The organism is Limosilactobacillus agrestis (assembly GCF_014145585.1).
Taxonomy (GTDB): Bacteria; Bacillota; Bacilli; order Lactobacillales; family Lactobacillaceae; genus Limosilactobacillus; species Limosilactobacillus agrestis.
Genome location: NZ_JACIVF010000035.1, coordinates 173015 through 225539, shown reverse-complemented (window position 1 = coordinate 225539; position 52525 = coordinate 173015). Strand labels below are relative to the sequence as shown.

Genomic DNA, 52525 nt, shown 5'->3' with positions numbered 1-52525 from the left:
GCATATTCTTCAACAGCTTTAAGTTTAGTTTTAACGCTAATTTTGGTCATATAAAATACCCCCAGAGTTGATTTCCAACTCTGGGGGTACACGTCACAGTAAAAAACTGGGGCCTGTTTTGTCGTAAATAAACAAAAAAATTAAAAGAGAAGTCAAAGCCGATCCAGTGTGATAAGATGTAAGATGATTGAAAGGATTGATAAAAGATGAAGATTCTAGCCATCGACACATCCAACCACCCAATGAGCATAGCGTTGGTTGATGATGAGCAATTGTTGGCAACAACGACCCTTAATATGGTTCGCAATCATAGTATTTATTTAATGCCGGCAATTAGTAAGTTATTTGAGTTAGTTCAGTGGCAGCCAACAGATATTGATCGAGTAGTGGTTGCACAGGGACCAGGATCTTATACGGGAGTACGGATTGCAGTTACAACAGCTAAAGTATTGGCCGATACTGAAAAAATTGACTTAGTTGGCGTATCAAGTTTAGCAGTGTTAGCACGTAATGTGGTTCCAACATCATCAGCAATTATTGTTCCTTTCTTTGATGCACGACGGGGAAATGTATTTGCTGGAGCTTACCAGTGGGAAAATGGTAAGCTAGTAAATAAAATAGAAGATCAGCATCTAGGGATTGATGTTTTACTAGAACAACTTGCAAAATTAGATCAACAAGTTGTTTTAGTAGGTCATATGACTGATAAGATCCAGGCCAAATATGATCAATTGCCAGCCAATGTGACCCTTTTGCCACGATCTTATAGTATTCCGTCAACGTATCAATTAGCTCTTGCTGGTGAAACGAAGGAACCAGTTAATGAGATTGACCTCTTTGTTCCACACTATTTACGGATTACTGAGGCAGAGGCTAATTGGCAAAAACTTCATCCTGGAGAAAAAAGAAAGAATTATGTTCGAGAAGTTTAAAGAATGGTTTGTCAATACGACCAATCCAACTAAACGGCCGATCCTTGATTTTACACGACGAATAGTAATGATATCTGGTCATCAGTATATGGTCCGGATGGCAAAGGAGCAAGATATTCAAACCTTGGTGGAAATTGAAGAAAGAATCTATGGAAAAGCACCATGGAGTTATGCTGCTTTTCGTATTGAACTACAACGACCGTGTGATCGACTCTATTTAGTTATCGAAGAGGATCAGCAAATTGTTGGTTTTATGGGAACGGCAATTGATTGGTATCATTATGATTTGCATATTACGAATATTGGCATTACACCAAGTTACCAAAATAGAGGGATTGGAACGTATCTTATTTCAACTGCCAAAAACTATGCCCGGCATTTAAAATTACATTCGCTGAGTTTAGAAGTACGAGTGCATAATTTATCAGCTCGTCGCTTATATGAAAGTTTAGGCTTTCGTAACCAGCATATTAAACCACGTTATTACTTAGACAATCACGAAGATGCCGTTGATATGCAAGCAAACTTACTTAGGTAGAGGTGAAAGTATTTTATTATGACAGAACGCACATTAACCTTAGCGTTTGAATCAAGCTGTGATGAAACAAGTGTTGCCGTAATTGAAAATGGAACTAAAATCCTTTCCAATATCGTTGCAACGCAAATCGATAGTCATCAGCGTTTCGGTGGAGTAGTACCAGAAGTAGCTAGTCGCCATCATATTGAACAAATTACCAAGTGTACAAATGAAGCGTTAGAGCAAGCAGAGGTAGACTATAATGACCTAGATGCTGTTGCGGTAACATATGGTCCAGGATTAGTCGGATCATTATTAATTGGAGTAACAGCAGCGAAGACGATCGCATGGGCTCATAATCTTCCGTTAGTTCCGGTTAATCACATGGCTGGTCATATCTATGCCGCACGCTATGTTGGAGAGTTTAAATATCCACAAATGGCATTATTAGTTTCCGGTGGACATACAGAATTAGTCTATATGCCATCAGAACATGAATACCAAATTATTGGTGAAACACGTGATGATGCTGCCGGTGAAGCCTATGATAAGATTGGTCGTGTGTTGGGAGTTAATTACCCAGCAGGAAAAACGATTGATGAATGGGCAGCTAAAGGCAAAGATACTTTTAATTTTCCACGAGCAATGGAAAAAGAAGATAATTATGACTTTAGCTTTAGTGGGTTGAAGAGTGCTTTCATCAATACTGTTCATAACGCAGACCAACGTGGGGAAAAATTGGATAAATATGATCTTGCAGCCAGTTTCCAACAAAGTGTCATTGACGTGCTTGCTGAAAAAACAATGCGGGCGTTAGATGATTACCCAGTAAAGCAACTGATTTTAGCTGGTGGGGTAGCTGCTAATCATGGTCTCCGTGCTCGTTTAGACCGTGATATGAAGGAATTTCATCCTGATGTCCCTATGTTGCAAGCGCCATTGAAATTATGTGGCGACAATGCTGCAATGATTGGGGCCGCTGGTTATGTTAACTACAAACATGGCGATCGAGCAGGCTTAGACTTGAATGCCGTACCAGGATTGATGTTTGATCGAATTCAGAATAAATAATAACCATAACTAAAAAGTCATGGCCTCCAGTGTTCGGAAACACGAACACTGGAGGCCATTGTTATACTGCGCTCTTTGTCTCTTATAAACGTAACTGCAGTTTTTTGCGTTTTATGATTCGCCATTTGCTTTGTCAACGGCATCCATCAAGGCGTAACGGAAACCATTTTTTTCCAATGCTTCCACGCCCTTGATTGTTGTACCCGCTGGTGACGTTACTTGATCGCGTAATAATGCCGGGGCAAGCTTGCTATCATAGGCTAGTGTTCCCGTACCTTTTACCATACTAGCAATAACTTCATATGCGGTTTGGCGATCGAGACCATGCTTGACGGCGGCATCGCTCATTGCGTCCATCATCACATCAACAAATGCAGGGCCACATCCCCCGATAACACCAATTATATCTAGTTGGCGTTCTGGAACTTCAATGACATCACCAAGACTATTTAAAACAGTCATTACTTTTGAAATTGCTTCAGCAGAAATTCCGGTTGGTAAGGCAACGCCAATTGTACCAGCATTAACTTCAACTGGTGTATTGGGAATAATATTTACAATTTCTTTATTAGGAAGAACTTTTGCTAAGTCTGCGTGAGTAATTCCAGCAGCGGCAGAAATAAAAATAGTGTGGTCGTTAAGGACGGCTAATTCTTTCGCGACTGCGGTTGTAATAGGGGCCGGAGTAGTCAAAATTACGATCTCGGGTGTAAGGTTAACTACTTCACTATTTGTATTAACGAGTTTAAATTCGAGCTTCTCAGCGAGGCTAGTAACACGTGGATTAACAGGGTTCATCGCGCTGAGGGTAAAATTCTTCGTATGGCTTAATCCCTTCATAATTGCGGTCCCCATATTTCCAACACCAATAATTGTAACTTTCATTTAAAAAACCTCCTAAATTATTTGCGAATTTGACCATTACCGGTAATTTCGTATTTAATTGTTGTTAATTGTTGTAATCCCATTGGTCCACGGGCATGAAGCTTTTGAGTGCTAATGCCAATTTCAGCACCAAAGCCAAATTCACCTCCATCAGTAAAACGGGTAGAGGCATTGACGTAAACACAGGCAGAATTGATTGCCTGTTGGAAGTAACGTCCCCGGGTAATATTGTTTGTAATGATTGATTCTGAATGATGGGTACTGTAGTGATTAATATGGTTAATTGCATCATCGAGGGAATCAACAATTTTTACGGCCATAATTAGATCATTATATTCTGTCTTCCAGTCTTCATCAGTAACGGGGCGGATAGTTGATACTAGTTGGCAAGCCATTTCGTCACCGCGTAATTGGACTCCATGTGCCATTAAAGCTTTGGCAATGACAGGAAGAAATTCAGCGGCAACATCGCGGTGGATAAGTAGTTTTTCAGCGGCATTGCATACAGAAGGTCGTTGCACTTTTGCGTTCACAGTAATATTGGTTGCCATTGTTAAATCGGCATCCTTATCAATATAAATGTGGCAATTACCAGCACCGGTTTCGATAACTGGGACTGTGGCTGTTGTTATAACCCGCTGAATAAGGGCTCGGCCCCCTCGTGGAATCAAGACATCAATGTAGTCAGTGAGATTCATCATTTCATCAGCAACTGCATGACTAGTGTCGGTAATAAGTTGAACCGCATCGATTGGTAAATGTTGTTTTTGTAATGATTCGCGAAGAATTTTTACTAAGGAAGTATTAGTCTGGATAGCTTCCTTTCCGCCCCGTAGAATAACTGCATTGCCACTCTTAAATGTGAGGCCGGTCGCGTCTACAGTTACGTTTGGTCGTGCTTCAAAGATAATGCCAATTACCCCTAATGGTACGCGCCGTTGAAGAATTTGCAATCCATCTTTGGTAATCCACCCCTTATCGATTTGGGAAGTGGGATCGGCCAAGTCAGCGATTATCCGGAGACCGTTAGCCATGTCCTCAATGCGTTGGGAATTGACCATTAACCGATCCGTAAATTTAGTTGGCATTTGGGTAGCAGCTGCCAAATCGTGTTGGTTGGCAGTGATAATTTGTTTTTTATTTTTAATTAGGTCATTTGCCAATTGAAGCAATGCCTTGTTTTTGGTGGCAGTATTCATTAAAGCTAGTTTGTTCGCAGCAATTTGAGCTCTTTTTCCAATTGCGATTAAGTCTTGGTTCATTATCGTCACTCCTATTTTCCAAAATGAGTACCAATAGTATGACCATCAAAAATATCAAAAAGAATTTTAGGATCACGACCATTGCATAAAATCATTTGTTTGCCTGCTTGCATCATTGTGGCAGCCGCCCGTAATTTAGTTACCATTCCGCCGGTGCCAAACCTGGTACTGCTACCGCTTGCGGCGTTCTCTATTTCTGGCGTTAGGACTGGTACTTCTTTAATTATTTGTGCATCAGGAAATTTATGAGGGTCTTTGTCATAAAGGGCATCGATATCCGAAAGAATGATTAGTTCATCTGCGTCAATGGCAATCGCGACTTGAGAAGAGAGTTCATCATTGTCACTGAAAGTAGTGTAATGGTCAAGCTCATCAACTGACACTGGGTCGTTTTCATTAACGATCGGAATTACATTTTGCTGAAGTAAAGTATTAATTGTATTAAGCGTATGTTGCCGACTAACAGGGTAAGTGAGCACATCACGGGTAAGGAGAAGTTGGGCAACGTGCGTTTGATAATCTAAAAATCGTTGCGAATAGATTCGCATTAAAGCAGCCTGGCCGATAGATGCTAAGGCTTGCTGTTGTTCGATTTTGGCAGGGCGATCTGTTAATCCTAAACTTGCAAGACCAACGCCAATTGCTCCCGAGGAAACAAGAATAAGTTGGTGTCCTTGATTATTTAATGTCGCAAGGACAAATGAGAGTTGGTCGATTGTTCGTAAATTAATTTTTCCATTAGGGAGAACAAGGCTACTCGTCCCAATCTTAACGACCACTTTTTGTATTTTATGAGTCATAGAGAATCCTTTCAAAAAACAAAAAGCGCCCTTAACCGAGACACCAATTATGGCGGTACCATTCTCGTTTAAAGACGCACTTTACACTTTTAAATTATTTTATTATTAGAATATATTAAAGTTGTAGCAGGGCTTCGGTACTGGCGATAGCTTGCAGTCGATGACTATCGTTCCTGGACTGACCTACTTTTATCTACAATTAAAATTTTAATTGAAATACTAAGCTTTTGTCAAGACTAATTATTTTTGGAGTTTAATTAAAAATAGATTGACAAAAGATTAGAAATAAATTAGAATACGGACAACAATTAAATATTAGTCGTTTAAGAAGAGTAAAAGTAATTTAGCATTAAGAGAGTTTTCGGGTGGTGGAAGAAAATTACAAGTTGCTTTGAAGATGGTCTTAAAAAATACAACAAGCGTGAGGGAAAACTAAGCGCTTGTCGGCTGGTATCCGTTATCAAGTATCGAAGTTTATTATGAACTTCCTGAGGCTATTCATGTGAGTGGATAGTAAATTAAGGTGGCACCACGAAAATACTCGTCCTTACTTAAGTTAAGGACGGGTATTTTTTATGGAGGTGAAAGTGATGAGACGAAAAATTGCATTAGCGCAACTTAATATTCAATTAGGAAATCCTGCTGAAAATTATCAAAAAGCTAAACAAGCAATTGAAGAAGCTGCTAATCATCATGCAGATATCGTTGTCTTGCCAGAGATGTGGAATACGGGCTATGCCTTAGACCAATTATCAGAAGTGGCAGATGAAAATGGTCAAAAAACGCAACAATTCCTTAGTGAGTTAGCGCTAAAAAATCAAATTAACATTGTTGGCGGTTCAGTAGCGGTGAGACGTGGACATTCTTTTTTTAATACCACTTATGTTTATGATCAAAAGGGAAATCTAATTAGCAGTTACGATAAGGTGCATTTATTTGGATTGATGAATGAAGACCAATATCTAGAAGCTGGGCAAAAAGAAAATTATTTTAAATTAGCTGGAGTTCCGAGTGCAAGCTTTATTTGTTATGATTTACGTTTTCCTGAATGGATTAGAACAGTTGCTCGTTATGGAACTGACATCTTATATTTTTCAGCAGAATGGCCAAGCAAACGGATTAAACAATGGCAAATAATGCTTCAATCACGGGCAATTGAAAATCAAGCCTTTGTAGTTGCGGCCAATCGTGTTGGGACAGATTTAGAGAATAGTTTTAATGGCCATTCATTAGTAATTGATCCGCTTGGCCGTATTATCCATGATGCAGGAGAAGTTGAACAAGTAAGTTATGCAGTAATTGACCTAGCACAGTTAGCACAGGTTCGGGGACCGATTCCGGTGTTTAAGGATCGTCGACCAAGTCTTTATCATTAAGAAGGAGATGGAAAAGATGAATTTTGAACAATCTAAATTATTAGGCACTTTACCGAAACAATTTTTTGCCAATTTAGTTGCCAAGGTTAATAAAAAAATAAGTGAAGGGGTCGATGTTATTAATCTTGGCCAAGGAAATCCTGATAAGCCAACGCCAGATTATATTGTTAAGAGCACGCAAAAATGGGTGACGGATCCGCAAACTCATAAGTATTCACTATTTCGGGGATTGCCAGCATTTAAAGAAGCGGCGGCAAAATTTTATTTTGAAAAATATGGAGCTGATTTTGATCCAGAAAAAGAAGTTGCAATTTTAGGCGGTTCCAAGATTGGGCTTGTAGAATTGCCATGGGCATTGATGAATCCTGGCGACACTTTCCTGCTTCCTGATCCAGGCTATCCAGATTACTTATCCGGAGCGGCATTAGGAGAAGTTAATTTTGAAACAGTGCCATTATTAGCAAAAAATAATTTCTTACCAGATTTAGAGGCAATTCCTGAAGAGGTGGCTCAACGTGCTAAATTCTTCTACCTTAACTATCCTAATAATCCCACTGGTGCTGTAGCTACTTCCGAGTTTTATCGAAAATTAGTTGCCTGGGCCCAAAAGTACCATGTGGGTATTATTAGTGACTTTGCCTATGGCGCAATTGGCTTTGACGGTCAAGCTCCAGTTAGTTTTATGGAAACACCAGGTGCTAAAGATGTGGGGATTGAATTTTATACCTTTTCTAAGACATTTAACATGGCAGGCTGGCGAATCGCATTTGCGGTTGGTAATGCGGATATTATTGAAGCACTAAACTTAATTCAAGACCACTTATTCGTTAGCCTTTTTCCTGCCTTACAGGAAACGGCTATTGATGCTTTAACGCTGCCACAACGAGATGAGGCAATTGCCGAAATTGTTGGCCGTTATGAAGAAAGACGGAATGCCTTTATTAATGCGGCCGAAAAAATTGGCTGGCACGCATTCACTCCCCAGGGTACTTTCTATGCTTGGATGCCGGTTCCAAAGGGTTATACCAGTGAAAGTTTTGCAGATTTGTTATTGGACAAAGCTGGTGTGGCAGTAGCACCAGGCAATGGCTTTGGTAAACACGGTGAAGGTTATGTGCGAATTGGCCTTTTGATTGAACCAGTGCGATTAACGGAAGCCGTTGAGCGGATTGCTAAATTGAATTTATTTAATTAGGGAGGAAAAGATTATGGCTTTGAAATATACGGTTTTAGGTGCAGGGGCAATGGGGCTACGATTTGGCGTATTGCTTCAAGGACTGGCAGGTGCGAAGGTTGATTTTGTTGATAACTGGGCTCCTCAAGTTGAAACTATTAAACAGCAGGGTGGGGTTTATGTTTCTCGGGACCATGAGAATCGTCACCTTGTACCAATTAATATTTACTCTCCAGAAGAATATGATGGTGATCCAGATGTATTTATCGTTTTTGCCAAGCAGATGACGCTCAGTGATTTATTACAACGCAGTGCTCATTTCTTCCGTCCTGACCATCAATATGTTTTTTCGGGGATGAATGGCATGGGACATATTGAAAAAATTAACTACTATTTTCCTAAAGAACATGTCGTTGCCGGTACCTGTTTAATCGGCACAGTCCTTAATAAGGCGGGAGATGTGGACTTTATTGGTAAACCTGGTGCTGGTTCGATCAACTTAGCGCCTCAAGTCGGTGAACCAGATGAGCGAGTAAAACAAATTGTTGAGGACTTTACCACGGCGAATATTAATCCCCATCTTAATGATAATTTTTATGGTACCCTCCTAACAAAAGTAGTTTTCAATTCTGTCATTAATACAATCTGCACGCTTTTTGAGATTCAAATGGGACAATTTATCGATTATGATGGTGCAGAAAAGCTTGGTAAACAGCTAATTAATGAAGCATTTGATGTTGCAGAACGGGCTGGTATCCAGCTCTTAAGTACCCGTGAAGAGGAGTGGCAAACGATTAAATATGTTAGTGAAGTCACCAACCCGCTTCATTATCCATCGATGTACCAAGATATGAGTAAGAATCGGCCAACGGAAGTCGATTACATTAATGGGTACATTTATGACCTGGGTAAGAAGTATAACTATGAGGCATCAACTCACGACTTCTTGCGTAATTTAGTTCACCTTGCAGAAAATACTCGCAAATTTCGGCAAAACTAAAAGAAGAAGCGGATCTTTCCGCTTCTTCTTTTAGTTTTCTTGATCAAATTCTTCCAGTTTTTCTGCTGCTTCTGTCCATGCAAGTTCAACTTCTTCAGATTTAGCTGATAACTCATCAAGTTCTTTTTGGAGATCGGTTAATTTTCCAATATCCGTAGCAATCTCTGGTTGGCTCATTTGTTCTTGAATTGCAGTTTGCTTTTCTTCTAATTCCGCCATCTGTTGTTCTAGTTCATCGACTTGTCGCTGAATTTTTCGGCGAGCGCGCTGTTGTTCTTTACTTTGCTGATAAGACTGCTTACCAGCTGGTGCTTTAGCGATCGTGTTGGAATTATGCGAAGTAGCTTTAGGTGAACTTTCTTTTTCCTTAGCAACTAGATAGTCATCATAATTGCCTTCATAATGTTTAATTCCATCATGTTCCATTGCTAGGATATCGGTAGCAACCTGATTAATAAAGTAACGGTCGTGAGAAATAAAGAGAACAGTTCCGCTAAATTCGTTAATTGCGTTTTCAAGCACTTCTCGACTATCGATATCTAAGTGGTTAGTGGGTTCATCAAGGATAAGAAAATTAATCGGTTTAAATGAGAGTTTAGTTAACTCTAGTCGTGCTTTTTCACCACCAGATAGGTCATGAACGACTTTATAAACATCATCACCAACGAATAAGAAACTACCTAATAATGAACGAATATCTTTTTCAGGCACTTCTGGATGGTCATCCCACACTTCTTCCAGAACCGTTTTGTTTGGGTGCAATTGCTGTTGTTCCTGATCATAGTAACCGAGATCGAGGTTAGCACCGAGTTTAATCGATCCGCTAATTAACGGAATTTTATGGAGGATAGATTTTAGTAAAGTTGACTTTCCGATTCCATTTGGCCCGATAATCCCAACACGCTGTGGCTTACGGACATTAAATGAAAGTGGCCCGGCAAGAATCTGTTCATCGTAACCAACTTTTGCCTGCTCCACATCAAGAACTTCATTTCCGCTATCTTTTTCAGAATGAAATTGAAAATGAATTGATTTATCATCAGTTTCTGGACGATCAAGCCGCTCCATTTTTTCTAATTGCTTTCGTCGCGCCTGAGCACGTTTAGTTGTTGAGGCGCGAACAATATTTCGATTAACAAAGTCTTCTAATTTGGCAATCTTTTTTTGTTGCTGGTCATAATGTTTCCACTCTGCTTGTAACCGTTCTTGCTTGTGTTTAACAAATTGTGTGTAGTTACCAGTGTAGTGGGTGAGCGTTTTATTATCGAGATCATAAACATCACTGACGACACGATCTAAAAAGTAACGGTCATGAGAGACGATAAGTAATGCACCTTGATAACTTTTAAGGTACTCTTCCAACCATGAAAGTACATTCATGTCGAGGTGGTTAGTCGGTTCATCTAGAATCAAAAGCCCAGGTGCTTGCAGAAGAATCTTCGCTAAGGCGAGTTTAGTTTTTTGGCCTCCTGAAAGGGAATTGATTGGTGTATCATAGCTATCTTCACCAAAACCAAATCCATGTAGAATTCCCCGCATGCGTGATTCATATTCAAAGCCACCCTGTTTCTTAAAGGCAGTTTGTAAATTATCATATGTCGAAAGAATTTGTTGATAATTACTATCGGAGTTGTCGAGGTCAGCTAATTGCTGTTCAAGATCATGAATTTGTGTTTCTATTTTATGGAGAGGGGCAAAAACAGTATCTAGTTCAGTCCAAATGCTATTTTGACTATCGAGTCCTTGATCCTGGGCCAGGTAACCAATTGTCAAGTCCTTAACCTTCGTAATTGTTCCTTCATCTGGTTCGGTGATTCCAGCGATCATTTTTAACAAGGTCGTCTTACCAGCACCATTGCGCCCAACAAGCGCAGTGCGACCATGCTCCTGAATTTGCATGTTCATATTGTGAAATAAGACGTCCGCGCCAAATCGACGCACAACGTCATTTGTCTGTAAAAGTAACATATTGAAACCTCATTTAATTCGTTGATTTAATATGGTTTTATTTTAGCAGATTTTTAATTTTAAATAAAAAGTTGAAATTATTTTTGTATTTTAGTTCACAAAAAAAGGTTTAATTGCTAGAATATACACATACTTAAATTTCACAAAGTAAAATTAGTAACATTATCCTTATCAAAAACATAGTTATTAGTTGGCAAACTAGGTTGAGAAGGGCTTGTTTTAGGAGGAGCAAAAGTAAAATGGTTAATAAAAAGATTCCACGCGCGACTGCAAAACGGTTGCCAATATATTTCCGTTATTTAAATGTATTGAAAGACGCAAATAAGCAACGGGTATCGTCAACAGAACTTTCCGAGGCTGTACAAGTTGATTCGGCAACGATCCGTCGTGACTTTTCATATTTTGGTGAATTAGGTAAGCGGGGATACGGTTATGACGTTGAAAGTCTGTTAAAGTTTTTTAAAGGAATCTTGCACCAAGACTCATTAGTTAGTGTTGCCTTGGTTGGGGTTGGTAGTTTAGGGAGTGCTTTGTTAAATTTTAATTTCCACCAAGATACCAATTTACGGATTAGTGCGGCATTTGATACGAAGCCAGAATATGCCAATACAGTCAAAAGTGGTATTCCAATTTACCCGTCCGAGGATATGGTAAAGCAATTAAAGGAACAACAAATTGATGTTGTTATTTTAACTGTTCCTGGAATCAAGGCACAACATGTGGCAGACCAATTAGTTGAAGCGGGTGTAAAGGGAATTCTTAACTTTACTCCTGTCCGTTTGTCTGTACCTAAAAATGTTCAAGTTCAAAACATTGACTTAACAAATGAACTGCAAACATTAATTTACTTTATTAAAAATTATACTGAAGATTCAATTGAATAGATTAGGAGAGCGTTGGTTTGATGAAAGTATTCGACCAATGCTTTTTTGTTTACTAAATTATTAATAGAGACCACTTATTATATGTATGATCTCTTAAGTTTTAAAAAATGGTCAAAAAAAGTCAAAGTGTTTTTGTTGCATTTTAAAGAGAACATGTTATATTTAAACATGTAGTTAGCACTTGGAGAGTTTGAGTGCTAAAAATAAAATTTATTAACAAGATGGAGGGATTAACGTGTTAAAACCATTAGGAGATCGCGTTGTTCTAAAAGCTGAAACTGAAGAAGAAAAGACAGTTGGTGGAATTGTCCTTGCTTCTAATGTAAAGGAAAAGCCAACTACTGGAAAGGTTATTGCCGTTGGAGAAGGTCGTACTTTAGAAAACGGACAAAAGCTTGCTCCAGCTGTTAAGGAAGGTGATCGCGTATTATTTGATAAGTATGCGGGCAACGAAGTAGAATATAACGGTGAAAAGTTCTTAGTTGTTCATGCTAAAGACTTAGTAGCGATCGTTGAATAGTTAAATAAATTAATAGCAGGAGACACAGAAAGAATATAATTCCTTCACGTTCTCTTTTAAATAACAAATTTAATTTTGAGGTGACATAAATGGCAAAAGAAATTAAGTTTTCTGAAGATGCACGGAGCGCTATGCTCAGTGGTGTTGATAAATTAGCTGATACTGTTAAGACAACGATGGGTCCAAAGGGACGGAATGTTGTTTTGGAACAAAGCTATGGCACACCAACTATTACTAATGATGGTGTAACTATTGCTAAGAGCATTGAACTTGAAAACCAATTTGAAAATATGGGTGCAAAGTTAGTAGCCGAAGTTGCTTCAAAGACTAACGATATTGCTGGTGATGGTACTACCACTGCTACTGTTTTAACTCAAGCAATTGTTAATGCTGGTATGAAGAACGTTACCTCTGGTGCAAATCCTGTTGGTATCCGTCGGGGTATTGATAAGGCTACTGAAGTTGCTGTTGAAGCTTTGAAGAAGATGTCACACGATGTAAAGACAAAAGATGATATTGAACAAATTGCTTCTATTTCAGCTGCTAATCCAGAAGTTGGTAAGTTAATTGCTGATGCAATGGAAAAGGTTGGACATGATGGTGTAATTACTATCGAAGATTCTCGTGGTGTTGACACTAGTGTTGACGTTGTTGAAGGAATGAGCTTTGACCGTGGTTACATGTCTCAATACATGGTAACTGATAATGACAAGATGGAAGCTGACCTTGACAATCCATATATTTTAATTACTGACAAGAAGATTAGTAATATCCAAGACATTTTGCCATTACTTCAATCAGTTGTTCAAGAAGGCCGTGCTCTATTGATCATTGCCGATGATATTACTGGTGAAGCATTACCAACTCTTGTATTAAACAAGATTCGTGGTACCTTTAATGTTGTTGCTGTTAAGGCTCCAGGTTTCGGTGATCGTCGTAAGGCTCAACTTCAAGATATTGCTGTTTTGACTGGCGGTACCGTTATTTCTGACGATCTTGGGATGAGTCTTAAAGACGCTACTGTTGATCAATTAGGTCAAGCTAATAAGGTTACAGTTACAAAGGATACTACTACTATCGTTGATGGTGCTGGTTCAAAGGAAGCTATCCAAGAACGTGTTGACCAAATTAAGCAAGAAATTGCTAAGTCAACTTCAGACTTCGATAAGGAAAAGCTTCAAGAACGTCTTGCAAAGCTTTCAGGTGGGGTTGCCGTTGTTAAGGTTGGTGCCGCAACTGAAACTGAATTGAAGGAAAAGAAGTACCGGATTGAAGATGCTTTGAACGCTACTCGGGCTGCCGTTCAAGAAGGATTTGTTCCGGGTGGTGGTACTGCTTTGATTAACGTAATTCCTGCTCTCGACAAGATTGATGCCGATGGTGATGAATTAACTGGTATCAACATTGTTAAGGCTGCCCTTGAAGCACCAGTTCGTCAAATTGCTGAGAACGCTGGTGTTGAAGGCTCTGTTATTGTTAATGAATTGAAGAACGAAAAAGAAGGCATTGGATACAATGCTGCAGATGGCAAATTTGAAGATATGATCAAGGCAGGTATCGTTGACCCAACAATGGTTACCCGGTCTGCTCTTCAAAACGCTGCTTCTGTATCAGCATTACTTCTTACTACTGAAGCAGTTGTTGCTGATAAGCCAGATCCAAATGCTAATAACCAAGCTCCTGCTGCTCCACAAGGCGGTATGGGCGGTATGATGTAATATATCATCTGACTAAAATCTAATTTTGTGGGCAAAAAAGATCCTAACGTTTGTTTTTCAAATGTTGGGATCTTTTTTTGAAAAAACCGATGATAAAGAACGCGAGCGGTGTTTATGAATATTTAGATGATAAAAATAAACTATCAGATTATTACCCATCTCCTCGTTTATGCAGCAGAATAAATAGATAAATATGTTCACAAGTCTCAAGTTACTCACATGAAAAATCTCTTTCTAAAAATAAAGTTGGCTATTAGTAGCTATGATCTTCGGAAGTAAGTGTCTTGATATAAAAAATTGAAGGAGAGATTATCGACTAGTCAATTTTCATTTGTTTACCTAAAAGAATTAGTTATGGAATTAGGAATAGGCAGCGAGGCTATTTTTTGTTTACCTTACTATAATGATAGGAAGCACTAAGTTGTTTTTATTTTTATTATTGATGCTGATATTTTTGAAATGAAGAGTAGGGTATCATCCAAACGATAATACGGTCACTATGATTTTACGAATAGAAGGTTTACTTCAAATAATAAAGTAGAATGGTAGTCCGGTTAAAGTTGTTAAACTATAAAGTTAATCTAAAAATCTTAAATTGTGGTAAAGTAAATTAGTATTAATTTTTAACCAAACTATAACTGAAAGGAACTAAGAAATGGAAAAAATGAAGTTCCAGAAGATAACGCTATTTTCTGGTATAATGCTTGCTTTAAATTCCTTGATTGGTTCAGGATGGCTGTTTGGTGCCGGAACTGCCGCAAAAGTTGCGGGCCCAGCAGCTATTTTGTCATGGCTCTTAGGAGCAGTAATCATTATTAGCATTGCCCTTACTTATGTTGAATTGGGAGCAATGTTTCCCGAAAGCGGGGGAATGAGTCGATATGCTCAGTATAGCCATGGTCCATTGTTAGGCTTTATTGCGGCATGGGCTAATTGGATTTCATTAATTACTTTAGTCCCAATGGAAGCAGTTGCCTCAGTTCAATATATGAGTTCGTGGCCGTGGACATGGGCTAATTGGACCCACCATTTTATGAAAAACGGTAATATTACGACTCCTGGATTATTAGTTGTATTTGGCTTCATGCTTATTTTTACCTTAATTAATTTCTGGTCGGTAAAATTGATGACCCGCTTTACCAACTTAATATCAATTTTTAAAATTTTATTACCAACATTAACAATTGGGATGCTTATTGCTACGGGCTTTCATTCGAGTAATTTTGGTCATAGCGTAAATACATTTATGCCATATGGTAGTCGATCGATCTTTGAAGCAGCGGCTATTTCAGGAATTATTATGTCTTATGATGCCTTTCAAACGGTAATCAACATGGGGGGAGAAATGATTAACCCTCATAAAAATATCGTGCGAGGCGTGTTAATTTCAATGATTATTACTGCTGTGATCTATATCATGTTACAGGTTGCATTTATTGGCGCAATCGATCCTAACCTATTAGCGCAAAAAGGTTGGCATGGGATTAACTATACGTCTCCATTTGCAGATATTGCGATTCTTCTGGGAATGAACTGGCTTGCAATTTTACTATATATGGATGCTTTTGTTTCACCGTTTGGGACGGGAGTTGCTTTTGTGGCTACCGCTTCACGAGCATTAGCAGCAATGACTCATACCGGGCATTTGCCCCAATGGTTGGGACGGCTAGAACGTCGCTATATGATTCCACGGCTCGCAATGGTTGTGGATTTAATTTTAGCAGTGGTAATGGTTAGCCTCTTTAGAAATTGGAGTTTGTTAGCAACGGTCATCACTGGTTCAACCTTGATTGCTTATCTTACTGGACCGGTTACTGTAATGTCACTTCGTAAAATGAATGTTAATTTAAGGCGACCGTTCCATCCACGTTTTATGTCCTGGTTGGCGCCATTTGCGTTTATTTTGACGAGTCTTTCAATTTATTGGACAATGTGGCCGACAACAGTTCAGGTAATTGGGGTTATTTTATTAGGTTTACCAATCTATCTTTATTATGAAATTAAGTATCATCACGCATCAGGGCTACGTGATTTACGCAATAGTTATTGGATGCTGACTTATCTTGTTTTTATTTCAATAATTTCTTATATTGGGAGTGAAGGATTTGGCGGTAAGGATTGGTTGAAGTACCCCTGGGATTTTATTGTTATTATCATCTGTTCGCTAGGATTTTACCGGTGGGCTGTGGCTAGTCGAATGAAAGAAATCGATCCCGCAGCAGAAAAGGTTAATGCCAAGGTAAAGATGCCAGAAAAAGATCAATAGATATATTTGTAGGTTGCAAAATTAAAGAATAAATTGTAGTATTGTCACCTACTTAAAAAGTGTAAAAATCAAAGGAGAAATAGTATGTGGCGCTATTTGAAACGTGTTTTAATCGGGAAACCGTTAAAAACCCTTGATGAAGGGCAAACACACTTAACTAAATTTAAAGCATTAGCCATGCTTTCTTCTGACGCAATATCGTCAGTAGCATATGGACCAGAGCAAATTACAACTGTTCTGGTAACTTTATCCGCAGCAGCAATCTGGTATTCAATCCCGATTGCGGCCGTTGTGTTGGTCCTTTTGTTAGCTATCACGTTATCATACCAACAAATCATTCATGCCTATCCTAGTGGTGGTGGTGCTTACGTTGTTGCCACACGGAACTGGGGAAGTAATGGAGGATTATTTGCTGGAGGATCATTACTCGTTGACTATATGTTAACAGTGGCTGTTTCAACGACATCTGGAGTCGAAGCAATTACTTCGGCAGTCCCCGCTCTATATAAATTTTCAATTCCAATCGGGATCATTATTGTTCTTTTAATCATGTTTATGAATTTACGGGGAATGAGTGAAAGTGCAAACTTCCTCACAATTCCGGTGTATTTCTTTGTTGTTATGATGATTGTGATGGTAGTGTGGGGTGGCTATAATATTGCCACTGGTCATATTCATTACCGGGCAATTGTCGATTATGGAACACCGGTATCAGGAATGTCATTTGTTTTACTTATTCGCGCATTCTCAGCTGGTTCGTCATCCTTAACTGGGGTGGAAGCCGTAAGTAATGCTGTTCCTAACTTTAATAAGCCTAAGGAAAAGAATGCCTCGACTACCTTGGCAATTATGAGTGCAATTTTAGCTTTCTTCTTTATAGCCGTTATCTTCTTTAGCTTTTATCTGGGGGTAGTTCCTAATTCACGGACAACAATTCTCTCCCAAATGGCCGCGCAAATCTTTGGCGGACATGGGCTAGGTTTTTACCTATTGCAACTTTCAACTGCAATGATTTTAGCAGTCGCTGCTAATACTGGTTTCTCAGCCTTTCCAATTCTTGCTTTTAATATGGCAAAGGATAAATATATGCCTCACGCATTCATGGATCGTGGTGATCGGTTAGGCTACTCCAATGGAATTATTTTGTTGGCAATTGGCGCAATTATTTTAATCTTGATCTTCCATGGTCAGACGAATATGTTAATTCCGCTTTATGCAGTGGGGGTATTTGTTCCGTTTACTTTATCGCAATCTGGAATGATCATTCACTGGTTTAGAGAACGGGAAGGTTTCTGGTTAGGGAAAGCCTTTATTAACCTAGTAGGGGCCTTGATTTCATTTATCCTTGTTATTTGTTTGTTCTGGCAACACTTTGCAAATGTTTGGCCATATTTAATTATTATGCCGTTGCTTTTGTGGATGTTCCATTCGATTCACCGGCACTATGTAAAAGTAGCTGCTCAATTACGAGTTGCTGAAAAGACGAAGGTTCAATTACATGATTACGATGGTGCAACGGTGATCGTTTTAGTTGGTAATGTAACGCGGGTAACTCGTGGTGCAATCAATTATGCACGGTCAATTGGTGATTATGTCATCGCTATGCATGTTTCATTTGATGAAAATCCAGGAAAAGAGCATAAAACAGCAAATGAATTTAAAGCTGAATATCCAGATGTTCGTTTCGTTGATATTCACTCTTCGTACCGTTCGATCGCTAAACCAACATTACGTTTCGTTGATGTAATTGCCAAGCGGGCGGAAGCAAGAAATTATTCGACCACTGTTCTTGTTCCTCAATTTATTCCTAAACATCCATGGCAATTGGCCTTGCATAATCAGACTAGTGTTCGTTTGCGGGCGTTATTGAATTCCCGCGAGAACATTATTGTTGCTAGTTATAATTACCACCTTCAAGAATAGTTTATTAGAGAGAAAGTATTGATTTAATGAATAAAAAGCAACTACTATGGGGACTTTTGTTTGCAGTTGGCCTTTTTATGGCAGCAAGTTATACGATTGATAATCGTGGCTTTCATTCTGGAATATACGGTATCATTGGCTGTGCTTTGATCCTAATTGCGTATGCAGGAATGAATTGGGAAAAACTGCAATCAAAAGATCAGCATACGAGAAAAATTTTAGTGCTTTTAAGCAGTATTTTAGGGATTATCATTGTCCTTGATATTGCTGAAATGATTTTAGGATAATTAAATAAAGCTTATTGAAGAGATTAGGTGACATAAGCCTAGTCTCTTTTTTTAATTGACTAATAAGCTAAATCATATTATCCTTTTTTGTTAGCCAACTAACAAAAGGAGAGATAAAAATTGCTAATAGGTCGTCTAGTAAAACAAGCTAACAATGCAATGAATCAAGAAATGAATGCATTTGCGCAGCAGTATGGATTGACAGGGACGCAAATGTCGATTATTGATTTTTTAACACATTTCCCGGGAAATAGTTGTGATCAACACCAGATTGAAAATGAATTTGGAATAAAGAGATCAACCACTACTGTATTGCTTCAACGAATGGCAAAGAAAAATTTGATTGAACGTTATCCGTCACCAGAAGATCGCCGTCAAAAAATCGTTACGCTTACTGCAGAAGGACAAAAATTATCCTCAGATGTAAGTGCGTATATTACACAATACGAAGAGAAATTAAAAGCAGATTTTAGTGAACAGGACATTTCGAAAATAAAACGATTCTTATCAATGATGATAGGGGAGAAATAATGAGTACGAATACTGAAAAAATTCCAGTAAAAGTTGTTGCAGCAATTATGGCAACTGGATTGATGTCATTTTGTGGCGTGATAGTTGAAACTTCAATGAATGTAACTTTTCCGATCCTAATGCGTGAATTTTCAATTACTACTAATCAGGTTCAGTGGATGACTTCCATTTATTTACTTTTAGTCGCAATTATTGTTCCCCTATCGGCAATTTTGAAAAGCTCCTACCGAACAAAGACGCTTTTTACGGTTGCAAACTTGCTTTTTATTGGTGGGATAATGATCGATGCGCTGGCGCCGTCGTTTGGGTTGCTTTTAGTTGGGCGGGCAATTCAGGGGATTGGAACTGGGATTGCATTACCATTGATGTTTAATATTATTATGGAGCAAGTTCCAACAAGCAAAATTGGTTTTATGATGGGAATTGGTAATCTTATTACTGGAGTTGCTCCAGCGATCGGTCCTACTTTCGGTGGAATCGTTGCCAGCAAGCTTAATTGGCGGTGGGTATTTTATTCATTAATTCCGCTGTTAATTATTTCATTTGTGCTTGGTGAATGGGGTATTAACCAAAAATCACCGATTAAAAAACACCAGATTGATATCTTTAGTATGTTAATGATTGTCTTCATGTTCTGTGGCTTTGTAACAGGGTTTAGTAACCTGGGAAATCAAGCCTTCATGACCTTTTCAGTTGGTGGCGCATTGTTAATTGGGATCTTAGGAATGGGCCTTTTTGCTTGGCGTTCGTTAATCCTAGAAGAACCAATTTTACAATTGCGATTGTTTAGAAATAAAAACTTTTCTGGGCATGTTCTTGGTTTCTTTTTAACCCAACTTATTTCTTTAGGATTTGCGTTCCTTTTGCCAAACTATATTCAATTGGTAAATGGTAATAGTGCAATGACAGCTGGCTTGATTGTCCTCCCAGCTGGTTTTGTTGGTGCGATATTTGCACCATTAGGAGGACAAATTTTAGATAAGTTTGGCGCTCGTAAGCCTATTTTGATTGGTACTTCGTTGTGTTTACTTGCGCTTATTGCTTTTACGATTTCTGGACGACATTTAACAAATATATTTATTGCGCTAGTTTATATTCTCTATATGGGTGGAATGGGGATGTGCATGGGCTGCGTAATGACAGGTGCACTAACTGTTGTTGGTAAAGAAAAGCAATCACAAGGAAATGCAATTCTTAATACCCTTCAGCAATTTGCAGGGGCAATTGGTACTTCATTGGTAGCGATGATTGTTGCGGCCAATCAGAGTCATCTTCACGCGACTAGAAGCATTTCTACTGCAGTTGGGACCCAAGAAGCATTTGGAATGTTAACGATTTTTTGTATTATAATTTGGATAAGTTACTATCGGAGTGTGAAAAAATAAAATACTAAAAAATTCAGGCTAGAAAAATCTAACCTGAATTTTTTAGTATGGAATTTCATTAAAACGCTGATCGCCTTCAGCTATTTGAAGCTGGTCGTTAAAACGATTAATGAGCTTCTCTTTGACATCTTCTAAGTCCATTTCATTTACATAGATACTTGTTTCAACGTTAACGCCATATGTTTCATTGGCAACTTCGAGATTGTTTTCCTTGAGATAGTAAAGAAGGGGATCATGAAGAGCATACGTAACAGTGATTTTAAGTATTGCCTGCTTAATTCGTTGGACGAGTCCCGCTTGGTGGATGGCTTCGGTAGTTGTGTTGCTATATGCTCGGATGAGACCGCCCGCACCTAGCTTAATTCCGCCGAAATAACGGGTGACCACTGCTACGACATTATGGATCTTTGCTAGTTTAAGTGATTCAAGAATCGGAATTCCCGCAGTTCCGCTTGGCTCACCATTATCGCTTTCTCGTTGGATTTGGTCGTTGTCACCAATCATATATGCAAAACAATTATGAGTGGCTTTTTTGTTGGCCGCTTGAATACTGGCAACAAACTGTTGGGCTTCTTCTTCTGAGGAGACACGAGCAATAGAACAAATAAATCGTGACTTTTTAATTATTTGCTCATAAGTGGTGTTTTTAGCAATTGTTAAATATGGTTCTGTCATTTTTAAACTTCCTTCGTGCGATTTTAATTAATTTACGTATATATAAAGTAGGAGGTAAATAATGGATTTAGACAATTATTATGGGCGACGAGTCTTAGTTCCGCGTCATAAGGTGATACAATCAGGGATCCAAAAATTGCCAACGATTAAGATTGGCACTACTAATATTAGGTGCTATCGCTGCAATCATGTTACAGAAAAATCGATGGGCGCCTTGCCACAAGGAGAGTTTTATTGTCCACATTGTATTAATCTTGGGCGCGTCTCAACGTTAAATAAATTTTATCATGTTCCAGAGCCAAATCAATTTACGGTTACCGAACCGGTGTTGACATGGAAAGGAAAATTATCGTCTCTTCAGCAACAAGCTTCAGAAAAAATTGCCCAGGGTATGGCTGACCATGTTCAGCAATTGTTATGGGCTGTAACGGGTGCCGGAAAGACTGAGATGATGTTTGAAGGAATCACGGCAGCAATTAAGCGTGGTGAAAGAATTGGAATAGCTTCTCCGCGAGTAGACGTCTGTTTAGAATTATTTCCCCGTTTAAAAGCTGCTTTTGCTAATTGTGATATTGCTCTTTTACATGGTCGACAAGAATTACCTTATCATTATGCCCAATTGACTATTTGTACAACTCATCAATTACTTCGTTTCTATCATGCTTTTGATAATTTAATTATTGATGAAGTAGATGCCTTTCCGTACGCTGCTAATGCTTCGTTATTATATGCAACAAAGCAAGCAATAAAAAAGAATGGAGGATGTCTATATTTAACCGCGACTCCAGGAGATACTTTGCTCCGAGAAATCAAAAATAAACGATTGATTGTTAATTATTTACCTCTTCGTTATCATGGGCATTTACTGCCAGAAATAAAAGTTAGACTAGCTTTTGGATGGCGGCGACGATTAGAACGCCAGCAATTACCCCTGCAAGTTATTCAACAGTTGCAGAAAACGCTAAAAGAAGGCCACCGCTTTTTGTTATTTGTTCCTCATATTGCTGATTTAGCATTAGTCAAAGCTGCATTACAGCATTTTTTTACAACTTTCCACTTTGCTACTGTTCATGCAAGTGATCCGCAGCGGTTAGAAAAGGTACAAAAAATGCGTGATAGTGATTATGACTTTTTAGTCACGACTTCTATTCTTGAACGGGGAGTTACTTTTCCAGAAATTGATGTCTATGTTTTAGGGGCCGATGATCCAGTTTTTTCTTCATCAGCGTTAGTACAAATTGCCGGTCGTGCTGGCCGCGCGCGAAGTCGACCAACTGGACGAGTTATTTTCTGGATTAACTGTAACTGTCGACAAGTTAGTCAGGCTGTTTCCCAGGTAAAATATTTGAACCAAAAAGGAAAGAGGTTGATCGATGGACTGTCTCCTTTGCAATAAGAAAATGTCTTTTCAACTAACTTTGAAAGATATTTTTAGCTTTCGAGAAATTATTATGCCAGTAATCTGCGCTAAATGTAAGGAAGGCTTCGTGTATTGGGATAATAGGGGGTGTGCCGGATGTGGTAAAGAAAATACTATTAAAAATAGCCTTTTATGTTCAGATTGTCAGACTTGGCGAAAATTTTATGGCTGGAACTTGCATCAGCGGGGCTTATATCGGTATAACGAGGCGATGAAAGAGTACATGCAACGTTATAAATTTAACGGGGATTATCGTTTACGAATGGTATTTCAGTACGAATTTAGTAAAGTGGTTAATGAACAAGAAGCAGACTTAATTGTCCCAATTCCAGTAACGCTTGGAACGATGCAAACACGAGGTTTTAATCAAGTTATTGGCTTATTATGGGAAGTACCTTATCAACCGCTCTTACGAACTAAGACTAGTTCAAAAGTAGCGCAATCGAGTAAGACAAAGGAAGAGCGACTTACAACTAAGCAACCATTTATACTTATATCTCCAGAAAAAGTAATTAATAAAAGGGTCCTTTTAGTTGATGATGTTTATACTACAGGTAGGACGCTATATCATGCAGCCGTGCTATTTAAACAAGCTGGCTGTAAAGAGATTGGTAGCGTTTCCTTAGCACGTTAAATTCTTCTTAAGATATGTTAATAACGTTTGTTAATTAACCCAAACTAATCTATAATAAAAACAGGATATGAGAAGAGTGGTCCTTCTGATATCAGATCAAGCAATTGCTTGGCTGAAAGGAGAGATGTACAATGTTAAAGTTCAATATTCGTGGTGAAAATGTCGAAGTTACTGAATCAATTCGTGATTATGTTGTAAAGCGAATCAGTAAGCTTCAAAAGTTCTTTGAAGATAGTGTTGAAGCTACCGCCCACGTGAACTTAAAAGTTTATCCAGACCGGACGTACAAGGTTGAAGTAACAATTCCACTTCCATACCTAACGTTGCGGGCAGAAGAGACTTCTAATGACATGTATGCAAGTATTGATTTAGTTACAGATAAGCTTGAACGGCAAATCCGGAAGTACAAGACGAAGGTTAACCGTAAATCACGGGAAAAGGGCTTAAAGAACCTTGAATTCATCCCATCTGACAATGATGGTGTAGAGGAAAAAGATGATGAATTAAAGATTGTACGGACAAAGCAAGTTTCATTAAAGCCAATGGACCCTGAAGAAGCGGTCCTTCAAATGGACATGCTTGGACACAATTTCTTTATCTTCCAAGATGCTGAAACTAATGGTACAAGCATTGTTTATCGCCGTAATGATGGTCGTTATGGCTTGATTGAAGCTGAATAGTCGATGCCAATATGGAGAGCGCGGATGAGAGATCATTGGCGCTTTTTATTTCATATAACTTATGACCACCTTGTAATATCCATATTAATAATTTTTATTTATACCATGAACGTGGTAAAATATTATGGTTAGAGTAAAAAATATAATTGGCTTGAGTAGTACTTTTTTATTGATTTTGGACTTAAGCCAGAAAGTAGGAAGGACGCTTTTATGGCCAATATTCTAAAAAAATGGATAGAAAGCGATCGTCGTGAATTACGGCGAATTAACAAAATAGCAAATAAAGTAGAGAGTTATGCTAAACAGATGTCTGAATTGACTGATGAACAACTTCAGGCAAAAACTGATGAATTTCGGGAACGTTATAAAAAAGGGGAATCCTTGGACCATATGTTACCAGAAGCATTCGCGGTTTCTCGTGAAGGTGCTAAGCGGGTCCTAGGGCTATATCCTTTCCATGTTCAAATCATGGGTGGAATTGTGCTTCACGAAGGTAATATTGCAGAAATGCGGACTGGTGAAGGTAAGACATTAACTGCAACCATGCCTGTGTACCTTAACGCGATCTCTGGGAAAGGGGTTCACGTTATTACAGTTAATGAATACTTGTCAAAACGTGATGCTACCGAAATGGGGCAGCTTTATAATTGGCTTGGCTGTTCTGTTGGTGTTAACAACTCAGAAATGAGCCCTGATCAAAAACGAGAAGCATATAAAGCCGACATTATGTATTCTACTAATAGTGAAATTGGATTTGACTACCTTCGTGATAACATGGCGGTGTACAAAGAAGACCAAGTTCAACGTGGGTTAAACTATGCTTTGGTCGATGAGGTGGATTCCATCTTAATTGATGAAGCACGGACACCATTAATCATTTCAGGACCGGGAACTGGAACTTCGAAGTTATATAAACAGACTGACCGGTTTGTTAAGCAACTGAAGAAAGATGTTGATTACAAGATTGACCTTGAATCAAAGACAGTTTCATTAACTGATGAAGGAATTAAAAAAGCTGAAAAATACTTTAACTTAAGGAATCTATATGATCCGGAAAATACAGCGTTAACGCACCATTTAGATCAGGCTTTGCGTGCGAACTATATCATGCTTTTAGATAAGGATTACGTGGTCCAAGATGGGGAAGTATTAATTGTGGATTCCTTTACCGGACGGGTAATGGAAGGTCGGCGGTTCTCAGATGGCCTTCACCAAGCTATTGAAGCTAAAGAAGGTGTCGAGATTCAAGAAGAAAACAAGACAATGGCTAACATTACATACCAGAACCTATTCCGAATGTATAATAAACTTGCGGGAATGACTGGTACGGCTAAAACTGAACAAGAAGAGTTTCGTGAAATTTATAACATGGAGACGATCACTATTCCGACTAACCGCCCTGTTCAGCGAAAAGATGAGCCGGACTTACTTTACCCAACATTACAAAGTAAGTTTGCGGCTGTTGTAGATCGGATTAAGAAACTTCATGCCAAAGGACAACCAATTTTAGTGGGGACTGTTGCCGTTGAAACTTCTGAATATTTGTCGCAACTTCTTGATAAAGAAAATATCCCACATGTTGTTTTAAACGCGAAGAATCACGCAAAGGAAGCGGAAATTGTTAAAAATGCTGGTCAAAAAGGTGCAGTAACGATTGCTACCAACATGGCTGGACGGGGAACCGATATTAAGTTAGGCCCTGGAGTGCGTGAAATTGGTGGGCTTGCAGTTATTGGGACTGAGCGACATGAATCTCGGCGGATTGATAATCAGCTTCGTGGACGTTCTGGACGGCAAGGAGATCCTGGTTTATCACAATTTTACTTATCCCTTGAAGATGATTTGATGAAGCGATTTGGTGGTGACCGGATCAAGGCCTTCTTAGACCGGATGAAAGTTAATGACGAAGATGCTGTGATTAGAAGTCGTTTCTTAACACACCAAGTTGAATCAGCCCAAAAGCGGGTCGAAGGTAACAACTATGACTCCCGGAAGAATGTTCTTCAATATGATGATGTAATGCGTGAACAGCGTGAAATCATCTATAAAGAACGGCAGCAAATTATCACTGAGGATAAGTCGTTGAAGTGGGTTCTTATGCCAATGTTTAGGCGAACAATTCAGCGTGAGGTTGATCAACATACTCTTGGGGACAAAAAAGATTGGGATTTACAAGGAATTGTTGACTTTGCAGAGGAAGTCTTAATCAAACCTGATACCATTACGGTTAAGGATCTGGAAGGTAAATCACCTCAAGAAATGGTAGATTACTTGATGACATTTGCCCAGGAAGTTTATAAAGAAAAGCAAAAGCAGCTTTATGATCCAGCACAGATGCTTGAATTTGAAAAGGTTGTTATTTTGCGGGTGGTTGACTCACACTGGACTGATCACATTGACATCATGGACCAATTCCGGCAGTCCGTTGGATTGCGTGGATATGGGCAGTTGAATCCATTAGTTGAATATCAAACAGCTGGTTATCATATGTTTGAACAAATGATTGCTGATATTGAGTATGAAACTACTCGACTCTTCATGAAGTCAGAAATTCGGCAAAACGTAACACGTTAATTAATTGTTAATTACTACTAGGTACGGCAGTAAGGTAACCCATGGCGGTACCGCTGCCGTATTGTTGTATAACGGAGGCTTGATGGTGGAATTAAGTGAAGCAAAAAGACAAGTAGAATCGATGCAAAAAGAAGTTACGCACTTCGGGAGGTCTCTTTGACCTCGATGCACTAGATGAGCGTATTGCAGAAATTGAACAAGAAATGGCGCAACCAGACTTTTGGAATGATAACGAGCAGGCACAGAAAGTTATTGCAGAAAATAATGTTTTAAAAGAAAAACGGGATACTTTTGTAAATTTACGTGATCGAATTAGCGATCTTGAAACATCAATTGAATTGCTCACGGAGGAACCGGACAATGATTTACAAAGTGATTTTGAAACAGCATTTACAAAAACGCAAAAGGCCTTAGAACAGTACCGGTTGACACAGCTTCTTGATGGAGAATATGACGCTAAAAATGCGATCTTAGAAATTCATCCAGGAGCGGGTGGAACTGAAGCTCAGGATTGGGGTGAAATGCTTCTAAGGATGTATGTTCGTTGGGGTGAACAGCATGGTTTTACTGTAGAAACAGCGAGCTATGAAGCCGGTGATGAAGCAGGAATTAAAAGTGTTACGTTGTTATTTAAAGGGCATAATGCGTTTGGCTATCTTCGTAGTGAAAAAGGAGTCCACCGGCTTGTACGAATTTCTCCATTTGATGCGGCAGGTCGGCGGCATACATCATTCGCTTCGGTTGATGTAATGCCAGAGTTAGACGATAGCGTTGAAGTTAATATTGACCCATCAGATTTACGAATTGATACTTTCCGGTCTAGTGGAGCTGGTGGTCAGCATATTAATAAAACGGAATCTGCCGTTCGAATTACTCATATTCCGACGGGGATTGTAACGTCTTCGCAAGCTGAACGATCCCAACTTCAAAACCGAGTGACCGCAATGAATATGTTAAAATCAAAATTGTATGAGCTAGAAGAAGAGAAGAAAGCTAAACAACGGGCTGAAATTGAGGGTGAACAACTTGATATTGGTTGGGGTTCGCAAATTCGGTCATACGTTTTTCATCCTTATACCCTGGTTAAGGATAATCGAACAGGCTATGAAACTCATAATGGACAAGCCGTAATGGATGGGGATCTTGATCCATTTATTGATGCCTTTTTACAATGGAAACTTAGTCAAAAGAATCCCCAATAATTAATTTAGCTTGAAAGGAAGTGAGTAATGTGCGCGAAAGTCAGCATAAAAGGTTAACTCGCTCAGGATCAGATCGGATGATTGCAGGAGTATTTGGCGGAATTGGCCAATATTTTAAAATTCAACCGAATATTTTGCGGATTTTATATATCTTACTGACTATTTTTACTGGTTTTGTTCCGGGCATTATTATTTACATTATTTTGATAATAATAATGCCTGCTGATCCACAAAAGCCCGATTTACTAGGATTATTGAAGTCCTTCGGTGAATCGCAAAGAACATCTCAACAGCCTCATCAACGTTCTCGACGTACATTAACGAATGTCGAGGAGAAAGACATTAAAAGAAATGGAAGATCATGATGGAATTTTGGAAACGAGTATTGATTGATACAATCCTTTTTATTGCCCTTGCTGGTTTATTTGCCGGAACAGGGATGTTTTATATCACAAGCGCTTGGATTGCACCATTGGCAAGTTTTGTTTTGGCAATTTTAAACGTTGCGATTAAGCCAATTCTTGTAATCTTATCGTTACCAATCAATATCTTAACCCTTGGCCTTTTTAGTGTTGTAATTAATGGGATAATGTTACAACTAACATCAATGCTTGTCGGATCGGCAAACTTTCATTTTTCATCATTTGGCGCCGCGATGTTGATTGCGATTATCATGGCAATTTTCAATGCAGTTATCACAAGTCACGAGGATAGATTGTAAAGGAGTGGAGAAAAATGCCCAACAATGTAACGGTGCATGAATTAGTTGATAAGGTACGGTTAAAAGTCTTACAAGGAGGGGATTACCTCCAACGTAAAATAACAACTAGTGATATTTCACGGCCAGCACTTGAATTTGCAGGATATTTCAAGCATTATCCTGCAGCACGGATTCAGCTATTAGGAATTACTGAAACCTCGTTTGCTAAAGATTTAACTCATGAGCAACGTGAGGAATACATGACAAAAATGTGTATGCCGCAAACACCATGCTTTGTTATATCAACTAATTTGCCGATTCCGAAGGAGCTAAAGAAGGCGGCAGAAGATGCGAAAATTCCAATTTTGGGAACGCACTTAACCTCTTCACAAATTTTAAGTAACATGACCTCTTATTTACTTGAACGTTTGGCACCACGAAAATCTCTCCATGGTGTATTAGTTGATATAAGTGGGGTTGGTGTGTTGATTACTGGAGATTCGGGAGTTGGTAAGAGTGAAACAGCTCTAGAACTTGTTCGGCGAGGGCATCGGTTGATTGCTGATGATCGAGTAGAAGTGTACGCCCGTGATGAACAGACCTTGGTCGGAACCGCACCACAAATTTTAAAACACTTAATGGAAATTCGTGGGATTGGAATTATTGATGTCTCTACGCTTTATGGTACAGGGGCAATTATGCCTTCCGATCAAATTAATTTGATTGTTCATCTCGAAACCTGGACGCCCGATGTACAGTTTGACCGACTTGGTGACCGCGGAGATACCCAAACAATTCAAGGGGTTATTGTCCCTAAAGTTTCTGTGCCGGTTAAAACTGGTCGTAATTTAGCGATTATTATTGAATCAGCCGCAATGAATTATCGGGCTGAGACAATGGGGTATGATGCTACGGAAACATTTGATCGAAACCTTAATCAATTAATTAAGCAAAATTCAGAACGTGATCGTAAAACTAACAAGGGGTCGGCAAACTAGATGGCTAATCAAGGAATAAAAGCGGCCTTAAACCCAATTGCATTCCAAGGAGGTCCATTTACTATCCATTGGTATGGCATAATTATTGCTAGCGGAGTGGTACTTGCTCTTTTATTAGCGGTTCGCGAAGGAAAGAGACAAGGGATTTCTGAAGATGATTTTTATGATTATCTTCTATGGGCGCTCCCGATTGCGATAATTTGCGCCCGAATTTACTATGTAGTGTTTCAGTGGCGCTACTATTCTCAGCATCCGAGTGAGATTATTGCGATCTGGGATGGTGGAATTGCGATATATGGAGCAATTTTAGGTGGTTTTATTGTTTTACTTGTCTTTTGCCATTATCGTCATTTATCTAGTTGGTTGATGATGGATATTATTGCTCCAACGCTTATCATGGCTCAAGGAATTGGTCGTTGGGGTAACTTTATGAACCAAGAAGCATTTGGAGATATGACTACTCGGGCGCATTTAGTAGCTCAGCATATTCCAAATTGGATAATAAACCAAATGTATATTGGCGGGCACTATCGAATTCCAACATTCTTATATGAGTCATTATGGGATTTAACTGGCTTTGCATTGTTAGTGTTACTTCGTCATCGACAACACTTATTTCGCCGCGGTGAAATTTTCTTAACCTATGTGATGTGGTATGCGTTTGGACGATTTTTTATTGAAGGAATGCGGACCGATAGTTTAATGCTTGGCGACATTCGTATTTCACAGTTACTTTCGGTAGTATTTTTTGTTAGTGCATTAGTGATACTAATAATTCGACGTCATAAAAAAATTCCGTGGTATGATAACGGGGTAAATAAAGATTAATTTAATTGGATAAGGAGAAAGAATTATGGCAGAAAAAATTGCTGTTTTAGGTGCTGGTTCGTGGGGCAGTGTTTTAGCAAACATGCTTACAGAAAATGGCCACGATGTTACATTATGGTCTCGTAATGAGGAACAAGTTAAGCAATTAAATACTGAACATACCAATCCTCGCTATATGAAAGATTTTGTTTATTCTAATAAATTAACAGCTACAACAGACATGAAAGAGGCTGTTAAGGGAGCTAGTGTGGTACTGATTGTAATTCCAACAAAGGGTTTGCGGGAAGTGGCTAAGAAATTAAATTCCATTTTGACAGAATTACACCAAAAGCCGTTAATTATCCACGCGACGAAAGGATTAGAACAAAATACTTATAAGCGGCCATCAGAAATGCTTAGCGAAGATATTTCTCCTGAAAATCGTCAGGCAATTGTTGTTTTATCAGGTCCAAGTCATGCTGAAGATGTGGCGATTAAAGATATGACAGCTGTAACCGCTGCATGTGAGGATTTGGCCAGTGCAAAGAAGGCACAGAAACTATTTAGCAATTCGTATTTCCGGGTTTACACTAATGATGATGTGATTGGTGCGGAATTTGGGGCTGCTTTGAAGAATATTATTGCAATTGGGGCTGGTGCTATCCAAGGACTCGGTTATCATGATAATGCCCGAGCTGCCCTAATTACGCGTGGCCTTGCAGAGATTCGTCGTTTGGGGGTTGCATTTGGTGCTAACCCGATGACCTTTATTGGTCTCTCTGGCGTTGGTGACCTGGTTGTTACTGCTACCAGTAAAAATTCTCGAAATTGGCGTGCTGGTTATCAATTGGGGCAAGGGAAAAAGCTTCAAGATGTAATTGATAATATGGGAATGGTTATCGAGGGGGTTTATACTACCAAAGCAGCTTACGAATTAAGTCGCAAGCGTCAAGTACAGATGCCAATTACCGAAGCCCTTTACCATGTTTTGTATGAAGGCGAAGATATCAAATCTGCAATTTCTCAGTTAATGAACCGAGATCTTACTTCAGAAAACGAATAAATATGGTAAAATGCTAAAGGATGGATATTGAGAGAAATGGAAACATGGAAAGGGTTTTACAAATATGAAACGTGTTAGAAAAGCCATTATTCCTGCTGCTGGTTTAGGAACTCGTTTTCTTCCTGCAACAAAGGCATTGGCAAAGGAAATGTTACCAATTGTTGATAAGCCAACAATTCAATTTATCGTTGAAGAAGCGCGCAAATCAGGAATTGAAGATATTGTTGTTGTTGACGGAAAGAATAAACGGTCTATTGAAGACCATTTTGACTCTAATCCAGAGTTGGAAGATAATCTTCGTTCAAAGCACAAGGACGAGATGTTAAAGATGGTTGAAGAAACAACTGATGTTAATATTTACTTCATTCGTCAATCTCACCCACGTGGTTTAGGGGACGCTGTTTTAACTGCGCGTGACTTTATCGGGGATGAACCGTTTGTTGTTATGCTTGGGGATGACCTTAATAACATTAACAACAAGAATGAAGCTTTAACGAAGCAATTAATTGAAAGTTATAACCAAACCGGCGCATCAACTCTTGCTGTTATGCGGGTTCCTCATGAAGATACGGCAAAGTATGGTGTGATTAACCCTAGCAAGGAAGTTACGCCAGGCCTTTATAACGTAACTAGCTTCGTTGAAAAACCAGCTCCAAAAGATGCACCAAGCGATTTAGCAATTATTGGTCGCTATGTCTTTACTCCAGAAATCTTTGATGTATTAGCAAAGACTAAGCCAGGTAAAGGCGGCGAAATTCAATTAACGGATGCGATTGATACTTTGAACCAAACACAACGGGTATTTGCTCGTGAATACAAGGGTGACCGTTACGACGTTGGTAATAAGTTTGGCTGGGTTAAGACGAACATTGAATATGGTTTGGAACACCCACAAGTTAAAGATGAATTGCGTGAATACATTAAGGAATTAGGTGCAAAGCTTAGTGCCGAAGATAAGCAAAATAATTCTAAGAAGTAAGGGCTAGTATTAGTCTTTTAACAAAAATAAACTTTCAAGATCCCTATAACGAATCTTGAGAGTTTATTTTTATTTGTAAAGGATATGTTACTTGTTATGATGCCCATTTAATAAATACTTTACTAGTAAAAAGTAAGCAAAATGATAGACAAAAAGAGTCAAAGTCGGTATGATATGAATAGCAAAAGATTATTCGAGGAGGAAGAGAGAAATGGCTGAAAGTAAGCAATATGATGTTGTGATTATTGGTGCTGGTCCAGGAGGGATGACTGCTGCTATGTATGCATCTCGTGCTAACCTATCTGTCCTAATGCTTGATCGTGGAATTTATGGCGGAAACTTGAATAATACTGCTGAAATTGAAAATTATACTGGCTTTAAGAGTGTTAAAGGTCCCGAACTTGCTCAGCAAATGTATGATGGAGCAACTCAATTTGGAGCAGAGTATGCCTATGGTACAGTAACTAAAGTAGAACTTGATGGTGACTTAAAAAAAGTTACTACTGATATGGATGAAACTTACATGGCTAAGGCGATTGTGATTGCTACTGGATCTGATCAACGCCACCTCAATGTCCCCGGTGAAGAAGAGTTTGGTGGCCGTGGTGTTTCATACTGTGCAGTTTGCGATGGCGCCTTCTTTAAAGGAAAGCACCTTATTGTTGTCGGTGGTGGTGATGCGGCCGTTGAAGAGGGAGTTTACTTAACTCAATTAGCTTCTAAGGTAACAGTTCTTGTTCGTCGTGATGAGCTTCGGGCTGAACCAATTATTCAAGCAGAAGCAATGAATAATGATAAGATGGAGTTTGTTTTTAACACTAGTGTGACTGAAATTCTTGGGGATGATATTAAAGTAACTGGGGTTAAAACCCATAATAATAAGACCGGCGAAGATGGTGAAATAGCTGCGGATGGTGTTTTCATTTATGTTGGTAATTTCCCAATGACAGCTGCTTTTAAGAACTTAGATATTCTTGATGATCAGGGTTGGGTAAAGACGGATGAACGAATGCAGACATCAGTACCAGGTATTTTTGCTATTGGAGATGTTCGTGAAACACCATTACGACAGGTTGCAACCGCTGTTGGTGATGGTGCAATTGCTGGACAACAAGTTTACCAATATATTAAATCGATGGATTAACAAAATGAGTGGGGGAACAGACTAAGCTAGGACGATGATCAGGAGATTAGGACAGCACGGGCTGATTATTGTTCGTACTTAGGCTCGAGCCTTGTGGCGACATGGGGTTAGTTCCGCGTTCTCCTGCTAATGTTCGTGAAAGTAGTTGAGGCTAAGAGAAAATAAAAATTTTCTCTTAGCCTCCTTTTTTGCTCTTAGCCCCCTTCCAAAGGATGGTACCTTACGAGGTATTAAGAAAAAATGGTTAGGAATTAATAGCAATTATCTAGGCCTAGTTAGTGAATTTCAAAAATCTAACAATGACCGCTAATGATTTGCTAAAATTTAATATAGTAATGACTAAGGAGGTACTTTAAATGGATGCAATCAAATGCAGTGATACCTTAGCAGTGTCAATTCATCGGGTTCGTAATTTAGATTTAAACGAACATAGAACAGTATATGGTGGACGGATCTTGGAATTGATTGATGGACAGGCCTCAGTAGCAGCGATGCGAGTAGCTCGAACAACGGTTGCAACAGCGGCAATGGATGAGATCCAATTTTTGCGACCGTTTGACCTTCAAGATTCAATGTGTATGGAAGCTTATGTGACAGGCTTTGGTAAGCGATCGATTGAAGTGTTTGCAAAGATAATTGGTGAGCACTTGATGACCGGCGAACGATTCCTCGGCTTTTATTGTTTTATGACTTTTGTAATTCTTGATCCTGAAAAGCAAATGCCATTTAATAAATTAATTCCAGAAACTGAAGAACAAAAGATGTTAATGGCAACATATTCTCAACGTGTTAAGCAACGCCAAATCCAACGGCAAAAACAGCAAGAAATTTTACCTCATATTTCAAATGCCAAGCCGTGGTAAAACTTTAGTAAAAACTTAAGTAAAAAGCGACAGATAACATTTTATGCGGTATACTAAAAAGCAGAGTATGACATAAAGGAGACATTATTGTGAGCTGGAAAGATACTTATAAGGTTTGGCAAGAACGAACAGATCTTGAACCAGACTTAAAGCAAGAATTAGCTGCAATGAGCGACGATAAAGAAATTGAAGATGCCTTTTACGGTCCACTATCATTTGGAACTGCAGGAATGCGGGGATTAATGGGGCCAGGAATTAACCGGATGAATGTTTACACCGTTCGGCAAGCAACTGAAGGTTTGGCAACTTTAATGGATTCATTGGGTGATGATATTAAAAAACGGGGAGTCGCTATTGGTTACGATTCTCGTCACAACTCTCGTAAATTTGCTCATGATGCTGCTCGGGTATTAGGTGCTCATGGGATTAGGGTTTACATCTATGATAATTTACGCCCAACGCCTGAATTGTCATTTGCAGTTCGTCACATGGGAACTTATGCGGGGATCATGATTACCGCTAGTCATAACCCTAAGGAATACAATGGTTACAAGATTTACGGTGAGGATGGTGGGCAGATGCCCCCTAAAGAATCTGACATGATAACAGGTTATATCCGTAAGATTGATGATATTTTTGATATTGCTTTAGCTGATGAACAAGAAATGCTGGACAATGGTTTAGAAACAATCATGGGTGAAGATGTCGATGCTGCATACCTTGCTAATGCCAAGGGTGTAACTGTTAATCCCGAATTAGCTAAGGAATACGGTAAGGATATGAAGTTTGTCTTTACCCCATTATGCGGAACTGGCCGAATGCTTGGTGAACGTGCATTACGCCAAGCTGGTTTTACAAATTATGAAATGGAACCAACCGAAGCACAACCAAATGGTGACTTCCCTGGCTTGGAACATCCTAATCCAGAATTCCCAGAGGCTTTTGTTCGTTCGATTGCTCTTGGCAAAAAGGTTGGTGCAGACGTATTGATCGCCACGGACCCTGATGCTGACCGGCTTGGATGTGCAGTTCGTCAACCAGATGGTGAATATCAATTGCTAACTGGTAATCAAATTGCTTCCATCATGCTTGCCTATATTCTCGAGGCGCATAAACAAGCTGGAACCTTACCAAAGAATGCTGCTGCGGTAAAATCAATTGTTTCTACTAACTTCGCTGCTAAGATTGCAGAAAGTTACGGCGTTGATATGATCAATGTTTTAACTGGTTTCAAGTGGATTGCTGACCAAATTCATCAATATGAGACTGGAAAAGCTGATCATACCTTTATGTTCGGCTTTGAAGAAAGTTATGGTTACCTTATTAAGCCATTTGTTCGGGACAAGGATGCTATCCAATCCTTAACGTTACTTGCTGAGGTTGCTGCTTATTACCGTAGTCGTAATATGACCCTTTACGATGGCTTACAAGAATTGTTTAAGAAGTATGGTTACTTCCGTGAAAAGACAATTGCTAATACTTATGCTGGTGTTGATGGTCCAGCTAAGATTAAGGCTTTAATGAAGAAGTTCAGAGAAGAAGCGCCAACTCATTTTGCTGGTCACCAAGTAGTAGTTACAGAAGACTTCGCTAATGGGACTAAAACTACAGCTGATGGTAAAGTAAGTGAATTAGGTATCCCAGAATCAAATGTATTGCGTTACATTCTTGATGATGATACTTGGATTGCTATTCGTCCATCTGGAACTGAACCAAAGCTTAAATTCTACATTGGTACAAGTGCCGATACCTTAGATAAAGCAAATGAAAAATTAGCTAATTTCGAAAAGGCTTTACAAGAATTTGCTGAAGAATAAAAATAACTGCGGAGAGGGAGAAATAACCTTCTCGACAGAGCTGTGGGTCAAGCAAGAATAATGATTAGCACGGCACGGGCTGGTTGTTGTTCAATACTTGGATTCGGGCCTTGTGGTGACGATAATTCCACGTTATCTTGCTAATGTTCGTGAAAGTAGTTGAGGCTGAGAGAAAACAAAAGTTTTCTCCCAGCCTCTTTCTTGAAATTTCACCAAAAAATTGTATGATTGTACAAATTAATTATTTCTTGGGGAGGAATTTACCATGGGAATGCATGAATATCTGAAAAGTTTAAGTGATCTTGAAATGATTAACCGTGCTCCAGGATATTTTAAATTTGAGGAACACAATGTGGCTGCCCATTCTTTTAAAGTAACTCAAGCAGCACAAATGCTTGGTGATATTGAAGAACAGTCTGGAAATGAAATTAATTGGCGTTCTTTATATGAAAAAGCCCTTAATCATGATTATACAGAGCGTTTTATTGGTGATATCAAAACGCCGGTGAAGTATGCTACCCCTGAATTACGTTCAATGTTAGCCCGGGTTGATAAATCACTAACAGAAAATTTTATTCAATCTGAGATTCCGGCTGAGTTCCGGGCGGCTTATGAACGAAGATTTGCGGAAGGAAAGGATGATACTTTAGAAGGTAAAATTCTCGCGGTTGCTGATAAGATCGATCTTATGTATGAATCATTTGGTGAAATTCAAAAAGGCAATCCTGAACCTGTTTATATGGATATCTATAAGTCAAGTTTGACCGCAATTATGGATTTTCGTGATATGACCAGTGTCCAGTATTTCCTTAAGAAGATTTTGCCTGAATTATTAAAAGATAATGCGGATAGTAATGCGAAAAATCAATTAGCGATTATTACTACACAAATTATTCAACAATAATTTATATTTTAGACTTCCCTTTTATCAAATAGTTGATTTTTGCAAACGCTTTCTTATAATAGAAGTAGAAGGTAAGGCTAACAAGGTAAAGGGAGGCGGCTAGGATGACACCAAGTTTATTTGCAGGGACATTTGCAATTTTAGTATTATGGTTAATCGTTGATATTATCTGGGAATTGAGTCGACCAAGAGATATTGTAATGCGGCGACTCTGTGCCTGGCTTAATCTTATTGCGATTATTGGTGGTTTTTCCGTATTTTATGGAGTAACCCATTTTGATAATGCTAATCTTGTTCCATGGTTTATTTGTTTAAATTGGATTAATGTTGTTGCCGCGGGCTTACAATTTTACTTTGGTTACTTTCGGCATAGTTAAATGATAAATAAAATTAATTATTTGAAGAAGTGGGTGAAAATAGTTTCGCTGAAGAGATTATTTTCTACTCACTTTTTTACTGTAAATTTATAGACGAATACATGTTTGGGTGATAAACTAATAACAGTAAATAATAAATAGTTAGTGATAAGTGGGATGCGGTAATTTATGAAGTTGCGATTCCACTTTATTTTATTTGACTGCGACGTAAGGGAGGAATTTCTTTTGATTTACCGGCAACCAGATAAAAAATTTGAACTAGTGTCAGAGTACAAACCAACCGGCGATCAGCCGCAAGCAATTAATCAATTGACCAAGGGAATTGAAGATGGTGAAAAGGCTCAAATTTTATTAGGGGCAACAGGAACGGGAAAAACATTTACAATCTCAAATGTAATTGCCAACGTTAATAAGCCCACCTTGATTCTTTCCCATAATAAGACTTTAGCTGGGCAACTCTATGGTGAAATGAAAAAATTTTTCCCTCATAACGCAGTTGAGTATTTTGTTTCCTACTATGACTACTATCAACCGGAAGCATATGTTCCATCTAGTGATACCTATATTGAAAAAGATGCGTCAATTAATGATGAAATTGATAAGCTTCGACACTCTGCCACCACTTCCTTACTGGAACGAAATGATGTAATTGTAGTTGCCTCGGTTTCTAGTATTTTTGGATTAGGGGATCCTCGTGAATACCAAAATAGTGTTCTTTCTTTGCGCGTTGGTCAAGAAATTGAACGTGATCGATTGTTGACAGACCTTGTTAATATTCAATTTGATCGCAATGATATTGATTTTCAACGGGGACGTTTCCGTGTTCGCGGTGATGTAGTTGAAATCTTTCCTGCATCACGTGATGAACGGGCATTGCGGATTGAATTCTTTGGGGATGAAATTGATCGGATTCGTGAAGTTGATGCATTGACAGGCGAGGTGATTGGCGACCGGGATCGTGTATCTATCTTTCCAGCTACGCACTTTATGACTAATGAAGAAGTCATGGATCGGGCGTTGCCACAAATTGAAGCTGACATGAAGAAACAGGTAAAGAAGTTTACTGATGAGGGAAAGCTTCTTGAAGCAGAGCGGATTCAGCAACGAACAACTTATGATATTGAAATGATGCGAGAGATGGGTTACACCAATGGAATTGAAAATTATTCGCGTTATATGGATGGCCGAAAGCCTGGTGAACCTCCTTATACCTTATTAGACTTCTTCCCTAAAGATTTCTTATTAGTTGTTGATGAGTCTCACCAAACTATGCCGCAAGTACGAGGAATGTATAATGGAGATCGTGCACGGAAACAAATGTTAATTGATTATGGGTTCCGTTTACCGAGTGCTCTTGATAATCGACCATTAAAATTACCAGAATTTGAAAAACATGTTAATCAAGTTGTATATATGTCTGCAACCCCTGGTCCATATGAAATGGAACAAACAGACCACGTTGCTCAGCAAATTATTCGACCGACTGGGTTGCTTGACCCAACAGTCGAAGTTCGCCCGGTAATGGGGCAAATCGATGACTTGGTTGGTGAAATAAACAAACGTATTGAGAAAAATGAACGTGTTTTTGTTACGACCCTGACAAAGAAGATGTCCGAAGACCTTACGGATTATCTAAAGGATATGGGGTTAAAGGTCAAATACCTTCATAGTGATATTAAAACTCTTGAACGGACGCAAATCATTCGGGATCTTCGACTTGGTAAATTTGATGTCCTTATTGGAATTAACCTCTTGCGGGAAGGGTTAGATGTTCCAGAAGTATCTTTGGTAGCTATTCTTGATGCCGATAAGGAAGGCTTTTTACGTAATGAACGTTCCCTTATTCAGACGATTGGGCGAGCTGCCCGGAATGAAAATGGGGCAGTGATTATGTATGCTGATACCATCACTGATTCAATGCAAAAGGCAATGGATGAAACAAAGCGACGGCGAACAATTCAGATGAAATACAATGAAGAACATCATATTATACCGCACACAATCATTAAGCCAATTCAAGAAGCAATTACTGTTACTAAGAAAGCAACGGATGAAACCGAAACAGATAATAGTGCTGAATTTACTGACAAAGATTTTGCAAAACTGGATAAAGAGGCCCAAGCAAAGATGCTTGATGAATTAACAGAGCAAATGCGTTCTGCTGCTAAGCGCCTTGATTTTGAGCAAGCTGCTACGCTTCGTGATACGATAATGGAACTAAAGACAAAAGTAAAGAAATAAGGAGGGATTATTTCGTGGCAAATGATAAGATCATAATTCATGGGGCACGGGCTCATAACCTAAAAAATATTGATATTACTATTCCAAAAAACAAGTTAGTTGTTGTAACTGGTTTATCAGGTTCTGGAAAGAGTTCTTTAGCTTTTGATACATTATATGCGGAAGGGCAACGGCGCTACGTAGAAAGTTTATCGGCTTATGCACGACAATTCTTGGGCCAGATGGATAAGCCGGATGTTGATTCAATTGACGGTTTATCTCCGGCAATTTCAATTGACCAAAAAACAACTTCCCATAATCCACGTTCAACGGTCGGAACAGTGACTGAAATTAACGATTTTCTACGCTTGCTATGGGCACGGGTTGGTACGCCAATCTGTCCGAACGATAATATTCCGATTACTAGTCAGTCCCCAGAACAAATGGTAGATCGGGTACTTGAATTGCCTGAACGGACACGCCTTCAAATTCTTTCGCCGGTTATTCGTGACAAAAAGGGAACACAAAAGAAAGTCTTTGAGACGATTAAACGTGAAGGATTTGTCCGCGTTCAAGTAGATGGTGAAACTTATGACCTAGATTCAGTCCCAGAGCTAGATAAAAATAAAAAACATACGGTTAATGTCGTGATTGATCGAATCATCATTAAAGAGGGGATTAGGTCGCGGCTATTTGACTCCTTTGAATCGGCTCTCCGCTTAAGCGATGGGTATGCGATTGCTGATGTGATTGGAGGAAAACCAATTCCATTTTCTGAACAATATGCTTGTCCCATTTGTGGTTTTACAGTTGGTGAATTAGAGCCACGTTTATTCTCCTTCAATGCTCCTACTGGTGCTTGTCCAGAGTGCGAAGGCTTAGGATTAAAACTTGAAGTAGATATTGATTTAGTGGTTCCTGACCAAACAAAAACCTTAAAAGAAGGTGCAATTGTTCCTTGGAATCCAATCTCATCGCAATACTATCCACAAATGTTGGAACAATTCTGCAAGTCGGTTGGCATTGATATGGATACTCCCTTCAATAAGTTGTCAAAAAAGCAACAGCAACAGATTTTGTACGGTAATGGTGAAACACCATTCCACTTCCATTATGAAAATGACTTTGGTGGCATTCGGGATGTCGATGTGCCATTTGAAGGTGTCATCAATAATATCAGTCGACGATACCGGGAGACTAACTCAGATTTTACAAGGGAACAAATGAGAAAGTATATGACTGAGCTTCCCTGTCCGGTTTGTCATGGTTATCGGTTAAATCAGCGGGCCTTAGCAGTAAAGATTGATGGGCGAAATATCGGTGAAGTTTCTGCTTTACCAATTAGTGATTCTCTTGAATTCTTCAAGAACATCAAACTTTCTGCACAAAAAAATGAAATTGCTAAGCCGATTTTAAAAGAAATCATTGATCGATTAACCTTTATGAAAAACGTTGGAGTTGAATACTTAACTTTAAGTCGTTCAGCTCGAACTCTTTCAGGAGGAGAAGCTCAGCGGATTCGGTTAGCAACCCAAATTGGTTCTAATTTATCAGGAGTAATGTATGTTCTTGATGAACCGTCAATTGGCCTTCATCAACGTGATAATGACCGTTTGATTGAATCGTTAAAGGCCATGCGTGATCTTGGCAATACACTTGTTGTTGTAGAACATGATGAAGATACCATGCGTGCAGCCGATTACATTGTCGATATTGGTCCTGGAGCCGGTGAAAATGGGGGTCAAGTGATGGCTGCCGGAACTCCTAAGCAAATTATGCGATCACGGAAGTCGTTAACTGGCCAATACTTATCAGGGAAAAAATTTATTCCAGTGCCTCAAGAGCGTCGAGTAGGTAACGGTAAGAAAATTACTATTACAGGAGCAGCAGAAAATAACTTAAAGGACATTACAGTTGATTTTCCACTTGGTGAGTTTATTTGCGTAACGGGGGTTTCTGGTTCAGGAAAGTCAACCCTTGTTAATATGATTCTAAAACGGGTCTTAGCACAAAAACTGAATAATAATTCGGCAAAACCTGGTAAGTACAAGTCGATTAGTGGAGTTGAAAACATTGAAAAGGTTATCAATATTGATCAATCTCCAATTGGTCGTACTCCACGGAGTAACCCTGCAACTTATACGGGGGTCTTTGATGATATCCGTGAATTGTTTGCCCAAACCAATCAAGCTAAAATGCGTGGTTATACTAAGGGACGTTTTAGCTTTAACGTTAAGGGTGGACGTTGTGAAGCCTGTCACGGGGATGGAATTATTAAAATTGAAATGAACTTCTTGCCAGATGTTTATGTACCATGTGAAGTTTGCCATGGAACCCGTTATAATTCAGAAACCCTTGAAGTAGAATATAAGGGGAAGAACATTTCTGAGGTTCTTAATATGACTGTTTCTGAGGCTCTTGACTTTTTTAGCGCGATTCCTAAAATTAAGCGTAAACTACAAACCATTGAAGATGTTGGTCTTGGTTATGTTCATCTTGGACAACCAGCAACTACTCTTTCAGGGGGGGAGGCGCAGCGAATGAAACTTGCTGCCGAACTTCACCGGCAATCTCATGGGAAGAGTTTTTACATTTTAGATGAGCCGACTACGGGATTACACATGGATGATATTAAGCGCTTATTAACAGTTCTTCAGCGCTTAGTTGACGCTGGTAATACTGTTTTAGTAATCGAACATGATTTAGACGTTGTCAAATCAGCGGATTGGTTAATTGATCTTGGCCCTGAGGGAGGAGCTGGCGGTGGTAATATTGTAGCCACCGGAACGCCGGAACAGGTGGCTGAAGTAAAGAGCAGCTATACTGGTAGATATTTAAAAGGGATGCTGGAACGTGATCAAAAGTGGGAAGAAGAACGAGTAGCTAAACAGAAAAAGTAGTTGCAATCTAATACCTCTAATGGTATTCTAATAAAAATTAAAGTACACGAAATGAGGAAACAAAATGTTATTTTTTAATAATCAAAATCAACAGTTTTCTTCCTCCTCAGCCTCTGATTCCATTAAGGCTGAGTGATTTTGGTGTACCCAATCAATAGGTTTATACAGGCTCGGGTTCTCTATTAATCATTTGGCACGACCAAATTGCATTAATAAATGATGGCCCGGGTTTTTATTTTGCCTAATATTAAGAATGGAGGAATGATGATGAATCAACAACCAACAGACGAATTAAAAAGGTCACTTGGATTTTGGTCCGCTATTTCGATTGTTGTGGGAACAATTATCGGCTCGGGGATATTCTTTAAACAAGGATCTGTTCTTGATAGTGCTGGTACATCTACTCTTGCGATTGTAGCCTGGGTATTTGGTGGAATTATTACTTTAACCGGGGGATTAACAGTGGCGGAAATAGGTGCCCAGATGCCATATACTGGAGGATTATATGTATATATTGAAAACTTATACGGTCGCCTTTTAGGATTTTTGGCCGGATGGATGCAGGTAATTGTTTATGGACCGGCAATTATTGCTTCGGTTGCTGGATTTATGAGTATTTTGATGGCAAACTTCTTTGGCTTAGGAACCCAATGGCGGATACCTTTAGCAGTGATTACTGTGATTGCAATTGGAGTAATGAACCTTTTTGAAAATAAAGTTGGTGCAATTTTTTCGATTATTACAACTGCTGGAAAAATGATTCCAATTGCGGCAATTATTATCTTTGGTTTGTTCTGGGGACATCAAGATGCTTTTGGTCAAACAGTTACCGAAATTCACCAATCAACTGGTGGCTTTGGGGTAGCAGTTTTAGCAACCCTATTTGGTTATGATGGTTGGATTTTAATCGCAAACCTTGGGGGAGAAATGAAAAATCCCCAAAAATTATTGCCACGAGCTATTATTTTAGGGATTACCACGGTCCTTATTATCTATACTTTAATTACTGTCGGTATTCTTAAGTTTCTTCCTGTTAATACCATTCATCGGCTCGGGGAAAATGCAACTGCATATTTAGCAGTGAAAGCCTTTGGCGCAATTGGAGGAAAATTACTGTCAGCCGGAATTATTATTTCGATGATGGGAACTTTGAACGGAAAAATGATTACTTTTCCACGGATTGTATATGCAATGGCGCGTCGTCATGATTTACCATTCTCGCGCTATCTTGCATATATCACGCCAAAGGGTAAGTCACCAGTAGTCGCAACGATGTTTATTATTGTTCTTGCAACGATCATGATGTTTTTCTTTGACCCTGATCACTTGTCAGATTTATGTGTATTTACTGTTTATTGTTTCTATCTTTTAGCATTCTTTGGGATCTTTATTTTACGACATAGAAATAAGGGACCACGTCCATTTAGTACGCCGCTTTACCCCTTAGTTCCAATTATTGCGATTGCTGGTGGGATCTTTGTCTTAGTGAGTGAAGTTATGAATGACCCAGCTGGTGTAATCCTTTTTGCTGGAATTGTCATAGTAGGGCTACCGATCCTATATATTGTTAAACGAATGGATCAGCGACGAATGCATTGATGTTTAAGGCTAAGATTGACTTGGCCTTTTTTTATTACTCAAATAAGACACACCCGGATTGATGTGATAGAATGATTAGGTAGCTGTAGGCGAAAAGAGGAACTAGTGATGGTAGAGGAAAAATTAAAAGTAGTAATTATTACCGGGATGAGTGGTGCGGGGAAAACCGTTGCTGTTCATAGCTTAGAAGATTTAGGATACTTTGTAATTGATAATATGCTTCCAGGATTGGCAGAGCGATTTGTTGATGTGATAGAAGATTCAGGAGAGTTTGATAAAATCGCCATGGTAATGGATATGCGTTCTCGTGGATTTTACGATGAGGTTTTGCCAAACTTTGAAAAATTAAAAAAACGGTCTGATTTAGATGTGAAATTACTCTTCTTAGATGCTAATGATGTTACGTTAATTTCACGATATAAAGAAACAAGGCGTTCTCATCCCTTATCTCCGCAAGGTCGGATTTTTGATGGGGTAGAATTAGAACGGAAGCTTTCAACTGATCTTAAGAGTCAAGCAGATATAGTAATTGATACCACTAATGTGACGCCACGAAATCTAAAGTTAAGGCTTAATAAATTATTCGGACATGGTGAAGATAACGACTTCTATGTTGAAGTAATGTCATTTGGGTTTAAATATGGATTACCACTTGATGCAGATATCGTAATGGATGTTCGTTTCCTCCCTAATCCATTTTATATTCCAGAATTAAAGCACTTAACGGGAAATGATCCAGCTGTTCAAAATTATGTTATGCAGAGTCCGTTGGCGAAGGAATTTTACCAACATTTACGTTCTCTTTTAGAAATTGCTCTTCCGGGTTACATTAAGGAAGGTAAGAGTAGTTTGACAATTGCAATTGGATGTACGGGCGGTCAACACCGGTCGGTAACTATTGCTAATAAATTATCCGCTGATTTAAAAGAAAAGGGATATAAAGTAAATACTTACCATCGCGATATTGAGAAGGCAAAGTAAAGAGGAGTTTTAATTATGTTGCATAAACCAAAGATTGTAGTGATTGGCGGGGGAACGGGTCTACCAGTTGTTCTTCGTGGATTGCGAGATCAAAACGTTGATGTTACAGCGGTAGTAACGGTAGCTGATGATGGTGGTTCTTCAGGAATCTTACGAAATTATATTAATGTGGTCCCACCTGGAGATATTAGAAATGTCCTAGTTGCGTTATCAGAATTACCTGATCTCGAACTTGATATTTTTCAATACCGTTTTAAGAGTAGTGATCAGTTCTTTGCTGGTCATGCGATTGGTAACTTAATTATCTCTGCCTTATCTGAAATGAAGGGTGGTATTTTTACCGCTGTTCAAGAGTTATCAGAAATGATGAAGATTAATGGACATATTTATCCTGTTGCCAATGAACCGTTGACTTTAAATGCTGAATTTACAGATGGGACAAAGTTAAGTGGTGAATCAGAAATTTCGGCCGCCCATAAGCAAATTAAACGTGTCTGGGTAACACCTTCTAAAGATAATGATGGTCATCCTGTTCGTCCTGTGCCAGAGGTTATAACAGCAATAAAGAATGCTGATCAAATTGTTCTTGGCCCTGGAAGCTTATTTACTAGTATCTTGCCAAACCTGATGATTTCTGAGGTAGGGCAGGCTGTTTGTGAAAGTAAGGCCGAAGTTATCTATATCTGCAATATTATGACGCAAAAAGGTGAAACAGATAACTTTACAGATGCTGATCATGTTCGAGTATTAAACCATCACCTTGGGAAAAACTTTATTAATACGGTCTTAGTCAATATTCAACCTGTTCCAGAAAATTACCTTGATTTTCAAGAATGGAATGAAATTTCTCAACCAGTTAAGCATGATTTTCAAGGACTACGAGCACAGAATTGTCGCGTAATTAGTTCGAATTTTCTAAGGTTGAAGGACAATGGTGCCTTCCATGATCGCGATAAAGTTGTAGCAGAATTAATGAATCGACTTCACCAAGTTCACGAGTAAGGAGACTGATGCCAGATGTCATATGCAAGTGAAGTAAAGAAGGAGTTAACGGGAATTACTGTTCATCGGGATAATGCAAAGGCAGAATTGATGGCCCTTATCCGGATGAACGGGTCGATTGGCATTGCTGCCCATCAGTTGGTTTTGAATGTTCAGACTGAAAATCCGGCAATTGCGCGACGGATTTATTCACTCTTAAAACAATTTTACGGGGTAGAAAGCGAAATTGTTGTTCGTCGTAAAATGAAATTAAAAAAGAATAACCAATATATAGTTCGCTTACGCTATCATGCACAACATGTTTTAGATGATCTTGGTATTTTACAAAATTATCAAATTAAAGAACAAGTACCTGTAGAAATGCTCAAGGATGAATGGATGGTCCGTTCATATCTAAGAGGTGCCTTTTTAGCGGGAGGATCAGTAAATAACCCTGAAACTTCTCGCTATCACTTAGAGATATACTCCCTTTATGAGGAACATAATGAGATTATTGCTCAGATGATGAACAAGTTTGGCCTAAATGCCCAGACAACCGCTCGCCGTAGTGGTTTTATCGTCTACTTGAAAGAAGCAGAAAAAATTGCTAATTTTATGTCATTAATTGGTGCAACTAACTCAATGCTCCAGTTTGAGAATGTTCGAATTGTACGAGATATGCGGAATTCAGTTAACCGATTAGTAAACTGTGAAAACGCTAATTTAAATAAGATTGCGAATGCGTCAACGCGTCAAATTGAAAATATTGAATTTATTGATTCACGAGTGGGAATTAGCAGCTTACCTGATAAGTTGCGTGAAATTGCAGAAACACGTTTAGCTCATCAAGAAGTTAGCTTAAAGGAATTAGGAGAATTAGTTCCTGGTGGCCCAATTTCAAAGTCCGGTGTTAATCATCGCCTACGTAAATTGAATGCTTATGCTGATGAATTACGTACATCGCAGGTTAAATAATAAAAAACCTTTGAGGCTGAGAAAAAAGTTTTCTCTCTTACCCTCAAAGGTTTTATTTTATCTTCTTTAAGTGAATTTTATTTCTTATTTATACTTTCGCTAATTAGCACTAATTCAGCTGCAGCACATTCTTGATCTAATTCATTCCAATTTGTGGTAGCGTTAAAAACGTTTAATTTATTTACTGACATTATAAAAATCCTCCGTGACCTTATACCTTTGTGCTCTTTTATCTACACCTTGTATCATACTACAATTGGTCTAAAAGTCAATTGTTATAATGATGGCATTTATGTGGATTTTGCATAAATTGGTATAGATTAATTGCTGGGATCGCTAATGCAATCGCGAAGATAATCGTTTATCAAATTTAAATAAATTATTAATTCTTAGAAAGAATATTCACGGGATAGTTGTTTTGGATCAAGGGAGACTTGCTTTTTAAAACAATGACCGGTATAATTGGAACGTTAATTAATTTACGTTTAATATTAAAGGAGGCAAAGTAACATGCGTAAAGCACATCCATACGGCGTACAAGGCCGTCGCCCAGTCGCTTCAAAGTATAAGCGAGCATTAAAAGAAAAGAAGATCGAAGCTATTCGTAAGTGGGCTAAAGAAAAGCCAGCTGAAGAAAAGTAATTAATTCATTCTGTAAAAGTTATGCAATTTAGTGCATAGCTTTTATTTTTTTATAACAAGCAAAAACTAAAGTATTAATAAGATGGCTTTTTTAAATAATGTTTTGATGTTTTCTACACTAATGCTATATTTTGTATGTTAAAATATAGGTAAGCGCTTACAACGGGTGCTATTTATAAAAGAGGTGATAGTATGTTTGAGTTTTTAAAACCGGCTCCAGTGGCGAAGCAAAAGGTTCCTGCTGATAGGGTTGAAAGTTCGTATCGTTGGCATCAGTTAGGAGTTTTACTTGCGATTTGTATCGGTTACATTGGCTATTATATTATTCGTTTAATTTTTACAACCGAGCAAAATGAAATTATGAAGCAGTATGGTTTTACTACTGCCGATATCGGAATGGTGCTTTCATGTTTTGGGATTGGTTATGGGATTTCAAAATTATTTATGGGGGCACTAAGTGATAAAAGTAATACTAACCGTTATTTAGCAACAGGATTGATTATTTCTGCATTGCTTAACTTTGGCTTAGGTTCTACCCGTAGTCTATATATGATGATGTTTCTAATGCTGATTATGTCGATTGCTCAAGGGATGGGGGCCGCAGCATGTCAACGTTCTGTTCAATTATGGTGGGGGAAGAAACACCGGGGAGCAATTTACTCGATTTGGTCTTCCGCTCATAATGCGGGGGCCTTTGCTTGTGTTGCCGTTGTACAATTAGCAACGTTCATGTTTTCAGGTTCCATTTCTGCTGTCTTTTATACTTCCTCAGTAGTTTCGCTGATTATTGCGGCTTTTGTATTATTAGTTGGCGCTGACCGACCTGTTAGTGTTGGGTTACCAAGTATTTCTGAATATACTGGAGATGAAGTTGTTTTAGAAAACGGAACTGAATCTGATTCAGAAGAAACAAGTCTGACTTTACCACAAATTTTTGTTAAATATATTTTGACGAATAAAGTTGTGTGGGCCATTACTCTAACATCAATGTCCTTGTATTTGGTTCGTTATGGGATTATGAGTTGGATCCCAAGCTATCTTGTAGAATCAAAAGGCTTTACGACTAATTTTGCAAAATGGTTAGTGGGAATTTTTGAACTTGCGGCGGTTCCTGGAGTAATTATTATGGGAGCAATTTCCGATGCATTAAAAGGACGTCGAGCTATTGTTTGTATTTTATGTGTAATTGGTTTATTTATTTGTTTGACAACGTATTTCTTTAGTACCAATCACGTTTTGATCGTAAGTGTTCTTTTTATTATGGGAACTTTAATTTATGCTCCATTAACATTGGTTGGATTAATGGTTAATGAAGCAGTTCCTAAATTTGCAGTAGGTTCATCAACTGGATTTATGGGCTTTTTCCAATACATTTTTGGTGAAACGTTAGCAACTGCCTTAATTGGTATTTTGGTAGCCAAATATGGCTGGCTTGCAAGTAATATGGTTTTATATACTGCTTCAGCACTAGCATTTCTATTATTAGTTTATATTTTTATTGCTGAACGTCGTGCTGAAAAGATAGTTGATTCTGACAAAAAGAATTGAATTTTCACTAAAACAAGGTCTTGAAGAACTTTTAGCCTTGTTTTTTTGATTTAGTTATAAATATCCAAGAATAATTTGCAAAAAAATATTAAATAATAGTTAAAATATTTGACCTTTTTTGACCAATCGAGTATAGTATTATTATCCGTTAGCATATTAGTCTAACGAGTGCTAATTTATTTAAGGAGGCCATATTATGAATTTAGTACCTACTGTCATTGAGCAATCATCTCGTGGTGAACGTGCTTATGACATCTACTCACGGCTTCTGAAGGACCGAATCATTATGCTTTCAGGTCCAATTGAAGACGAAATGGCAAATTCAATTGTTGCGCAACTTTTATTCCTTGATGCGCAAGATTCAACTAAAGACATTTACTTATACATTAACTCGCCTGGTGGTGTTGTAACATCAGGAATGGCGATTTACGATACAATGAACTTTATCAAGGCCGATGTTCAAACAATTGTAATTGGGATGGCTGCTTCGATGGCAAGTGTCTTAGTATCATCAGGTGCTAAGGGTAAGCGTTTTGGTTTACCCCATTCTCAAGTATTGATTCACCAACCATCTGGTGGAGCACAAGGTCAGCAAACTGAAATTGAAATTGCTGCTACTGAGATTTTGAAAACACGGAAGATGCTCAACGGTATTCTTGCTAAGAATTCTGGGCAACCTATTGAGAAGATTCAGGCTGATACTGAACGTGATCATTACTTAACAGCACAAGAAGCAGTAGATTACGGCTTACTTGATGGTGTAATGGAAAATAATTCAAAATTAAAGTAACCAAATAAAAAGGTCTCCAATTATTCGATTGATTTCGAATGATGGAGACCTTTTTGAATTGTTAAAAAAGTGAGTGAAGATTAACAACGATGTGACGACGCAAAATTAGTTCCGTAATATTTAAAAAATAAAAAAGGCTGATGAAAAAGCTTTTTCATCAGCCTCATAAAAGATGCGCCCCCCGAGAGTCGAACTCGGATCTCGAGAACCGGAATCTCACGTGCGATCCATTACACTAAGGGCGCGTCAACAGATACTATAATATCTTAAATATAAAGAGATTGCAAGGATTATTTGAAAAGTTTAATGAAGATAACGCTTACATAAGAAAAATGCTGTGATTGAATAGACAATTTTTTTGAAGATGGTATCATAAGTACCGTAGGAGTTGTACTACTGCTTAGACTTTACTACTGCGTCACTTACAATGGTTGATGGTTGCGATACTGATGTAATGTGATAAACTAAGCAAGTACACTAATTATGTTTTTCCTAAAGGAGGAATTTGCAGTATGACTGTAAAAATTGGTATTAACGGTTTTGGCCGTATTGGTCGTTTAGCATTTCGTCGAATTCATGAACTCAATACAGATGATATTGAAGTTGTTGCAATTAACGATTTGACTACTCCTTCTATGTTGGCATACTTACTTAAGTATGATTCAACTCATGGTAAGTTCCCTGGTGAAGTTACTTCTACTGATACCGGTATTGTTGTTGATGGAAAGGAATATCCTGTATATGCTGAACGGGATGCTCGTAACATTCCTTGGGTAAAGAACGATGGTGTTGACTTTGTCCTTGAATGTACTGGTTTCTACACTTCTGCTGAAAAGTCACAAGCACACATTGATGCTGGTGCAAAGCGGGTATTGATTTCAGCACCTGCTGGTAACATCCCAACTGTTGTTCCTGGTGTTAACCTTGATACTTTGACTAAGGATGATGTTATTGTTTCAGCTGGTTCATGTACTACAAGTTGTCTTGCACCAATGGCAAAGGTCTTAAATGACGAATTTGGTGTTAAGGTTGGTACTATGACTACTATCCATGCATTTACATCAACTCAAGCTATTCTTGATGGTCCACGTGGTAAGAAGATGCGTAACAACCGTACTGCAAGTGTAAACACTATTCCTCACTCAAGCGGTGCCGCTAAGGCTATTGGGTTAGTTATTCCTGAATTAAACGGTAAGCTTTCTGGTCACGCACAGCGGGTTGCTGTTGTTGATGGTTCATTAACTGAACTTGTTTCAATTTTGAACAAGAAGGTTACTGTTGATGAAATTAACGACGTAATGAAGAAAGCTACTAATCCAGCATTCGGTTACACTGAGGATCCAATTGTTTCAACTGATATTATTGGTTCAACATATGGTTCAGTATTTGATCCTTCTCAAACTGAAATTATGGAAGGTGACGATGGTTCACAATTAGTTAAGACTGTTGCTTGGTACGATAACGAATACGGTTTTACTAGTAACATGATCCGGACTTTGCTTCACTTTGCTACTCTTTAATTTGAAGCGAAATTAAACTAATTTGATTTAGGTGGGAGGAGGATTACTCCGCCCACCTTTTTTATCAAAAGAAGAGGAGACGTAATACAATGGCTAAACTAACTGTTGAAGACCTTCCTTTAGAAGGCAAAAAAGTATTAATGCGGGTTGACTTTAATGTTCCAATTAAAGATGGTGTTGTTGGGGACGATAATCGAATTGTTGCCGCCTTACCAACCATTAAGTATGTAATTGATCATGGTGGTCGAGCAATCTTATTTTCTCACCTTGGTCGGATTAAAAAGGAAGAAGATAAGCCGGGACTTTCTCTTCGTCCAGTTGCAGAGCGCCTTTCTAACTTACTAAACAAGCCAGTAACATTTGTTCCAGTTACTGAAGGTAAGCAATTAGAAGATGCTATCGACAACATGAAAAACGGGGATGTTTTGCTTGTTCAAAATACTCGTTATGAGGATGTTAAAGATGGTGAATATGTAAAGCGTGAATCTGGTAATGATCCTGAATTAGGTAAATACTGGGCATCTCTTGGTGATGTATTTGTAAACGATGCCTTTGGTACAGCCCACCGTAAACACGCTTCCAATGTTGGTATTGCTACTAACATGCCAGGCAAGGCGGCAGCTGGTTACTTGATGGAAAAGGAAATCAAGTTCTTAGGTGATGCAGTAGATAATCCTGAACGCCCATTTGTTGCTATCCTTGGGGGTGCCAAGGTTTCTGACAAGATTGGTGTTATTGATAACCTTCTTGATAAAGCAGACAAGATTATTATCGGTGGTGGAATGGCTTATACATTCTACGCTGCTAAGGGGATCAAAGTTGGTAACTCCCTTGTTGAAAAGGACAAGATTGACGTTGCTAAGCAAATTTTAGATAAAGCTGGCGATAAGATTGTATTGCCAATTGATAACGTAGTGGCTGATAAGTTCAACAATGATGCTGATACTAAGGTTGTTGAAGGTGACATTGATGATGGTTGGATGGCCCTTGATATTGGTCCTAAGTCTGTTAAGGAATTTGAGGACGTATTAAA

General features: G+C 38.7%; 46 protein-coding genes and 1 other annotated feature (1 of these 47 only partly in view). Of the genes, 41 read left to right on the top strand and 5 right to left on the bottom strand.

Annotated features, from left to right (window positions below; genetic code table 11):
• The first annotated feature begins 206 nt into the window (after positions 1-206).
• The 3 genes from tsaB to tsaD are packed head-to-tail and all read left to right on the top strand — an operon-like array spanning position 207 to position 2520.
• Positions 207-932, top strand: a complete 726-nt coding sequence (gene tsaB / locus H5R88_RS03315; RefSeq protein WP_182577919.1) for a tRNA (adenosine(37)-N6)-threonylcarbamoyltransferase complex dimerization subunit type 1 TsaB — start codon at positions 207-209, stop codon at positions 930-932.
• Positions 916-1470, top strand: a complete 555-nt coding sequence (rimI, locus tag H5R88_RS03310; RefSeq protein WP_182577920.1) for a ribosomal protein S18-alanine N-acetyltransferase — start codon at positions 916-918, stop codon at positions 1468-1470. Before tsaB ends, rimI begins: the two co-directional genes overlap by 17 nt.
• Before the next feature lie 18 nt (positions 1471-1488).
• On the top strand, positions 1489-2520 hold the full coding sequence (gene tsaD / locus H5R88_RS03305; RefSeq protein WP_182577921.1) for a tRNA (adenosine(37)-N6)-threonylcarbamoyltransferase complex transferase subunit TsaD: 1032 nt from the start codon (positions 1489-1491) through the stop codon (positions 2518-2520).
• A gap of 111 nt (positions 2521-2631) precedes the next feature.
• Here the strand turns inward: tsaD and proC are convergent, their stop codons facing one another.
• The 3 genes from proC to proB are packed head-to-tail and all read right to left on the bottom strand — an operon-like array spanning position 2632 to position 5467.
• Positions 2632-3405: a pyrroline-5-carboxylate reductase gene (proC, locus tag H5R88_RS03300; RefSeq protein WP_182600226.1), complete on the bottom strand. Its 774-nt coding sequence runs from the start codon at positions 3403-3405 to the stop codon at positions 2632-2634.
• A gap of 17 nt (positions 3406-3422) precedes the next feature.
• On the bottom strand, positions 3423-4667 hold the full coding sequence (locus tag H5R88_RS03295) for a glutamate-5-semialdehyde dehydrogenase (RefSeq protein WP_182600225.1): 1245 nt from the start codon (positions 4665-4667) through the stop codon (positions 3423-3425).
• Between the two features lie 11 nt (positions 4668-4678).
• Entirely contained in the window at positions 4679-5467 is a 789-nt protein-coding gene (proB, locus tag H5R88_RS03290) for a glutamate 5-kinase (RefSeq protein WP_182577924.1), read from the bottom strand.
• A gap of 309 nt (positions 5468-5776) precedes the next feature.
• Positions 5777-6019: a binding site (T-box leader), on the top strand.
• Between the two features lie 38 nt (positions 6020-6057).
• On the opposite strand from proB, the gene H5R88_RS03285 reads away from it, so the two are divergent.
• The 3 genes from H5R88_RS03285 to H5R88_RS03275 are packed head-to-tail and all read left to right on the top strand — an operon-like array spanning position 6058 to position 9017.
• Positions 6058-6843 carry a carbon-nitrogen family hydrolase gene (locus H5R88_RS03285; protein WP_231824835.1) on the top strand — a complete coding sequence of 262 codons (786 nt, stop codon included), beginning with the start codon at positions 6058-6060 and terminating at the stop codon, positions 6841-6843.
• 16 nt (positions 6844-6859) lie between these two features.
• Complete coding sequence (locus H5R88_RS03280; protein ID WP_182600223.1) at positions 6860-8038, top strand: pyridoxal phosphate-dependent aminotransferase; 1179 nt, start codon at positions 6860-6862, stop codon at positions 8036-8038.
• 13 nt (positions 8039-8051) lie between these two features.
• Complete coding sequence (locus H5R88_RS03275; protein WP_182600222.1) at positions 8052-9017, top strand: ketopantoate reductase family protein; 966 nt, start codon at positions 8052-8054, stop codon at positions 9015-9017.
• Positions 9018-9047: 30 nt separating this feature from the next.
• Here H5R88_RS03275 and H5R88_RS03270 read toward each other — a convergent pair whose 3' ends face one another.
• A complete protein-coding gene (locus tag H5R88_RS03270; protein ID WP_182600221.1) occupies positions 9048-10985 on the bottom strand; it encodes an ABC-F family ATP-binding cassette domain-containing protein in 1938 nt (645 codons plus the stop codon).
• 239 nt (positions 10986-11224) lie between these two features.
• Between H5R88_RS03270 and H5R88_RS03265 the strand changes: the two genes are divergently transcribed.
• From H5R88_RS03265 to H5R88_RS03230, 8 genes are all read left to right on the top strand, one after another.
• Positions 11225-11869 carry a redox-sensing transcriptional repressor Rex gene (locus tag H5R88_RS03265; RefSeq protein WP_182577929.1) on the top strand — a complete coding sequence of 215 codons (645 nt, stop codon included), beginning with the start codon at positions 11225-11227 and terminating at the stop codon, positions 11867-11869.
• Positions 11870-12104: 235 nt separating this feature from the next.
• Positions 12105-12389 carry a co-chaperone GroES gene (groES, locus tag H5R88_RS03260; protein WP_003666368.1) on the top strand — a complete coding sequence of 95 codons (285 nt, stop codon included), beginning with the start codon at positions 12105-12107 and terminating at the stop codon, positions 12387-12389.
• 89 nt (positions 12390-12478) lie between these two features.
• On the top strand, positions 12479-14107 hold the full coding sequence (gene groL, locus H5R88_RS03255; RefSeq protein ID WP_182577930.1) for a chaperonin GroEL: 1629 nt from the start codon (positions 12479-12481) through the stop codon (positions 14105-14107).
• Positions 14108-14762: 655 nt separating this feature from the next.
• Complete coding sequence (locus tag H5R88_RS03250) at positions 14763-16373, top strand: APC family permease (protein WP_182600220.1); 1611 nt, start codon at positions 14763-14765, stop codon at positions 16371-16373.
• An 84-nt stretch (positions 16374-16457) separates the two neighbouring features.
• Positions 16458-18296 (top strand): potassium transporter KimA, encoded by a 1839-nt coding sequence (gene kimA / locus H5R88_RS03245; RefSeq protein WP_182600219.1) that lies wholly within the window; start codon positions 16458-16460, stop codon positions 18294-18296.
• A 26-nt stretch (positions 18297-18322) separates the two neighbouring features.
• Entirely contained in the window at positions 18323-18583 is a 261-nt protein-coding gene (locus H5R88_RS03240) for a hypothetical protein (protein WP_003670480.1), read from the top strand.
• Positions 18584-18703: 120 nt separating this feature from the next.
• Positions 18704-19114, top strand: a complete 411-nt coding sequence (locus tag H5R88_RS03235) for a MarR family winged helix-turn-helix transcriptional regulator (protein ID WP_182577933.1) — start codon at positions 18704-18706, stop codon at positions 19112-19114.
• Complete coding sequence (locus H5R88_RS03230) at positions 19114-20499, top strand: MFS transporter (protein WP_182600218.1); 1386 nt, start codon at positions 19114-19116, stop codon at positions 20497-20499. Before H5R88_RS03235 ends, H5R88_RS03230 begins: the two co-directional genes overlap by 1 nt.
• A gap of 42 nt (positions 20500-20541) precedes the next feature.
• Here the strand turns inward: H5R88_RS03230 and H5R88_RS03225 are convergent, their stop codons facing one another.
• The gene (locus H5R88_RS03225) at positions 20542-21174 is read right to left on the bottom strand and encodes a YigZ family protein (RefSeq protein WP_182600217.1); all 633 of its coding nucleotides are present in this window, start codon (positions 21172-21174) and stop codon (positions 20542-20544) included.
• Positions 21175-21235: 61 nt separating this feature from the next.
• Between H5R88_RS03225 and H5R88_RS03220 the strand changes: the two genes are divergently transcribed.
• The 27 genes from H5R88_RS03220 to H5R88_RS03095 form a co-directional block, all read left to right on the top strand.
• Positions 21236-22570: an ATP-dependent helicase ComFA gene (locus H5R88_RS03220; RefSeq protein ID WP_182600216.1), complete on the top strand. Its 1335-nt coding sequence runs from the start codon at positions 21236-21238 to the stop codon at positions 22568-22570.
• Positions 22548-23228 carry a ComF family protein gene (locus H5R88_RS03215; RefSeq protein WP_182600215.1) on the top strand — a complete coding sequence of 227 codons (681 nt, stop codon included), beginning with the start codon at positions 22548-22550 and terminating at the stop codon, positions 23226-23228. Before H5R88_RS03220 ends, H5R88_RS03215 begins: the two co-directional genes overlap by 23 nt.
• Before the next feature lie 131 nt (positions 23229-23359).
• Positions 23360-23908, top strand: a complete 549-nt coding sequence (gene hpf, locus H5R88_RS03210; protein WP_182577938.1) for a ribosome hibernation-promoting factor, HPF/YfiA family — start codon at positions 23360-23362, stop codon at positions 23906-23908.
• A 210-nt stretch (positions 23909-24118) separates the two neighbouring features.
• Positions 24119-26482 (top strand): preprotein translocase subunit SecA, encoded by a 2364-nt coding sequence (secA, locus tag H5R88_RS03205; protein WP_182577939.1) that lies wholly within the window; start codon positions 24119-24121, stop codon positions 26480-26482.
• Positions 26483-26567: 85 nt separating this feature from the next.
• Positions 26568-27684 (top strand): peptide chain release factor 2 gene (prfB, locus tag H5R88_RS03200; RefSeq protein ID WP_372457368.1). Its coding sequence is split into 2 segments (ribosomal slippage): positions 26568-26639 and positions 26641-27684, totalling 1116 coding nucleotides; the frame shifts between segments, so codons are not numbered across the junction.
• A gap of 29 nt (positions 27685-27713) precedes the next feature.
• On the top strand, positions 27714-28049 hold the full coding sequence (locus H5R88_RS03195; protein WP_182577941.1) for a PspC domain-containing protein: 336 nt from the start codon (positions 27714-27716) through the stop codon (positions 28047-28049).
• Positions 28049-28405, top strand: coding sequence for a phage holin family protein (locus H5R88_RS03190; RefSeq protein WP_182578108.1), 357 nt, complete (start codon positions 28049-28051; stop codon positions 28403-28405). The genes H5R88_RS03195 and H5R88_RS03190 overlap by 1 nt, the downstream gene beginning before the upstream one ends.
• Positions 28406-28419: 14 nt before the next feature.
• Positions 28420-29382 (top strand): HPr(Ser) kinase/phosphatase, encoded by a 963-nt coding sequence (gene hprK, locus H5R88_RS03185; protein WP_182577942.1) that lies wholly within the window; start codon positions 28420-28422, stop codon positions 29380-29382.
• The gene (lgt, locus tag H5R88_RS03180) at positions 29383-30210 is read left to right on the top strand and encodes a prolipoprotein diacylglyceryl transferase (protein ID WP_182600213.1); all 828 of its coding nucleotides are present in this window, start codon (positions 29383-29385) and stop codon (positions 30208-30210) included. It begins immediately after the preceding gene.
• Positions 30211-30235: 25 nt separating this feature from the next.
• Complete coding sequence (locus H5R88_RS03175; RefSeq protein ID WP_182577944.1) at positions 30236-31252, top strand: NAD(P)H-dependent glycerol-3-phosphate dehydrogenase; 1017 nt, start codon at positions 30236-30238, stop codon at positions 31250-31252.
• A 64-nt stretch (positions 31253-31316) separates the two neighbouring features.
• Positions 31317-32231: a UTP--glucose-1-phosphate uridylyltransferase GalU gene (gene galU, locus H5R88_RS03170; protein WP_182577945.1), complete on the top strand. Its 915-nt coding sequence runs from the start codon at positions 31317-31319 to the stop codon at positions 32229-32231.
• 211 nt (positions 32232-32442) lie between these two features.
• Positions 32443-33375, top strand: coding sequence for a thioredoxin-disulfide reductase (gene trxB / locus H5R88_RS03165; protein ID WP_182600211.1), 933 nt, complete (start codon positions 32443-32445; stop codon positions 33373-33375).
• A gap of 356 nt (positions 33376-33731) precedes the next feature.
• The gene (locus tag H5R88_RS03160; protein ID WP_182600210.1) at positions 33732-34238 is read left to right on the top strand and encodes an acyl-CoA thioesterase; all 507 of its coding nucleotides are present in this window, start codon (positions 33732-33734) and stop codon (positions 34236-34238) included.
• An 89-nt stretch (positions 34239-34327) separates the two neighbouring features.
• A complete protein-coding gene (locus H5R88_RS03155) occupies positions 34328-36055 on the top strand; it encodes a phospho-sugar mutase (RefSeq protein ID WP_182600209.1) in 1728 nt (575 codons plus the stop codon).
• Between the two features lie 265 nt (positions 36056-36320).
• Positions 36321-36959 (top strand): YfbR-like 5'-deoxynucleotidase, encoded by a 639-nt coding sequence (locus H5R88_RS03150; protein WP_182577949.1) that lies wholly within the window; start codon positions 36321-36323, stop codon positions 36957-36959.
• 104 nt (positions 36960-37063) lie between these two features.
• Positions 37064-37336, top strand: coding sequence for a hypothetical protein (locus H5R88_RS03145; protein ID WP_003666419.1), 273 nt, complete (start codon positions 37064-37066; stop codon positions 37334-37336).
• A gap of 225 nt (positions 37337-37561) precedes the next feature.
• Complete coding sequence (gene uvrB / locus H5R88_RS03140) at positions 37562-39577, top strand: excinuclease ABC subunit UvrB (RefSeq protein ID WP_182600208.1); 2016 nt, start codon at positions 37562-37564, stop codon at positions 39575-39577.
• A gap of 14 nt (positions 39578-39591) precedes the next feature.
• Positions 39592-42456, top strand: coding sequence for an excinuclease ABC subunit UvrA (gene uvrA / locus H5R88_RS03135; RefSeq protein WP_182600207.1), 2865 nt, complete (start codon positions 39592-39594; stop codon positions 42454-42456).
• A 267-nt stretch (positions 42457-42723) separates the two neighbouring features.
• Entirely contained in the window at positions 42724-44055 is a 1332-nt protein-coding gene (locus tag H5R88_RS03130; RefSeq protein ID WP_182577952.1) for an APC family permease, read from the top strand.
• Positions 44056-44163: 108 nt separating this feature from the next.
• Complete coding sequence (rapZ, locus tag H5R88_RS03125) at positions 44164-45036, top strand: RNase adapter RapZ (RefSeq protein ID WP_182577953.1); 873 nt, start codon at positions 44164-44166, stop codon at positions 45034-45036.
• A gap of 15 nt (positions 45037-45051) precedes the next feature.
• Positions 45052-46038 carry a gluconeogenesis morphogenetic factor MgfK gene (gene mgfK, locus H5R88_RS03120; RefSeq protein ID WP_182577954.1) on the top strand — a complete coding sequence of 329 codons (987 nt, stop codon included), beginning with the start codon at positions 45052-45054 and terminating at the stop codon, positions 46036-46038.
• 15 nt (positions 46039-46053) lie between these two features.
• A complete protein-coding gene (whiA, locus tag H5R88_RS03115; RefSeq protein WP_182600206.1) occupies positions 46054-46992 on the top strand; it encodes a DNA-binding protein WhiA in 939 nt (312 codons plus the stop codon).
• Between the two features lie 510 nt (positions 46993-47502).
• Complete coding sequence (locus tag H5R88_RS09635; protein ID WP_259393960.1) at positions 47503-47634, top strand: hypothetical protein; 132 nt, start codon at positions 47503-47505, stop codon at positions 47632-47634.
• 192 nt (positions 47635-47826) lie between these two features.
• The gene (locus H5R88_RS03110; protein ID WP_182600204.1) at positions 47827-49182 is read left to right on the top strand and encodes an MFS transporter; all 1356 of its coding nucleotides are present in this window, start codon (positions 47827-47829) and stop codon (positions 49180-49182) included.
• 196 nt (positions 49183-49378) lie between these two features.
• The gene (clpP, locus tag H5R88_RS03105; protein ID WP_003666435.1) at positions 49379-49972 is read left to right on the top strand and encodes an ATP-dependent Clp endopeptidase proteolytic subunit ClpP; all 594 of its coding nucleotides are present in this window, start codon (positions 49379-49381) and stop codon (positions 49970-49972) included.
• A 512-nt stretch (positions 49973-50484) separates the two neighbouring features.
• Positions 50485-51492: a type I glyceraldehyde-3-phosphate dehydrogenase gene (gene gap / locus H5R88_RS03100; RefSeq protein WP_182577957.1), complete on the top strand. Its 1008-nt coding sequence runs from the start codon at positions 50485-50487 to the stop codon at positions 51490-51492.
• An 89-nt stretch (positions 51493-51581) separates the two neighbouring features.
• A protein-coding gene (locus tag H5R88_RS03095) for a phosphoglycerate kinase (protein WP_182577958.1) crosses the window boundary here: on the top strand, positions 51582-52525 show its 5' portion. The gene runs 262 nt beyond the window's last position; the window shows 944 of its 1206 coding nt (coding positions 1-944); it begins with the start codon at positions 51582-51584; its stop codon lies beyond the right edge, outside the window.

Excerpts from the sequence above, each read along its gene's own strand:
- tsaB (WP_182577919.1), top strand. The coding sequence starts at position 207 with ATGAAGATTCTAGCCATCGACACATCCAACCACCCAATGAGCATAGCG.
- rimI (WP_182577920.1), top strand. The coding sequence starts at position 916 with ATGTTCGAGAAGTTTAAAGAATGGTTTGTCAATACGACCAATCCAACT.
- tsaD (WP_182577921.1), top strand. The coding sequence starts at position 1,489 with ATGACAGAACGCACATTAACCTTAGCGTTTGAATCAAGCTGTGATGAA.
- proC (WP_182600226.1), bottom strand. The coding sequence starts at position 3,405 with ATGAAAGTTACAATTATTGGTGTTGGAAATATGGGGACCGCAATTATG.
- H5R88_RS03295 (WP_182600225.1), bottom strand. The coding sequence starts at position 4,667 with ATGAACCAAGACTTAATCGCAATTGGAAAAAGAGCTCAAATTGCTGCG.
- proB (WP_182577924.1), bottom strand. The coding sequence starts at position 5,467 with ATGACTCATAAAATACAAAAAGTGGTCGTTAAGATTGGGACGAGTAGC.
- H5R88_RS03285 (WP_231824835.1), top strand. The coding sequence starts at position 6,058 with ATGAGACGAAAAATTGCATTAGCGCAACTTAATATTCAATTAGGAAAT.
- H5R88_RS03280 (WP_182600223.1), top strand. The coding sequence starts at position 6,860 with ATGAATTTTGAACAATCTAAATTATTAGGCACTTTACCGAAACAATTT.
- H5R88_RS03275 (WP_182600222.1), top strand. The coding sequence starts at position 8,052 with ATGGCTTTGAAATATACGGTTTTAGGTGCAGGGGCAATGGGGCTACGA.
- H5R88_RS03270 (WP_182600221.1), bottom strand. The coding sequence starts at position 10,985 with ATGTTACTTTTACAGACAAATGACGTTGTGCGTCGATTTGGCGCGGAC.
- H5R88_RS03265 (WP_182577929.1), top strand. The coding sequence starts at position 11,225 with ATGGTTAATAAAAAGATTCCACGCGCGACTGCAAAACGGTTGCCAATA.
- groL (WP_182577930.1), top strand. The coding sequence starts at position 12,479 with ATGGCAAAAGAAATTAAGTTTTCTGAAGATGCACGGAGCGCTATGCTC.
- H5R88_RS03250 (WP_182600220.1), top strand. The coding sequence starts at position 14,763 with ATGGAAAAAATGAAGTTCCAGAAGATAACGCTATTTTCTGGTATAATG.
- kimA (WP_182600219.1), top strand. The coding sequence starts at position 16,458 with ATGTGGCGCTATTTGAAACGTGTTTTAATCGGGAAACCGTTAAAAACC.
- H5R88_RS03240 (WP_003670480.1), top strand. The coding sequence starts at position 18,323 with ATGAATAAAAAGCAACTACTATGGGGACTTTTGTTTGCAGTTGGCCTT.
- H5R88_RS03230 (WP_182600218.1), top strand. The coding sequence starts at position 19,114 with ATGAGTACGAATACTGAAAAAATTCCAGTAAAAGTTGTTGCAGCAATT.
- H5R88_RS03225 (WP_182600217.1), bottom strand. The coding sequence starts at position 21,174 with ATGACAGAACCATATTTAACAATTGCTAAAAACACCACTTATGAGCAA.
- H5R88_RS03220 (WP_182600216.1), top strand. The coding sequence starts at position 21,236 with ATGGATTTAGACAATTATTATGGGCGACGAGTCTTAGTTCCGCGTCAT.
- H5R88_RS03215 (WP_182600215.1), top strand. The coding sequence starts at position 22,548 with ATGGACTGTCTCCTTTGCAATAAGAAAATGTCTTTTCAACTAACTTTG.
- hpf (WP_182577938.1), top strand. The coding sequence starts at position 23,360 with ATGTTAAAGTTCAATATTCGTGGTGAAAATGTCGAAGTTACTGAATCA.
- secA (WP_182577939.1), top strand. The coding sequence starts at position 24,119 with ATGGCCAATATTCTAAAAAAATGGATAGAAAGCGATCGTCGTGAATTA.
- H5R88_RS03190 (WP_182578108.1), top strand. The coding sequence starts at position 28,049 with ATGGAATTTTGGAAACGAGTATTGATTGATACAATCCTTTTTATTGCC.
- hprK (WP_182577942.1), top strand. The coding sequence starts at position 28,420 with ATGCCCAACAATGTAACGGTGCATGAATTAGTTGATAAGGTACGGTTA.
- lgt (WP_182600213.1), top strand. The coding sequence starts at position 29,383 with ATGGCTAATCAAGGAATAAAAGCGGCCTTAAACCCAATTGCATTCCAA.
- H5R88_RS03175 (WP_182577944.1), top strand. The coding sequence starts at position 30,236 with ATGGCAGAAAAAATTGCTGTTTTAGGTGCTGGTTCGTGGGGCAGTGTT.
- galU (WP_182577945.1), top strand. The coding sequence starts at position 31,317 with ATGAAACGTGTTAGAAAAGCCATTATTCCTGCTGCTGGTTTAGGAACT.
- trxB (WP_182600211.1), top strand. The coding sequence starts at position 32,443 with ATGGCTGAAAGTAAGCAATATGATGTTGTGATTATTGGTGCTGGTCCA.
- H5R88_RS03160 (WP_182600210.1), top strand. The coding sequence starts at position 33,732 with ATGGATGCAATCAAATGCAGTGATACCTTAGCAGTGTCAATTCATCGG.
- H5R88_RS03150 (WP_182577949.1), top strand. The coding sequence starts at position 36,321 with ATGGGAATGCATGAATATCTGAAAAGTTTAAGTGATCTTGAAATGATT.
- H5R88_RS03145 (WP_003666419.1), top strand. The coding sequence starts at position 37,064 with ATGACACCAAGTTTATTTGCAGGGACATTTGCAATTTTAGTATTATGG.
- H5R88_RS03130 (WP_182577952.1), top strand. The coding sequence starts at position 42,724 with ATGAATCAACAACCAACAGACGAATTAAAAAGGTCACTTGGATTTTGG.
- rapZ (WP_182577953.1), top strand. The coding sequence starts at position 44,164 with ATGGTAGAGGAAAAATTAAAAGTAGTAATTATTACCGGGATGAGTGGT.
- mgfK (WP_182577954.1), top strand. The coding sequence starts at position 45,052 with ATGTTGCATAAACCAAAGATTGTAGTGATTGGCGGGGGAACGGGTCTA.
- whiA (WP_182600206.1), top strand. The coding sequence starts at position 46,054 with ATGTCATATGCAAGTGAAGTAAAGAAGGAGTTAACGGGAATTACTGTT.
- H5R88_RS09635 (WP_259393960.1), top strand. The coding sequence starts at position 47,503 with ATGCGTAAAGCACATCCATACGGCGTACAAGGCCGTCGCCCAGTCGCT.
- H5R88_RS03110 (WP_182600204.1), top strand. The coding sequence starts at position 47,827 with ATGTTTGAGTTTTTAAAACCGGCTCCAGTGGCGAAGCAAAAGGTTCCT.
- clpP (WP_003666435.1), top strand. The coding sequence starts at position 49,379 with ATGAATTTAGTACCTACTGTCATTGAGCAATCATCTCGTGGTGAACGT.
- gap (WP_182577957.1), top strand. The coding sequence starts at position 50,485 with ATGACTGTAAAAATTGGTATTAACGGTTTTGGCCGTATTGGTCGTTTA.